Consider the following 57,485-nt stretch of genomic DNA (forward strand, 5'->3'; position numbering starts at 1 on the left):
GCCGCCGCCATCACGTGAAATAATATAGTCTGGTTGCGGTGGTTTTCCGCCATGCTCAGCAATTTGCTTCTTATGTCCGGCAATATGCTCTGGACTCTTTTCCCAAGCTTTCCATGCTTCCTCAGATTCCCAGCGAATTAGCACGATGACTTCTTCTTCACCGCGGCGCGTTTTTTTCACTAAAATCTCGCGGCCAATAAAGCCTTCTCGTTGTTCAAGTAATGATTTCTTGCCATCTTTCGGTTGAAAGCGTTCTAACACGTTCTCTTTAAAACCTTCTTTTACAACGATACGACGCATTTGTACAAACATACTTGTGCCTCCCTTTGATTAAAAAAAGAGCCCGTCTCGTTTGAGACAGGCTCCGTATTATAGCGAATGAATTATTTTAATTCGTCTAACACTTCATCCATTTTTTCAACTTCCGTTGTAGCACCGTTACTTGAGAAGTACCAGTTTGTACCGTCTAAGTAAACGATTGTGCCGTTTTTGTAAGCTTGTGTTTTCTTGATGATGTCATTTTCAACATCTTTCTTAAGTGCATCTACAGCCATATCATTACGATCGATAACGAATAATACTTCTGGGTCTGCTTTTAAGATGGCTTCGTAAGAGAAGCTTGAACCGTGAGCTGATGTATCAATACCTTCAACTGCTGGTTTGAATCCAAATGCATCATATACATATTTGAAGCGAGAATCGTCGCCATTATCGAAACCTGAAATTTGTTTATCAGAGTACATCGTCACTAAAGCGTTGTCGTATTTAGCAGCTTTGTCTTGGATTGCTTTTGTTTTTTCATCTAGCGTTGCTTTTAATTCTTTTGCTTTATCTTCTTTGTCAAAGATTTTAGCCGCTAAATCGATTGAATCTTCAACGCCACCGATGTAGTCTGCGCTATCAGAACCGATGAATACAACGTTTGGAGTGATTTCTTTTAATTCTTCATAGTATGGAGCTTGACGACCAGAGATAAAGATCACATCTGGTTCAGCCGCAGCAACTGCTTCAAGATCTAGTTCTTTTAAGTTACCAACGTCTGTAAGGTCATCACTTGGTTTGTATTTTTCTTTTAGTTGTTCAGGCATGTTTCCTTGTCCACCGCCGTAAGGAATACCTACAATGCCTTCAACACCTAATGCATCAAGTGTATCTAAGAAACCGTAGTCCATTGAAATAATGCGTTTTGGTTGTTCCTTTAACTCAACGTCAGCGAATGTGATTTTGTCGCCCTCTTCCGTTTCACGTTCAGAAGATAAAGATTTTACGGTCATTGGGAATGCAGCATTCGATTCAGCTGCAGCTCCCTTGTCAGTTGAAGTTTGTTCTGTTTTTTCTCCAGAAGATTTATCTCCTGATTCGTCAGTGCCACAAGCACCTAACATTAAAGTTAAAGCTGCCGTTGCAGTTAAAAAACGCCATTTTTTCATTTTAAAATTCTCCTCCTGAGTTGTATCCCTCTTGCACATGAGAGTGATTATCAATTGCAATTAACTAAACCCATTCTAGCTGATATGGATTTAGCTTGTCAACCGTATTTTACAACTTTACTGCGATTGGAAATAAACGCAGATTTTACAACCATCTTGTTCCTGTACTGGAATGTTCATATCGTAAACTTCTCGGAGTGATTCCGTATTGATGATTTCACTCGTCGGTCCATCCTTCACAAGACGGCCATTTTTCAGCGCCACAATGCGGTCTGAGTATACTGACGCGAAGTTAATATCATGCAATACGATGACGACTGTTTTTCCTAAGTCATCTACGAGCTTGCGTAAAATTTTCATAATTTGCACAGAGTGTTTCATGTCTAAGTTATTTAATGGCTCATCTAGCAAAATATATTCGGTATCTTGCGCAATGACCATCGAAATAAAGGCACGCTGCTTTTGCCCACCCGATAATTCATCTAAAAATTTATGTTGAATATCAACGAGGTTCATATATTCAAGCGCTTCATCTATTTTTTCATTATCCTCAGGAGTTAGACGACCATGTGAATACGGGTAGCGACCAAACGACACAAGCTCACGAATCGTTAGGCGCACATTAATAAAGTTTGATTGACGTAAAATCGCCACGCGTTTCGCAAAATCTTTTGACTTCAATTTTTTCACATCTGTCTTATCTAATAAAACTTCTCCTGTATCTGAATCTAACAGGCGACTGACCATTGACAGTAGCGTCGATTTCCCAGCACCATTCGGGCCGATAAATGACGTGATTTTTCCCGTTTCAATCGTCACAGACACATCTTCTACAACAGGCTTTTTGCCAAAGAATTTCGTGATTCCTTTAATTTCAATCATCCTGCTACCCCTTTACTTTGTTTTAATAATAAATAGATAAAGTAAATACCACCGACAAAGTTAATGATGACACTAATCGTCGTATTTAAATTGAATACGTGCAGTACAAGGAACTGCCCACCAACGAGCGCGATAATACTAATAAGACTCGCGCCGAGTATGAGTATGGAGTGCCTGTACGTCACTAAAAATTGATACGCTAAGTTCGAAACAATTAAGCCTAAAAACGTAATCGGACCGACTAACGCTGTCGATGTCGCAATTAAAATCGATGCTAAAATCAGCACGCGCAGTACTAATTTGTCGTAATTCACGCCGAGATTTATCGCATTGTCGCGCCCTAAATTCATGACATCTAAGTCACGCATTAAAAAGGCGCCATAAATAAAGCAGGCGATTAAAATAACGGCTGAAATCCCAACAAGCTCAGATTTCACATTTGTAAAACTCGCAAATAATTTATTTTGTAAACTTAAATATTCGACCGGATCAATCATGACTTGTAAAAAACTCACTAAACTACCGAGCAACGTCCCAATAATCATCCCTGCTAGAAGCAGCAAGAAAATCGGATATTTATCTGCGCGGAATAGGAAGCGATAAAGTAGCAACGCAAACAGTACCATCGCCACAATCGATGTCCCAAAGTTTAAGTAGCGGTCTACTACAAACACTGAAGCAGAACCTAAGAAGAAATAAATAACCGTTTGTACGACTTCATACATCGAATCAACACCAATCATTGATGGTGTCAAAATGCGGTTACGTGTCACTGTTTGGAACATGACAGTCGCATACGCAATCGCAATGGCCGTAATAATCATCGCCGCGACACGGTACACCCGCTTTGGAAAGGCATAACTAAAATTGCCTTGAATATTGTAAAATAGGAACCCAGCAATCGATAAAATTGCTAAGGCGACTAAGCATAAAATCTTAATCGTATTCGTTTTTTTAATACTATTTTGCATATGCTTTCCCCCTAAACAACATCACTAAGAAGATCGCACTACCGATGACTGCCACCGTTGTATTTACTGGAATCTCATACGGCGCTACGATAATACGACTTAAAATGTCGCAAGCTAGAAGGAAAACGACGCCAAGTGCGACCGTATGCGGAATCGTTTTTCGTAAATTATCGCCTAAGTATAACGACACAATATTTGGTACGATTAATCCTAAGAAAGGAATCACACCGACCGTTAAAATAACCGTTGTTGAAATAATCGCAATGAGCACTAGCCCAATGTTCAACACTGTTTTATAGCTTAAACCGAGGTTTTTCGCAAACTCTTCGCCCATCCCTGCGACCATAAATTTATTCGCAAAAATGTACGCGATAATAATCGCTGGTACGGCAACATATAGTAGTTCGTAACGTCCTGAAACGACTAGCGTAAAGCTGCCGATAAAGAACGTACTAACATTTTGTAAAATATCCGCTTCGTAACCAAGGAATGTCGTAATCGATGAAATAATATTCCCGAACATAATCCCAATCAGTGGCACGAAAATGACATCTTTAAATTTAATGCGGTCTAATAAACGCATAAAAATGAACGTACCAATTAATGCAAACGCAAAGCCAAACATAATTTTTTGCATATACGTTACATTTGTGAAGAAAATCATTGATAGAACAATACCTAATTTTGCTGCATCTAACGTACCTGCTGTCGTAGGTGATACAAATTTATTGCGGCTTAATGACTGCATAATTAAACCCGCAATACTCATACCAGCGCCGGCTAAGATGATGGCCATCAAACGTGGCACACGACTAGCAAGGAAAATTTGTACTTCATCCGATTGCCAATCAAGTAAATCTTTCGGCTTGATATCAATAGCGCCTATAAACAGCGAGGTAAACGATAAGATAATTGCAGCTACAACTAACATCCATAATCTCATTCTGTTACCCTCGTTTTTATAATTTTTTCCGTAAATGATAATGAAAATGATTATCATTAGACTCATCGTTCATTATATACTCTTTTTCGATGTCAGTTCAACTGCTGTTACTAATTGAGAATAGAGAAAATTGAAACAGCCCAACTAATTTTCGTCATAGCTAACTAATTTTGAAACATTTCATAGGTTTTACTTTTGCTATACGTGCGCTAAAAAAATTTTGACTACAAATTAATTTAGAATCGTTTTAACTTTCATTTCATGAAAATGATGATAACTATTCGCGCTTTTACACATATAGCTTTTATATATAGAAGAAACAATGCTTGCATAACAAAAACAGGGACCACTTAAACGTGATCCCTGCTTCCTAAAATTCCTCGTATTCATATGTGTAGCGCTTTACGTCGCCATCTGTTAATTTGAAAAATGTTTCGTGTGCTACCTCTTGGCTTAATGTCACTTCTTTTTCAAGATTTTGATACAGCCCTCGAATGATGCGACTCGTCACACCGTGCGCCACGACAATCAATTTCTCCTTATCCTTGACGCTCTCCATCCATTCCTCGATGCGCCCTTTCACGTCCTCATAGCGCTCGCCATCTAACGAATTAAAATACCAATTGTAGTGGTTTGTACCTTCTAATAAGCGTGGCCACTGCGCTTTAATATCTTCAATGTAAAGGCCCGCCCAATTGCCAACCGACACTTCCGCTAGGCGCACATCTGTTTTCACTTTATTGACATCATACGCTAATGCCTCGCATAAAAGCTTCGTGCTATCCATTGCTCGACCGAGGGGACTCGAAATAATTTCCCAGTTATGAAGATCGTCGCCAAGCTCAATTTTCAGCATCCGCGCCACATGGTAAATCTGATCTTTGCCCTCTGCTGTAAGTGGCGAATCCGATTGACCTTGGAACTTCCCTTCAACATTGAACTCTGTTTCACCGTGACGAATTAAATACATTTCCTGTGTCATAAAAACCATCCCCTGTCTAAACATCTCGTTGTCTATTAATTCACTTAAATCGGGATTTTTAAACCGATTTTCACATTATATTTTACTTAATTCATCTAAAAAAGCCGTTCTTTTGTCGTACTGACGCGCGAGTTTTTGCGTAAACGTCTGCAGCTGTCAATAACGCCTCTAAATTCTCCGATAATATCGGGATAAAATTCCCCATTATAGAGTTAAGTAGTTAAATGATTAGCTGGGAATATCCCAGCTTTTTTCTTTTCTTTCATACGGTAAGATTCACCTTTAATATTAAATGTTACTGAATGATGTAATAGGCGATCTAGGATCGCTGTAGCTAAAATATCATCTCCAAAAACGTGGCCCCATTCAATGTAAGACTTGTTAGAGGTTAGAATCATTGAACCTTTTTCATAACGTTTTGAAACAATCTGAAAAAAGGTATTAGCTGCTAGCTCGTCAAATGGGAAATAACCAATTTCGTCAATAATTAAAACATCTGGCTTGCTTAATCTTTTAATCAAATAATGCAGTGTATTTCTGCTATCAGAGATTTTACACTGGGCCATAAAATCATCTGCTGTTATAAAACGTACGGAATATCCTTTTGTTAATGCTTCAACTCCGAAGCCGATGGCTAGATGCGTTTTACCGACACCAGGAGGTCCTAATAATATGCAGTTTTCTCCATTCCCGATATATCGACATGTTAAGATCTCTTTAACACGTTGTTCACTAATACTAGGTTGTAATGAAAAATCAAAATCAGCTAAGTTTTTCACATAAGGAAACTTTGCTTGAGAAACTCGTTTGGCTAGTAATTGTGATTCTTTGTACGTCCACTCAGCTTCTATCACCTGATTTAAGAATTCGAAATATGATATATTATTAGATGAAGCACTTTCAACGAAACCATCTAATTGATGGGCTGTATTTTCCAAACCAAGCGCCTTTAGGCGCTCTTCAAGAAGCGTTTTCATACTTGATCACCTTCTTCGAATAAGGCATATATAGCTAATGAACGTTGTTCTACATCTGGTGCTTGTGAAAGAGTAGAATCTACAGATTTTGGGGTCGCCAAACCATTTGAATCTGTTGTTTTCTGCTCTTTTTTTGTTCCAGGTAATCCCGCATAATGCGATGTTTGTTGAACCATTTGATGTTTCTTTTTACTTAAAGAGTGTGTGGCGATACATTCGATTCCATCATAAATTTGCAGCTTTTCATCTTCTATTCGTAGTTTTACAGTTTGACCTACATAGCGATAAGGAACTGAATATTGATTTCCTTCAAATGAAATTAAACAATCTTTACTAACTTCGCGTTGTTGCCAGCTACTCAAAGAATATAGTGGTTTATGATTCCAAGGTTTTAAAAAAGCTTGTTCCTGAATAAATCTTTCATGTGGCGTTTGTTGTGTTGTCTGATTTTTCTTTGTGTGAACAATATCATTCAGCCATTTATGCAATGATTCATTTAATGCAGTCAGATCGTTAGGTAATTTTCGTGTTAAGAAATTATTTCTTAAGTAATCAATTGCTCGCTCGACTTTTCCTTTTGTTTGGGCTCGATAAGGCTTACAAGCCTTTGCAGTGACATCGTAATAATTTAAAAAGTCTTCGAATCGTTTATTGAAACGTATTTGCTGAATACTATGTGTTTAGTGCAAAATAAAAAGGAAGCATTATGCAAATGAAAAATCCTGCAATGATGCTTCCTTTTTAGCGCAAAAAAATATCATTGTATGCACCCTTCAATTCTACTAACCTTCTAATTGGCAGAAAAGTTGATTAGGAGGAATGAAAGGATGCTTACAATGACGCAAATTCATCATATCAAATTTTTGTATGAGGATAAAGGTTATTCCTTACGGAAAATAGCTGAAGAAACCGGACATGATTTTAAAACTGTTCAAAAATATGTGAACCAACAGGATTTTAATGTTACGCCAGAAAAACGTAAAGTAATCCCTAAAAAGATTGACCGATACAAAGATGAAATAATGGCATGGTTAGTAGCTGACTTAGAAATGCCTAGAAAGCAGAGACATACTGGAAAAAGGGTCTACGACCGTTTACAAGAAAAGTACGGGGATGATCTTGATATTAGTCTTCGCTCTATTCAAAGTTTTGTATCGGAAGTTAAAAAAGATTTACAGTTGAAAAAAGAAGTGGCAGCAATTCCATTAACACATATGCCTGGACAGGCACAAGCTGATTTTGGAGAAGCTATTTTCGAAGAAAATGGTGAACGCTTCACAGGATTTTATTTTAACCTCTCATTTCCATATAGTAACGGTGGCTATACACAAATTTTTAAAGGTCAAAATCAAGAATGTTTATTACAAGCAATGCGCCAAATATTTGAACATATTGGTCGTGTACCTACGGTTATTTTATTCGATAATTTATCCGCAGCAGTTAAAAAGATAAGGAAAGATGGTGGCCGAGATTTAGTAGAGCAATTCACAAGATTTGCGGCACATTATGGCTTTCAAAGCAACTTCTGTAATCCTGGGAAAGGGAATGAAAAAGGAAACGTAGAAGGAAAAGTTGGTTATCATCGTCGGAATTTATTTGTGCCTATGCCTGTATTTAAGAGCTTAGAGGATTATAATAAAACGTTATTCGAATTATGTAAGAAAGATCAACAGCGCCCGCATTACAAACGTAAAATTGATATTTCACAACTGATGATAGAAGATAAAAAAGCCATGAAGCCGTTGGCTGAAAAAGCATTTGAGGTGAAACGTTTCAAACAATTGAAAGCGAATGGTTACGGTAAAATTCAAATTGAAACAAATCAGTACTCTACATCACCTAATTTTGCCTATGAAAAAGTGTGGGTAAAAATAACACACAATACGATTTCTATCTTAAATGAAGAATACGAAGAAATTATCCAACATCCAAGACTTTATGGAACAAATTTAGAGTCTATGAAATGGACACCTTATTTGAATCTAATCGCAAAGAAACCACAATCATTAAAACAAACATTGTTTTATCAGGAACTACCAGACCCATGGAAAGATTTCATTAATGAACAAAAAAAGCCACGTCCAGCAATAGAATTATTAGCTGATTTTATGAATCAAGAAGATAACCTAGTACAAGCAACAGAAGCATTAACAGCGACATTACAATTAGGATTAAAAGATTTAGATAGCATTCGTTTAACGTGGAATAGATTACGTCAACCTCAACAGAATATCGCAGATATTCACGTTCCAGCAGCCTTTATTCAAAAAGAACATAAACCTGATTTAACGATGTATGACCAGTTATTGAATGGCGGTGTGAGATGATGAAAGAGCAAATCGTAAAGTATTGTCGGGAATTGCGTTTGGGAAGTCGAATGAGCGAAGAATATCAACAAATTGAAGCAGAAACACATGAAGAGTTTTTACTGAAGCTCTTAGCAATAGAAGTTGGACACCGCGAAGTCGCACGGACAAATCGATTAATTAAAAATGCGAATTTCGATATCATTAAGACATACGAAAATTATGATTTTACCCGAGTTTCATTACCGGCCAGTATCAATCTTACTACAATTCAAACAGGTAGTTTTATTGAAGCAAAACAAAATTTGATTCTTTATGGACCATCTGGCGTAGGAAAGACTCATTTAGCAACCGCCATAGGCGTGGAACAATGTCATCAAGGGAAAATAGTGAAGTTTTATCGCACTGCCGCTTTAGTAAACGAACTTATTGAAGCAAAGCAGGAAGGACGGCTCGCTAAGTTCTTAAAAACAATTGAGAAAGCAGATTTATTAATTTGTGACGAGTGGGGATTTTTGCCTCTTAGTCAAGAAGGTGCGCAATTATTATTTCAAGTTGTATCAGCGTGTTATGAGCGTAAGAGTCTGATTTTAACAACCAATCTGGAATTCAGTAAATGGTCGACCATCTTCTATGATGAAAAATTAACCGCTGCATTAATTGATCGATTAGTTCATCATAGTCACCTTATTGCATTTCAGGGTCCAAGTTATAGATATCAACATTCTAGTATAAATCTCTAAACTAAATAACCGAAGGGTGCTGGAATTTTAGTTTGCATTTTGAAGGAATTTTATCTTGCATAATACATACTATGCTTTGTAACGACTGTGCGCATATTATCGTAAAGAATTTGTTGCGGAACACCATTAAAATAACTGAAGGCGTTTAGATGACATTTAATAAGCGTGTCTTGTTTCATATCTGTCGTAAATTCGATATAACGCTTTCGAGAATAACTGAGAATCATAATAAATGCGTAAAGCTGAATTTCTTCTCCATCAATGATGCATGTTCCTGCGTTTTCAGCCCAGTCAACTTGTGCTTGTTCTCCTGGCTTTGTTTCATATCGCACAGTTGCTTGCTTCTTAGGTGCTGCCCGATAGGGCTGGACAAACTCTCTTAGTATTGTACTTTTACCTTCATATCCTAGCTTTTGTATTTCCTCTAATAGTACTGCGCAGTTAGTAGTACCTTCTTTAATTCTTGCTAATATATAAGATTTATAAGGATCTAGTTTGCTACCACGGCTTTTTCGCTTTGTAGCTTGTGGTAACTTTTCTTGATTTAAATATTTTCGAATCGTTTTTCTATCATAACCTGTTTCTTCTGCGATGGCCGTTAAGGTCCATCCTTTCTGTTTCAGTTCTTTAATCATAAAAATATCCTCCAATACTACCGTCATCTCCACACTTCCAATCTATATTGTCTAATATAGATTATCCGTTATTAGTGGGGAATTTTTAAACGGTATTATCGAGGATTTTAACAGCGATTATGACAGCAGCACTTCTTTTGGAACATATTTTTTATTTAAATATGCGTCCCTTCGACAACTACTTCCCATCAATCACCGCTTCGCTGAATATCCCTTTTTAAAAGTAAGCCCGAAATATAAAAAAACGCGCACCTTAACGGTACGCACAGCAAATAGCCGATTAGTCGAATGATTTTTGACTAAGTCGGCTATTTATTTTCTACAAGTGGCCTGAATATCTTCGGACCATGGTAGATAACGCTCTAAAATTTCTGGTTGCTGCTGAAAAGGCAGGTTCGGTAAATCTGTCATCAATTTCACCAAGTATTGATAGAAATCAATGCCATTGGCTTTAGCAGTTTCAGCAAGACTTAAACAAATGGCATTTGAATGAGCGCCTGCTTCACTGACAGAAAACAGCCAATTTTTTCGACCAATCACATTTGGACGAATCGCATTTTCTGCAGCGTTATTATCAATGGCTATATAGCCATTATCAAGGAATCGTTTTAATGCAACTTTACGATTCAATGTGTAGTCAGCAGCTTTAGCAAGTGCATTTTTTCCGAAGAACGGCGAACGATCCACCCATTCAAAAAATTCATCTACAATCGGTTTGGATTCTTGCTGACGAATTTTCACACGTTCTTCCGGTGAAAGATGCTTGATCTTACGCTCAATATGAAATAACTGATCGCAATATTGCACGCCTTTTCGACCATTGTTACTATCAGCCTTTAACCAATAGCGGCGGACATGGGCCCAACAGTTAGCGAACTGAACATCAGGCAAATGATTATAAGCTGAATAGCCATCACAAATGACGGTGCCCTTGAACCCTTGAATGAAATCTTCTAAGGTCGCACGACCACGAGACAATGCACTCTTAAACAAAATAATCACTGGGCCTTCACTTTGAACACTGCGAGCTACCCAGTTATAAGCATTTGATTGTGCTGGTCTTCCATCGGAACGCTTAAGAATTTGCGCAAAGGTTTCATCAATATGTAAAACGGATTTTGCTATTAAACGCTTTTTCATCAATTCGTACACTGGTTGCAGCCAATCTGTTGCTACACGTATTACCCAATTGGATAAATTTTTATCGTTTGTTAATAAGCCATGTCTTGACCATTCATTTACTTGACGGTAAAGTGGCAAATATTGCGCAAACTTATCATAAATAAGCTTTGCCAAAACAGTAGGCCCTGCAATACTTCTTTGAATTGCACCTTTTGGTGCTTGGCCGCGTTTAATTTGAGATTTTTTCAAAGAATCATTTTTACATAATCGACACTCATAGACATGCTCAAAGTACTGTACACGTTTTAGTGTAGCTGGTATAAATTTTGCTTCTTCTCTAACTAAGACAGAGCTAAATTCGACCATTGGTTCATGACAACAATCGCAAGATGAATCATTTGGATGATAATGAACTTCTTCAATTTCTATATGCTCTCCAAATGAATCATTACGTTTTTTATTTGTCTTTTTACGATTAACCGTATAACTAATTGTTTCGGTGCTTTTTTCTTCTGTCTGCTCAGATTCGTTAAAAGACGGATCATCCTCAAATAAAGAACCTTGCCCATCGGGCACTTGGTACTTTGATTTTTCTGATTTGGAACCGTATAAAGCTTTTGTTAATTGACGGACTTGTTCAGTCAACGCTTCAATTTGTTTAAACGATTGATCTAATTTCTGTGTTAATTCTTCATTCTGTCTGTTCGAGTGCGCTAGTTGAGTTTCTAAAAGTTGTATAATCCGTTCATTGTTCATAGAAGCGTTTTCCAAATCATTCACCACATTTCGTTCGGTATGTTGTGGATAATTATACCATTTTATACAAAGTAATTAAAAGACACCTTTTAAAGATTTTGTAATCGCCTTTGGCTGTTGTATAGATAACCCCTCTAATAGCCAGCGCAATTCTTGCTGCGAAAGGTTACGGACTTGTTGCTCATTTTTCGGCCATTGCAGACGACCTTGATCTAACCGCTTGTACAGTAAAGCAAAACCATCGCCATCAAAATAAAGACATTTATAGCGATCTTTGCTTGTACCCGAAAATAAAAAAATAGCATCGCTATATGGATCCAATTCGAATGAATCCTGAACTAAGGCCGCCAGGCCATCAATTCCTTTCCGCATATCCGTTCTGCCACAGACAATATAAATATTTTTTACCTTTGTGAAATCTGTTTTCATTTCAACACCAATCCTTTCAATACGGTTTGGACAAGGTGTGCATCTACGCCATTGAAGAAAGAGATTTCAACTGCTGCTGTTTTAATCACACAGGTTGGCTCGATTTTTTGTTGAGGCGAGGATCCCGGAGGGAGTTCTAAAGGGAGAGGATCTAAATGAACGGGGACGATAATTGGTTTGTTCGTAGACATAATAAAAGCACCTCCATTGATTGATACATTTATCGTATCGGAGATGCCTACAAGATTATATGCGTTATTTGATTACGGGCTTACTTTTAAAATAAGACTTCCCTACGTTTGCACAAAAAAACCTTGCGGAAAGTTATCCACAGGGTGCGGTAGTTTATTTGAAATATACACTATAAAGTAAAAAACACCTATCACCATCATTACAGAAAAAATAAGGAGTAGTAAGTAAACTATTCTTATTCCCGTTGTCTCAGCTATAATAAACTTAATCGTAGACTGAACCAATATCTGGCCCTCTACCTTCTTTAATCCATTTTTCATTTTTAGATGTTTTAGTTCTTTTCGACATAAAAAACACCCCTTTGAATCCAAATAATTCAAAAGGGTGTTTCATCGCAACTTTTTTACAAACGTCGCATCTTTATTTCAAATCTACAATTCATGTTGCGGCGGAATAAAGATTGATCAAAAGAGGGTCGCAAACAGTGATTTTATAATAAAAGAAACCCACGCAATTTGAACAAAGATTGACCAAAATAGATAGGTTGAATTTTATCTTGATTAAATTTTTTATAAAAAAGATTGATTAAAATATCCATATAATCTTCTAAAAATGAAAATTACGATAAACTGATTTGATTGTTGCATTACCTACAATCCTCTAGTATAACGAGTATAAATGGCTCTATGTTTTGAATCTATTCTAATAATTTTTGAAGTATTTTAGCTGATGGATAACTTGAAAGTGAGGCTATACCGTTCGCCAATTCAATAGGATATAAACCTCCTGAATATCTTCTACTAATGATATCTGGTATAACATTTAGAATAACTTCTAAATTAATTAATTCGTTTGCTAAAGGGGCATTTTTTCTATCCAAATAATCTCCTGTTGGTACATTAATCACCAGTTGTGTAACAGGATCGACTTTTACAAGCACCTTTTCTCCCCAATTGGATCTTTCCCCATAATTAATAGTACTCGGTTTATCTTGAACTTCTTTTTCAACATACTCATGACTTAGTACATGATAATGAAGCTTTTCATCTTTTTTTAAAGGTTTTACATATCTACTCACAATCGATAAGTGATCAACAAACTTCCCTGATTTCTCTTGACCAATTATATTAATAAGTACACCTTTTTGTTTAGCAAACTCTAAAAAATCGCGTATACGAGGAATCAATTTTACATATTGGCTGTTTAGACTTAATGGACCATCTTTAATAAACAAAGTATTCGTAAAGAAAGATTTATCTTGTTTTGACCAATATAATCTTATTATAGTAAATAGCATTAAATGTTCCATGATAGACATATAAGCTGAAGCAATAGCGTCTGTAGCCCTTTCTTCAGTCATATCGAGGTGAAAACCAACCATATCAGTTAAATATAATTCTTTACTACAAGTTGTACAGTTCATTTTTTCAAGGTTAACTGTAAATTCCAAATTCATTTCACAGTATGGACAATTAAAGGAAGGTGATTTAGTAGGTGTAACTAACCATTTTTGATAAGATAACCATTTCAACGTCTCGAAATATTCACCATTCTCATCAATTTTTATAGATTCAAAAATAATATTCCTGATAGTATCAAAATTAGTACCTTTACTAGATTTAATATTTCTTAAAGGTAGAACTGTAGAATGAAATAGAGCGCTATCTTTCATAATTTTCTGTAAATCCATTGGGTGTGGATTGTATTTATCAACATTTTTTAAAGATGTTTCAGAAATATTTAAAATAGCAGTTTTAATGAATGCTACCTCTTTGGGAGGTATGGCATCTGATTGAACTGGAACATAAGATCCATCTACAACCCAAATTTGGTCAATAAGATTTTGTGAACTACTACTAAATTCAGTCCAATTTGAAGTAATACTTGAATTCGGCGAACTATACTGTGCTTCAAAATCTTTTATTAAAGAAGCAATCCATTCAGAATTCATTAGAGCTATGTGACCCAATTTTGAAGCACTTTCAAAGGGTAAGCCACCGTTAGAATTGTAAGCCATCAGATTCTGTGCCTCCTTAAACTGTAAACTTTTTAACTTGAACTGGTATTACAAACCTATGTGAATTTGTGAGAATTCGCATATATCCGGGAGTTCTAGATTTTTTAATATCTTCTTCAAGCCCACTAAATGTATGTTGTAGTTTAGATAATGCATTTGCTTCATTTGTAGAAGCTAAATGACCTACAAAGAAATTTTCAGTTTGTACTAATAATTCTTGACTAATTGTAGAAGGCGATTGTGTCGAATATACCATTCCAATATGAAATTTCGCACCTTCTTTTGCAAAACGATGATAAACTGTATCATTATCTTTATTACTATTAGGAAACAAATTGTGTGCTTCTTCAAAATATAATTGAATAAAATGGTTACCTAGTGCATTTGAAACAAACTTATCTTCTTGTTCAGCGAATACAGCTTTAGATAGCATGTCGGAAAAATACTGTCTTACTTCTTGTGCGGCATTTCCTAAATCTAAAATAACTGTTTTTCCATCATTTAAAAGCTGAATAATCTCAGTAATAAAATCTCCCGCATTTGGAGAGTGGTATTGTCGATAGCTTGTTAGAATCTGCGGCCCAGAACCTACACCAGGATTTAGAAACTTTAAAAGTGCTAGGGCATCATGGTCAAATAAAGGCTCAGAAGAACCCATCAATAATTTTGAATCTTTATTATTTTGTACAAATGTTGATAGAATTTTTAATTCATTAACTAATTCATTAAGAGAACTAGGGTGATTTGGTACATTCCCATTATAAATTGCTTCTCTTAAGTTTTTACTATAACCTGGATTAAATCCTCTACTAGTTCCTGATGAGAGATTCAATGAAACTAATTTTGACTCGTCCATACTAAAACCTGCACTTTTTAATATGGCCCAAAACATTTGAATTTTCCTAATACCTCTAATTTGTTTCCCCTTATCTGACTCAGCTTTTATTTCCGTAATAGAATGTAACTCTACATTAGCGAAACTTTTAATATAATCAGATGTTTTTTTATCTCTTTCTAAGAAAGATTTTAAAATAGATATTGCACTATCAGGCTGATCAGAAAAATTTATTTTTAACTCTTTGAAAATAGCATTTCTAGGATTAAGAGCATATACCACACAATCATTAGGATGTGCTGAAGCAAGTGAACGATTTCCATCTTGTGGATTATCGTTTGCATATTCTCCGTTAATATCGAAAATTAATTGACCAACATCTTGTGTCGTTGCAGAAGTTCTAATGATAGAATCCGCCAGTACTTTAACTACGTTTGACTTTCCAAGTCGGGTTTTACCAAACATGGCAGTACGACGTCCCTTAAAATCCTCAATAGAAATATTTATTTCTGGATAATTGTTATTCGATAGTCCAATTTGGCACTCTGTAGGTCTAAAAATTCCAAGGTGTTGTTGATTATTCTTGTTTACTAATCCATTAAGTATTAAATCTAATAAATCTTTATCTGGAGAAAACACTTTATATTTATGAGCGCTTACTACATTATTAACATCACCAGAAAACTCTACTGTAGTATTATCGGATGGATCTGGATAAAACATTCCTATAACATCACATTCTAAAGCTCCCCATTGTAATTCCGCCTGTGTCCAAATATCTAACTCAGGCATAGATTTTTTATGAAGTTCAAAATAAGTTTGTTGTACTTGATTACTCAGGGGTGTTGAAGAAACTGATTTCACCCGTAATAAAGTGAAATGGGGTGGTAATCCGTTTTGAATAAGTTTTCCTTGTTCATCTCTTTCATCTAAAGCTAAAATTAAGAAACTGCCTCTTGGAATTCCTCCTACAGCAATTTTATAAGGATCTGACGTAATAATTTTAGCTGTATCATAACCTAAATCTAAAACATATCCAATAAATCGATAACCTTGTTTTATCCCTGCGGAATGAAGTTGATGTTGTTCATCTAAGAAGTCTTTTAGCATTTTTAGGGGACTGTTACTTAATACTGCATTAGTTACTAAACTTTGAATCGCCGACATAATAACACCTCTTTAAAAGTTAGATTTCACAATAATTTCTTCATATTTCTTTCTACCTTTAGCTTTTGAAGATATTCCCGAAAAACGTGATACAATTTGATATTCAAATCCATGTTCTTTGTATAAATTTCTAACAGATTCATGGTTAGCATTTGTTACCATAATTTGCGCTCCTCTATTACGCGCTCTAACTAAAGCCTCACAAAGTCGAATCTGATCAGCCCATGAAAAAAGTTTCTCATTATACTGAATAAATCCATTTTCATTGTGATTAACAGTATATGGAGGATCAACAAATATAAAATCATCTCTATTAGCCCTATTAATTACGGATTCATAATCATCATTCAAAATAAGCACATTTTTTAATCTACTAGAAATTTCCTCAAAGTCATCTGTGTCTAAAATTACATTCTGCTTAGATCCTATTGGAACATTAAATTTCCCTTGCTTATTGACTCGATAAATACCATTGAAGCAAGTCCTATTTAAATAAAGAAATTTAGCAGCCCTTGTTTCTAATTTTCTAGGGTTAGAACCACGTATTTTGTAGTAATAATCAGAAGAATGTTTTCTTTGATGAACTTTTAAATGTTTATATACATTTTGCCAATCCATTTTTAACGCTAAGTAGGTATTGATTAAATCTCCATTTATATCGGATAAAACGGCTTTCTGAGGTTTTAAATGAAAAAAGACAGAACCCGAGCCTAAAAACGGTTCAATATAAACATTAAATTTTAACGGAAAAATTTCTGAATGATTATTCACTAACCATCTTTTCCCACCAGCCCATGTTAAAAAAGGTAAAATTTCTTTAGTAGACATCGAAAACCTCCTTACTAACCTCATTTTATCGCAAATTTAACACAAACAGATATAATGATTATAACAATTATATTAATTTTTGGAATATAAAGTTGAAAATACCTGTATTATTTCACACAATTTCTAATATCTTCAGCTAAAAATTTCATCCCCGCTATACCTTTTACAAACTTCAATTCGCCATTAGAAGACCAGTCAATCTCTCCTAAATTCAATAATTTATTTGCAATCTTAACTGAATCAAGCTGCTGTGATTTCACTAAATAATTTTCATTAATCAATTCATTTCCTACAATAGCTAACGCATTCAAACATGTAATATGTGTTAAGTGGTCCTATGAAACAGTTATCTATTGAGACTGAGCAACTTGTACATATGTTTTCTGAACAACTAAAATCAAAATCTGATTTAGAAATAAAATTAATTATCGATTTAGCTAATAAAATATTCGAGACATATTCAAATTAAAAAGAAGGCTTCGTTCAATTTGAATGACCTTCTTTTTAATATTTGTTATTAAACTATTTTATATCAAATATTTTATTAATTACCGATTTTTTAAAGTTACTTGTGTGCTTTACTTTATAAATTGCTAAGCTCTTTTCCCATTTCACTAAACCTTCTTTTAACCAACTACCTGAGCTGAATATAATGTATTTTAATAAAGGCTCAATATATAATTTAATATTTGACCCATTCAAGGGTGTAATAATTAAAGTAGACACACTACGCCCAGCTCGTTCAACTTCTAATAATACAACTTCTTTTCCGTTTCTTAGTTTTATATATGCCACGAGATACTTCCTAGGTGTAATGCCATCATCTAAAAACGCAAATGAACGCTTTCCTATATTGGTTAATTCACCAACATATGCCTCCACACTATCTACAAAATAAGCTCTTGATAATTCATTTAACACTTCTTTAAAATCCGCTAATTCACCATTAACATATGTATTTTGTAATGACTTAACTTCTAAGCCCCTTAATATATTTGTCCCGCCAATATCACCCATGGAACGGCTATTATTATCTACCTTGACTGTCTTTTTAGTATTATCATCAATTCCTTCACGTTGTTTAGTCGAAACCGTTTTTTGTTTTGTAATTATTAGGGCATCAATATACTCATGAGTTAAAGTATCAGTTACTACCTCATCAAATTCATTTGTACGACCATCAACTGTTGCATCAGCTTCATAATCACCTGACGATGAAAGGGGGAGAATTATACGCTTTCTTGGCTTATAAATGTCAACTAATCTAGGTTCTTACGTACTTTTGGTGAAAATATTCATACTTATGTATAGTTAAAATTTAAAGTTATTTTTACATAATGTTAAATTCGATATTGCATCCGTTTTTCTAATAAATCTGGTTTCGCAGTCCATACATCATACGCTTAATCAATTTAAGTCGATTTACTTGACCCTCTAATAAACCATTTGAATATGGTAAGTTAAAAGCATTTTTTACAGCTGCCAAATCTAAACGTAATCCAATACTATAACTATAAAATGGGGCATTTTTATTCCCAATTTGCGCATTCATCCATTCTATTAAACGATTAACATCTCGTTTGCGAAAAAGTGTACGATAAGTTTGTACTAATTGCTCAATCGCTTTAATAAATGGATAAAGCTTTTGACAGTGTGCGAGAACTGGCTTTTGCTCCTCACTAAGCGTCTTAAATCCTTTCCAAATCCATCGAGAGACATCCATCCTAGAGATACGATACGTTATTGTTTGTGTGATTTGTTTCTTTTTGCTCGCACGATAAGGTTCTAAAAACCGACGCAATGCGGAGCGACTCCCGTCATAACCCGCTGAACGGATTTTTTCAAGAATCTGTTTCATTGTGAGACGCTTGGCATCATACATCATAATCATTTCATAATATGGCTGTAGCTTTAGTTGAGCCGTCTTTGTTTTACGCTTCGTTTTTCTAGGTGGCGAGTGTCTTTTCAAATAGCTATAGATAGTTCCTCGGCTTAGTTGATACTTTATAGAGAGCTGGGTAATGCGTATTCCTTTGATGTAATCCCTTTGTACTTGCTGAATTAGTTGCCACTTCAGTTCATCAATCGGCTTTTCTTCGGAGGTCTTAACGACCTCTATATCATTTACTTGATGCCATTCAATTTGTCCTGGCAGATGTCTTTCGAGCCATTTAAAAAGCGTTTCTTTGGCGTTTTTAATTAAGTACCAACGGTTATAAATGTCAACTAATCTATGTACATAAGCGCTCACTTAACAGTGCACAAAATCACGCATCCTCAGATGCTAAATGGTCTTTTAAACGATATGAATCTCCAACTATCGTAATAACGGTGGCGTGGTGTAAGATGCGATCTAAAATCGCATTGGCTAACTTTGCTTCTTGAAAAATCCCATCCCATTCCTTAAAATTTACGTTCGTTGTAAATATGGTGCTTCTATGTTCATATCGTCTATCAATAAGTTGAAAGAAAAGTTTCGCATCATCAGCTTCGATTGGTAGATAGCCAATTTCATCTATAATCAATAATTTGTATTTCGTATAGTGCTTTAATCGACTTTCAAGTCGATTCTCAAGATGGGCTTTCTTGAGATTTTGAATAAGATCATGACACTTCACAAAATACGTGCTAGTGCGTTTCTTTGCTGCTGCTATTCCAATAGCTGAAGCTAAATGTGTTTTGCCAACCCCACTGGGTCCAAGAAAGACGATGTTTTCTTGATTTTCAATAAATCTTAATGTCAATAAATCCTGAATTTGCTGCTGTTTTATAGATGGCTGGAACTCAAATTCAAAGTCCTTTACTTCTTTTAAATTTGGGAAAGCACCTACTTTCACCATTGCGTGAACCATATTTTTTTCCCTTAGATCAACTTCATAGCTTGTCAATTTAACTAGTGTATCAATGAATGTTGTTTGATTAGCGATACTGAAGTCGATGACTTCATCTAAATGTAGTGCCATTTGCTTTAACTTTAGATACTCTAAATTTGAAAGTAATTGTTTATAGTTTGTCTGAGATATCATTTATCGTAGGCCTCCCCAATAATTTTAAGATTCTTTTTGGCTAATTCATTAATATCTGGATAGTTACGTAATGAAAGTTGTAAGGTTTCTCGATAGTCTGATTCTCGTATATTTAATTTATTGTTCGTTACTTGGTGTTGGGCAATGCACTTCATGTTATAATAAATCCATAATTGATCATCATGTTTTTGGATACCTACTTTCTTTCCAATGTACTCGGGTGGGACTGAATACTGATTGGATTTATAGGACACCATACTTGATGTATTAACTCGCACAAGTTCATGCTTGATGCGATAAGAGCTCTTAATTTTTTCCGCTGGTAACGGGAGAAGCGAGCTCTTTTCTTGTTCTAACGCAAAGATAGGGATTTTTCCAGTTCCTTGATGATAGGACTGATTAATTCGATTGTTTAATTTCTCCACGAAATCATACAGTTCCTTCAAGGTCAGCTGACCTTGATATGCATGAATTTCATCCAAAAACTTCATTTGCGTTTCGACTTTTCCTTTTGTTTTAGGTCGTCCTGCTTTGCACGGATGTACCTTAAAGTTATAATCCTTCGCAAATTCTTCAAAGCGTTTATTTACTTTTCCTTTGTAGTACTCTGTTCTCGCTTCATCCATGACTGTTTTTAAATTGTCTGTCACGATTTCTTGAGGCACACCACCGATTTTTTCGAATGAATCCGCTAAAAATGAGAAAAGAATATCTTGTGTTTTATGAAGTGTTAACGTGAATATTCTGAATCTCGAATAGCTTAATACTAGCGCTGCTACATTCACTTCTACTTTTTCTCCGTCTTTTGTTTCAAATACAAGACTTTCTTTCCAATCAAATTGTGCTTGATAACCCGGAGGTGTTTCAAATCTTGCTTCTCCTTTGTTTGATGGCATTTTTATTCTTCTCTCAAAATATGCCGCAAACTCGGGCTTTTTAGCGATGTACCTTCTGAACGTAGACGGCGCACAGTTTAATCCATGATTATCTTGTAAATATTGCCATAGGACACGTCTGTAATAAAAAACTTGCTTTGAATCCTCCGATAATAGCGCAGCTATTACCTCGTAATACCCATCTAAAATCGACTTTTTTTCTTTTGTTTTTTTAGGCGTAAATCCCTTTAAATACTTATCAATGGTTCTTCGATCTACACCTAGCTCTCTAGCTAACTGGCTCTTATTAATCTTCATTTTTAAATTCACCATCAATTCTTTGAATTTTTTTAAGTCTGAAAGACTCTTAATTTCAAAATCCGTTTGAACATCTAAATTTATGTACATACTATTCACCTCAAGTTCTAGTATGTTACATTTAATGGCAAATTTGTACATCTTTAAGCGATTTTATATGTACACGTTTAAATTAGCATTTATAGACGCTCATAAAAGTCATCAAATCCAATTTTAGATTGGATAATCGGAAAGGATTTTTGAAGGATACGTCCTCGATCGTCAACTGCACAAGCATAGTGTTTACGTTTGGCAATATCGATGCCGATAACGAGTGTATTTTCAGAAACTTGATTTATTTTTTCATTCGTATTAAAATTCATTTGAATAGGTCCTCTCTGTAGATGTGCGAGTCAATGGCTGTTGACACTCAAGCATCATACAGGAGGGCTTTTTTGTTTTCAAGTCTCTGAAATCCTTCTAACAGGAATGCTCCTTTTTAATTATCCATTGAAATTATTCCATCATCGCCAATAGAAATGTACTCTAATTCTCTTTGTCCATTAAATTCTTCCAGAGATTTATCTATCTTTTCTTTTAAACCTTCACTTTCAACTTTTCTAGAATCTTTTTTATAATATGTATTCAAAATTTCATAAATATCAACTAACAATCCAAAACTACAGTTGAACTCTTGAACATCAAAAATAACGTATGAATTATTTAAAATTACTTCTTTTCTTTTAGTTGAATGATTTAGTATGAAGAGTAAATTTTCGTAATATAAATATACTGCTTTATCTACATCCATCACTAAACGGCTATCTTTTCCTTCTGTTGGATCAATTACTTCTTGCGTTAGATTATTTTGTATATCTGGATGCGTTGCTACTATAAATTTTTTTAAATTCCCTCCGAAATACAATTTATCATAGCTCTGACCTCTAACTATTTGATGAGTTACAATTGTTAAAACTGATTCTAATTGTTCTGAAGCCTCTTCTATTGTTTTATTAGACATATAATTTCTTTTAGTTGAAGATCCTTTTGCTTCAATTAAATAGACTTCATCAAAACTCCGATTAAACCCAACAAAATCTGGAAATTTCCCTTTCGTCGATACCGTAATAACCTTATCTTTTATCAAATTTTTTAAATGATACAGTTGATTAACACCCATGAATTTTTGAACGTAGCACTGTGCAAATAACATACCTAATGTAAAAGAAACTATACGTACTTCACTTTCTTCTAAAGCTTGTATATTTTTTATTTTCACTTGAGAATTTGTAGGCGTAAAATCAATAAAAGTATCAACTAAACTTAATTTCCACTTTAAAACATCTTGAGGAATTGCTCCTTTCCAAGGTGATTTGCCATTTGTTATAGCATTTCTTCTAATAGTATTTTTATTAAGCTGATACTTACTGTCTAAAAAAACTTGTTTATTAAAAAAGTCGTTAACAGTTAAAAAATCTTTGTAATTAATCTCCAAGGTATTTAACCTCCTATTATTTATTAAACAGTAAACAAGATAATGACTATCTAAACAAAAACACCCGTTCGCTTATTTTAATTATAAGCGAACGGGTGAAAATAGTTCAAATATTTAAACAACTTTATTATCCAATCACAGATTCATTCAAACCTTATCCACAGCCTACTCAACCGTTACTGACTTGGCCAAGTTGCGTGGTTTATCAACGTCACAGTCGCGATATAGCGCTGCATAGTAGCTAATTAATTGTAATGGAATCACAGTCACAAGCGGTGTTAATAACTCTTGTACAGCTGGTAATACCATTGAGTCTCCCACTTCTTCCATGCCTTCCATCGAAATGATGATTGGGTTTGCACCGCGCGCTACAACTTCTTTCATATTGCCGCGTACGTTTAAGCTCATTGTTTTTTGTGAAGCAAGCGCAAATACTGGTGTACCATCCTCGATTAACGCGATTGTACCGTGTTTTAATTCACCGCCAGCAAAACCTTCCGCTTGAATATATGAAATTTCTTTTAGTTTCAAGGCGCCTTCCATACTTACACAATAATCGATACCGCGACCGATAAAGAATGCATTACGTGTCGTTTTTAACACGGCATCTGCCACTCGTTGAATGTCCTCTTTTTTATCGATAATTGATTGAATCGCATTTGCGGCTACGCCAAGTTCAGCTTTTAAATCAAAGTCGAATGATACGCCTTGTGCTTTTCCTTCTACATAAGCAGCAATGGCAAGTACCGCAACTTGTGCTACGTACGCTTTTGTAGACGCGACAGCGATTTCTGGACCCGCATGTAATAGCAATGTGTAATCCGCTTCGCGTGATAATGTCGAGCCTGGTACGTTTGTAATTGTTAACGCTTTATAGCCTAGCTCTTTCACTTTTACTAACACTTGGCGACTATCTGCTGTTTCACCTGATTGTGAAATGAAGATAAATAAAGGCTTTTCAGAAAGTAGTGGCATATTGTAGCCAAACTCACTTGCAATATGCACCTCTACCGGGATTTTCGCCATTTTTTCAAAGTATTGTTTACCGACTAAACCAGCATGGTAGCTCGTACCTGCAGCGATGATGTACAGACGATCCGCTTCGCTTAATGCCGCTTGAATAGCCGCATCAATCGCAAGCTCGCCATCTACTGTGTATGCTGACACAATTTTACGAATAACGCCTGGTTGTTCGTCAATTTCTTTTAACATGTAATGTGGATATGTGCCTTTTTCGATATCGCTCATATCTAATTCAGCTGTATATGGCGCGCGCTCTACTTTTGTGCCATCTAGTTTTTCGATTGACACATGGGCTGCTTTTACAATGACGACTTCTTTATCGTGTAGCTCAACGAATTGGTTTGTGACTTGTAGCATCGCCATTGCATCACTTGCGATTACGTTAAATGTATCGCCTACACCGACTAATAATGGTGATTTATTTTTCGCTACATAGATTGTTTCGCCGTCTTGCTCATCTAAAAGGCCAAGTGCATAAGAGCCATGTAGTAATGATAATGTTTTACGGAATGCGGCATCTGTTGATAAGCCTTCATTTGCGAAGTGCTCTACTAATTGCACGATGACTTCTGTATCCGTATCTGACTTCATTGTCACGCCTTGTAAATATTCCTGTTGTAGTAAGTGGTAGTTTTCAATTACTCCGTTGTGTACTAAAGTAAAGCGACCTGATGCACTTTGATGAGGGTGCGCGTTTGATTGATTTGGCACCCCGTGTGTAGCCCAGCGTGTGTGACCGATACCAGCAGTTGCTTCTACTGATTCGTCTACTGCACCACGTAAGTTTGCAATACGACCGACTTCTTTAAATACATGTACGCCTGCTTCATTCATAACAGCGATACCTGCTGAGTCATAACCACGATATTCTAATTTTTCTAGTCCTTTTAATAAAATTTCCTTGGCGTCTAGTTGACCAATATATCCTACGATTCCACACATAATAAATTCCTCCGAATTGTTTGCAAATTTTTATCCATACGAAACTAAACCTTATCGATAGATAGGTTCATCCATTTGTATAATTTGCCTGATAACTTCTTTGTCCAACGAATTACTTCATTGTTTTAAAAATCATCATCGATCGGGCAATACGACCGGGAGGCATCCGCCGAAACATCGATACTCCTCCACCTCGTCTACTAAGGCTGTGTGGCTTGATTCCCTTAGTACTGGCGCTATAACTGTTTTCCGATTTTTACTGCAACACAATCCTCCTTCGCAGTTTTAAAGACGTCTAACCTCTTTTTGTAAATTGCATTACAATCATACTGAATCCCATTTTAATAGTCAATCAGAAACTAAAATTGAAAAGGTTCCCATTAAAAAAAGATGTCTTATTATTGAACGTTTCAATATGAAAATAGTTTCTTTTTCCTACAATAAGAAACCCTAAGCACAGCAAGCTTAGGATTTCGATTTCACATGGTAAACACAATTATTTTAATAACTTTACAATTTCGCGATTAAATGCAGGAATGTCATCTGGTGTACGGCTTGTCACAAGTTGATTGTTGCACACAACGACCTCTTCATCTTTAAATTTAGCACCGGCATATTCCATATCGACGGCAATCGATTTATACCCTGTTGCATGACGTCCTTCTAGCGCCTTTGCATTAATTAATAACTGAGGTCCGTGGCAGATAGCAAATACAGGCTTCTCCGCTTCCATAAACGCTTTTGTAAATGCGACAAAGCGGTCATCTGCACGCAATTGGTCTGGTGAAAAACCACCTGGAATCAGCAGCGCATCAAAGTCATTGGCGGATACATCGTCAATTCCTTTGTCGATTGTCAGCTGCTCTCCATGTTTCCCTTCAACTTGCTCGCCCGCTTTTTTCTCAATGGTTACTACTTCATGACCTGCATCACGAAGTGCTTTTGCAGGCTCCGTAAACTCAACATCTTCGAATAAATTCGTAATGACTGTTGCTACTTTTGCCAAATTAAACACCTCTTCATTTAATGTAAAATTACTCAGTAATGTGAGCATCACGCTCTAGTATTATTGTTCCCACCTATCAGAACCTTAAACAAAAAAAACGAGCGTGCTCTCTTAGCACACTCGCCTTCTATTAAAAATTATTCAGCTAAGCCCATTTCTGTGCGTACAACATCAGCAATTGCTGTGCAGTACTGTTCACAAGCTTCTTGTGTAGGCGCTTCAACCATAACACGCACTAATGGTTCTGTACCTGATGCACGTACTAATACACGTCCATCACCAGCCATTTTTTCTTCTACCGCTGTAATTTTTGCAGCTACTACTGCATTGTCTGTCACAGCATATTTATCGGTTACACGAACGTTGATTAGTTTTTGCGGGAAAATCGTCATTTCCGCTGCCAGCTCAGATAATTTTTTACCGGTAGCTTTCATTGTATTCACAAGTTGTAAGCCTGTTAATAGACCATCACCTGTTGTGTTGTAATCTAGGAATACGATATGACCTGATTGCTCGCCGCCCATATTGTAATCGTTTTTGCGCATCTCTTCTACTACATAACGGTCGCCAACTTTTGTTTGGACGCTTGCCATGCCATTTTCTTCAATTGCTTTGTAGAAGCCCATATTACTCATAACTGTTGAGACGACTGTATCTTTTTTCAAGCGGCCTTTAGCATGCAAATATTTACCACAGATGAACATGATTTGGTCACCATCGATGATTTGACCATTTTCATCTACAGCAATTAAGCGGTCGCCATCGCCGTCAAATGCTAAACCAAGGTCAGCACCTTTTTCGACAACAAGTTCTGCCAATGCTTCTGGATGTGTAGAACCAACACCTGCATTAATATTTAAACCATTTGGAGTTGCACCCATTGTTGATAAATCCGCTTCTAAATCCGCATATAAATGTGCTGCTAACGATGACGTTGCACCATGCGCACAGTCTAGCGCGATATGAATGCCTTCAAAATCTTCATCTACTGTTTGTTTTAAGTATTGAATGTATTTTTGACCGCCTTCAAAATAATCGCTCACACTGCCAAGGTCTTTACCTACCGGGCGTGGTAATGTATCTTCTGTTGCATCTAATAACGCTTCAATTTCCGCTTCTTGATGATCTAATAATTTAAAGCCATCTGAACCGAAAAACTTAATACCATTATCTTCTACAGGATTGTGCGATGCAGAAATCATAACCCCTGCATTAGCACTGACTGCTCGTGTTAAATAAGCAACCCCCGGAGTTGAAATAACGCCTAAGCGCATCACTTCTGCTCCTACTGATAATAAACCTGCTACTAAAGCGCCTTCTAACATTTCACCAGATACACGCGTGTCACGTCCGATTAAAACTTTTGGACGTTCTGTAGCTTCTTTCGTTAAAACGTATCCACCAATGCGTCCTAATTTAAATGCCAACTCTGGTGTTAGCTCACTATTAGCGACGCCGCGGACGCCATCTGTTCCGAAATATTTACCCATGTTTTTCTCTCCTTCAAAACTCATACATATCTCTATCAATCATTATGATTTTTTTGTAAATTTAACTTTCACTGATGTTTCAGATGCTTTTGCCTTAATGCCCTCAGGTGCTTCCACATGAATCGACATTGTTTTTGTACCTTCTGCTACATCTTCCACTTCCACGCTTACATTAAAGTCAGCTGCCGAAAGTTTGTCGACCGCATCCTTTTCCCCTTCAATTGTTAATGTAACAACCCCGGGATTTGGACGCACAAAATCAATTGTATACGCATCTGGATCAAAATTTAATACGTTAATAGGTACATTTTTCAATGTTTTTTGTGTTGTTTGTACTGTATCTGCGTCGTCTGTTTGATTGTCACTATTTGCAGGTGGTGGCTCTTCGTCTGTCGGTTGCCCAACTTCTGTGCTAATCAACACATTTATTTTCGCATCTGAAGCATACGTTACGCCAGCAGGCAACAAAACATCTACTGCTTTTGTCGTTGATGCAGTCACATCAGAAACATCTACATTTAACGTCAAACTTTCAATTGCTTCTACTTGCTGTTTTGGTCCATACAATGTAATCGTTGATTTTTCTGGCTTCATTGACGAAATATTTATGCCATTTGTCGGCTCGCCTTTTTGCTTCACAACAATAGGCACTGTTTTATTATACTCACCTACGTCAACTGTCACATGTACCGTACGCGGTGAGAATGAAACATCAAGTGGATTCCACTCGGCATCAAACGCTTTAACGCGCACATCACGGTCAAATGATTTTTCAATTTCACTACCTGGTACAATCGCTTTCACATAGGCGATGCGATTCACATCTTCTGCCGCCCCTGTTACCGTTACAGTTTGTGGTGCCACTGCTGCTGCAACAACGTAGTGTCCCGTTGCAAGTTGTTGTTGCGTAATTTGCGGTTCAACTTTTACTTGTTTTGAGATGCGTTCTTCAATTTGAACAGTGACCATATGAGGTTCAATCGTATAATCCAATTTATCCGACAACCCTGATACTTGGACTTTCACTTTATGTGTACCAATCGATTTATTCTTTAGATCAATATATACCTCAAAGTTTTTTGAGTTCTTTACCGGTAAAAGAATGCCGATGGGTCCTTTTAGTTTAACAGATACTGTTTTCGGTTCACCGGCGACAACAAAATTACTATTGTCGTAGCGAACCGTCAGTGGCATTTCAAGCGTTTCTTCCTTTGTACCAGAAACTGTATTTTGTGCTTCTTCTTTACTTTCAGGTTGTACCGTAAAGAATAATAGGATAGCTAAAATAAGAGCTGTAATTCGTAATAACCAAGGATTATCAATAAATTTATCCATTATTCTTTTTACCCCCTCTCCAGTTCCATTTCGGCACCGTTTGATCGGTTGTATCGCCGAACCACGCTCTGCGAAGGCGCACTTCAAACTCTTCTAGGGATAGGTCTCGATGGATGTCGCCATTCACCGTTAAACTAATGCCGCCCGTCTCCTCCGATACGATAATCGTAATAGCATCTGTGACTTCACTAATACCAATCGCAGCGCGGTGACGTGTACCAAGTTCCTTCGAAATAAACGGATTCTCAGAAAGCGGTAAATAACATGCTGCTGCTGCAATTTTGTTCTTTTGAACGATTACCGCACCATCATGTAGTGGCGTATTCGGAATGAAAATATTGATCATCAATTCAGATGAAATTTCAGAGTTCATTTGAATGCCTGTTTCAATATAATCCGTTAAGCCCGTATCTTTTTCAATTGACACCAATGCACCAATACGACGCTTTGCCATATAGCCCACCGATTTTGTCATCGCCTGTACAAGGCGGTCTTGCTCTTGTTCCTCTTTCAGATTACTACTGCGAGAGAATAATTTACCTCGACCAATTTGCTCAAGTGCTCGACGAATTTCTGGTTGGAAAATAATAATGATGGCTAAAAAACCGAAATCAATAATCTGCTTCGTAATCCAGCCGAGCGTATCGAGTCCGAGTAACACAGTTACGACGCGGATAATGAATATTACAAAGATACCCTTCAGCAATTGCACTGCTTTTGTTCCGCGTATTAGAGTAAGACCTTTGTAAATCACATACCAAACGAGTAGAATATCCAAAATATTGAGGAACAATCTAACTACTTCATTGTCTGCGAGTTGACTAATTTCTTGTATAAAATTCATGTGGTTCGATCCCCCACTTTTCTAGCAAGTGCATATGTGACAAGTATAGCATAGTTCATAAAAAAACCCTTCTGAGAACACATAAAAACAGCTTAAGGATACAAGTAGTCCCCTAAGCTGTTTCATTAGTTATCCGCCCCAAAGAGCTTTTTAACGCCATTTTTCATCGAGTACCAAAGCCATTCAAAAGATTCATTGATTTCTTCAACGTTTCCAGTGACATTTGCTGTTGAAGCCATGTACTTACCATTTACAACGGTCACATTGCCTTCAACATTCCCTTCGACAACCAAATTGCCATTCTCTACAACTAAATCAGATTTAACTGTTTCACCCGCAGGAACGGTGACGGTTTCTCCCTCGACCACGATGCCAGGAGCTTTTGTTACGGAAAATTGCTGTGAATTATTAAAGCTTGAAAATAAAGTCGCACTCATCAAAATCAAAAATACTGCAGCAGCTATTAGCATTGGATGTCTGCGTAAGAAACGTTGTACACCTTTTAACGCACGTGGCTTAGTAGGTAAACGATGCATAACATTCGTTGTAAAACCTACAGGTACAGAAACGACTGCAGCACTCTTAATAAAGGCTACAACATTCGTTAATTCATTCATATGCTCTTTACATGCATCACAACTCTTTAAATGTGTTCGTAATTCTTTTTCATGTTGTTGGCTAATATCGCCATCCAAATATTCATGCATATACTCAACTACATGCTCTGGACATTGCTTCATAGAAATAACCTCCTACAAATCCCCCAACTGCTTACGTAATGCTTCGCGCCCTCTATGAACACGCGTTTTTACGGTTCCTAAAGGAATGTCGAGAATATCACTAATTTCTTGCAGGGGTAACTCCTCAATATACTTTAAAATAATGACCGCACGATATTTATCCGGTAAACGGCTAATTTCATATTGGATGCGCTCTTGCAGCTCCATGCGTTCAAGTTCTTCCTCTGGTAAAGGTTCATCAGCAGCAAGCTGTGAATACATATCAAGTCCCTCGGTACCAGGTACTTCCGCGTCTAAATAATAATCCGGCTTTTTTTTACGAATACGGTCAATACAAAGATTTGTTGCGATGCGATATAGCCATGTAGAAAATTTTCGTTTTTGATCATACGTGTGCAGATGAATATAAGCTTTAATAAAAGCTTCCTGTGCCGCATCTTCTGCTTCTTCTTTATTGCCAAGCATGCGATAGCATACTTGATGTAAGCTTTGTTGATAAAGGCTCACAATATCCGCGTATGCACTTTGATCACCTTTAAGTACTTGTTTAATTCTTTTGTTGATTAACGGATCCATTGTGATGTCCTTTCCACCTTCGCTTGTTTAATATACGAATAACTTTTTAAAAAGTTTCATTTTTTCATACAAGTTGTTCTCCCATAAGCGAACCTAATAATGTAACCGCTACTTCTGCCGTACGATTACGTTCATCTAAAATCGGATTCACTTCTACTAACTCAAGCGAGGTAATGAGATTTGAATCTTGTAGCATTTCCATTGCTAAATGACTCTCACGATACGATAATCCCCCTGGCACTGGTGTACCTACTCCCGGTGTATAAATCGGATCAATACCATCTAAATCTAACGACAAATGCACGCCATCTACATGTTGCCCTTCTAAATGAATAATTGCTTCTTGCATCACTGCTGTCATACCTAAGCGATCCACATCATGCATCGTATACACTTGGATACCATGCTCACGAATAAATTTCTTTTCCCCGTAGTCAATTGAACGCGCACCAATTAAAACAATATTTTCTGGCTTTACTCTCGGAAACGCCTGTTGAATATCCGTTAATACGTTAGCTCCGTACCCCATTGCAACAGCAAGCGGCATTCCATGAATATTTCCACTAGGAGATGTTTCCTCTGTATTCATATCTGCATGTGCATCATACCAAATAACACCTAGATTTTCATAGTTTTCGGCCAAACCTGCAAGCGTCCCAATCGCAATACTATGATCGCCTCCTAATACAATCGGAAACGACCCTTTCTTGACTATAGTACTTACTTCATTCGCCAAACGTTTTGATACGTCTACTACACCATCTACATTTTTTAATGTTGGGTGATCTTGATCATGAAACTTTTTATCAATATGTAAATCTCCCAAATCCTCAACCTGATGCCCTAATTTCTCTAGGCACTCAATTGCTCCAGCATAACGCAAAGCACTTGGCCCCATATCTACGCCGCGGCGGTTTTGTCCAAAATCAGATGGTACTCCAATAACTGAGATATTTAACATATTCATAGCAGATTCCTCCTGTATACGTTTTCATTATTATTATACAGAAAAAAATCCCCATATGATAAAAATTACCATACGAGGATTTATATTTATTACATTCTATTATTTATTATTTTTATCTTTCAAATCTGCAATTCTCTCTTGCGCTTCACCTTTTGCTTTATCGAGCTTACCTTCCGCTTGAAGCTTAGCATTGTTTGTAGCATTCCCTATTTGGTCTTTCACTTCACCTTTTGCTTTATTGACGCCGGCTTTTAGTTTATCTGAGAACTCTGACATAAAAATAAAACCTCCTAAAGAATTTTAATTTATACAATACATGTATTCCCACTCTTTACTATATTAAAACAAAAAAACTTCTTCACATACCGTGAAAAAGTTTGTTATGAGTCATGCAGGATTCGAACCAGCGACCCTCTGATTAAAAGTCAGATGCTCTACCAACTGAGCTAATGACTCATGGCTGGGGTACCAGGATTCGAACCTGGGCATGACGGAATCAAAATCCGTTGCCTTACCGCTTGGCTATACCCCAATATTAAATTGAAATGGTGGAGGGGGGCAGATTCGAACTGCCGAACCCGAAGGAGCGGATTTACAGTCCGCCGCGTTTAGCCTCTTCGCTACCCCTCCAGATAAAAATGGTGGAGGATGACGGGATCGAACCGCCGACCCCCTGCTTGTAAGGCAGGTGCTCTCCCAGCTGAGCTAATCCTCCGAAAATGAATTTGGTGACCCCTACGGGATTCGAACCCGTGTTACCGCCGTGAAAGGGCGGTGTCTTAACCGCTTGACCAAGGGGCCATGTAAAATTTACGTCTTTTTTACAAGACAAGAATTATATTATCATATTTTTTTATAGCTTGCAATATGTTTTTTCATTTTTTTATTAAGGATAAGCTCCCAACCGGATTCGAACCGGTGACCTCTTCCTTACCATGGAAGTGCTCTACCTGCTGAGCTATGGAAGCACAGCTATAAAAAGACAAAAAAATGGCTCCGTTGGCAGGACTCGAACCTGCGACCCTCTGATTAACAGTCAGATGCTGCTACCAACTGAGCTACAACGGAACAATACTATTTCAATATGTACTTAACTCTCTTAAATACATTTATAATTATACCTAAAACTCTAGTAATAAGCAATGGTTTTTTGGTTAAAAATAAATATTTTCTAAACATTTTGTTATATTATAATAAATCTTTTGCATTAAAAAAGCACTGACAGTTGTCAGTGCTTCGGTGTGCCTAGCAACGTCCTACTCTCGCAGGGGGAAACCCCCAACTACCATCGGCGCTAAAGAGCTTAACTACTGTGTTCGGCATGGGAACAGGTGTGACCTCTTTGCCATCATCACTAGACTTATGTACAAGGATGTACTGACTTACGCGTTACAACATGGACGTTGTGAACTTAGCGTAAGTTCCTTGAAAGAATTATTCTTTCAAAACTGGATAAAATGTGACATGAAAGTATATTTGGTTAAGTCCTCGACCTATTAGTATTCGTCAACTCCGTATGTCGCCATACTTCCATCTCGAACCTATCTACCTGATCGTCTTTCAGGGGTCTTACTTACTTGCGTAATGGGAAATCTCATCTTGAGGGGGGCTTCATGCTTAGATGCTTTCAGCACTTATCCCGTCCACACATAGCTACCCAGCGATGCCTTTGGCAAGACAACTGGTACACCAGCGGTGTGTCCATCCCGGTCCTCTCGTACTAAGGACAGCTCCTCTCAAATTTCCTACGCCCACGACGGATAGGGACCGAACTGTCTCACGACGTTCTGAACCCAGCTCGCGTACCGCTTTAATGGGCGAACAGCCCAACCCTTGGGACCGACTACAGCCCCAGGATGCGATGAGCCGACATCGAGGTGCCAAACCTCCCCGTCGATGTGGACTCTTGGGGGAGATAAGCCTGTTATCCCCAGGGTAGCTTTTATCCGTTGAGCGATGGCCCTTCCATGCGGAACCACCGGATCACTAAGCCCGTCTTTCGACCCTGCTCGACTTGTAGGTCTCGCAGTCAAGCTCCCTTGTGCCTTTACACTCTGCGAATGATTTCCAACCATTCTGAGGGAACCTTTGGGCGCCTCCGTTACCTTTTAGGAGGCGACCGCCCCAGTCAAACTGTCTGCCTGACACTGTCTCCCACCCCGATAAGGGGTGCGGGTTAGAAGTTCAATACATTTAGGGTAGTATCCCAACAACGCCTCCACCGAAACTGGCGTTCCGGTCTCTCAGGCTCCTACCTATCCTGTACAAAATGTATCAAAATTCAATATCAAGCTACAGTAAAGCTCCATGGGGTCTTTCCGTCCTGTCGCGGGTAACCTGCATCTTCACAGGTACTATAATTTCACCGAGTCTCTCGTTGAGACAGTGCCCAAATCGTTACGCCTTTCGTGCGGGTCGGAACTTACCCGACAAGGAATTTCGCTACCTTAGGACCGTTATAGTTACGGCCGCCGTTTACTGGGGCTTCAATTCTCAGCTTCGCTTGCGCTAACCAATCCTCTTAACCTTCCAGCACCGGGCAGGCGTCAGCCCCTATACATCACCTTACGGTTTAGCAGAGACCTGTGTTTTTGATAAACAGTCGCTTGGGCCTATTCACTGCGGCTCTCTCGGGCTTGCACCCTACCAGAGCACCCCTTATCCCTAAGTTACGGGGTCATTTTGCCGAGTTCCTTAACGAGAGTTCTCTCGCTCACCTTAGGATTCTCTCCTCGACTACCTGTGTCGGTTTGCGGTACGGGCACCTCTCACCTCGCTAGAGGCTTTTCTTGGCAGTGTGAAATCAGGAACTTCGCTCTAAGAGCTTCGCTATCACAGCTCAATGTTAAAGAGTGCGGATTTGCCTACACTCACACCTCACTGCTTAGACGCGCATAACCAACAGCGCGCTTACCCTATCCTACTGCGTCCCCCCATTACTCAAATGGTGAGGAGGTGGTACAGGAATATCAACCTGTTATCCATCGCCTACGCCTATCGGCCTCGGCTTAGGTCCCGACTAACCCTGAGCGGACGAGCCTTCCTCAGGAAACCTTAGTCATTCGGTGGATGGGATTCTCACCCATCTTTCGCTACTCATACCGGCATTCTCACTTCTAAGCGCTCCACCAGTCCTTACGATCTGACTTCACAGCGATTAGAACGCTCTCCTACCACGGACATCTGAGATGTCCATCCACAGCTTCGGTGAATCGTTTAGCCCCGATACATTTTCGGCGCAGCGTCACTCGACCAGTGAGCTATTACGCACTCTTTAAATGATGGCTGCTTCTGAGCCAACATCCTGGTTGTCTAAGCAACGTCACATCCTTTTCCACTTAACGATTACTTGGGGACCTTAGCTGGTGGTCTGGGCTGTTTCCCTTTTGACTACGGATCTTATCACTCGCAGTCTGACTCCCGCGTATAAATCATTGGCATTCGGAGTTTGTCTGAATTCGGTAATCCGGGATGGACCCCTAGTCCAAACAGTGCTCTACCTCCAAGATTCTTAGCCGCGAGGCTAGCCCTAAAGCTATTTCGGAGAGAACCAGCTATTTCCAGGTTCGATTGGAATTTCTCCGCTACCCACACCTCATCCCCGCACTTTTCAACGTACGTGGGTTCGGGCCTCCAGTAAGTGTTACCTTACCTTCACCCTGGACATGGGTAGATCACCTGGTTTCGGGTCTACAACCACATACTCATTCGCCCTATTCAGACTCGCTTTCGCTACGGCTCCGCCTTATCAGCTTAACCTTGCATGGGATCGTAACTCGCCGGTTCATTCTACAAAAGGCACGCTATCACCCATTAACGGGCTCTAACTACTTGTAGGCACATGGTTTCAGGATCTCTTTCACTCCCCTTCCGGGGTGCTTTTCACCTTTCCCTCACGGTACTGGTTCACTATCGGTCACTAGAGAGTATTTAGCCTTGGGAGATGGTCCTCCCAGATTCCGACGGAATTTCACGTGTTCCGCCGTACTCAGGATCCACTCTGGAGGGAATGAACTTTCAACTACAGGACTGTTACCTTCTTTGGTGGGCCTTTCCATGCCGCTTCGCTTAACTCATTCCTTTGTAACTCCGTATAGAGTGTCCTACAACCCCAAGGAGCAAGCTCCTTGGTTTGGGCTCTTCCCGTTTCGCTCGCCGCTACTAAGGGAATCGAATTTTCTTTCTCTTCCTTCAGGTACTTAGATGTTTCAGTTCCCTGAGTCTGCCATCATCACGCTATGAATTCACGTGTAGATACTGTCCTATTAAAAACAGTGGGTTCCCCCATTCGGAAATCTCCGGATCAAAGCTCACTTACAGCTCCCCGAAGCATATCGGTGTTAGTGCCGTCCTTCATCGGCTTCTAGTGCCAAGGCATCCGCCATGCGCCCTTAATAACTTAACCTATATAAGTTATTAAGCCTAAAAATTAAAACTTAATAATAAAAAAATCTATAATAGAAATTTGTTTGTTACTTTCAATGTCGTTTTATCCAGTTTTCAAAGAACAAGTTTTAGAAGATTCATAAACCTTCAAAACTGAACAGCAAGTGTAATCGTAGATGACCGAGTCATCTATTCCGTAATAATCCTTAGAAAGGAGGTGATCCAGCCGCACCTTCCGATACGGCTACCTTGTTACGACTTCACCCCAATCATCTATCCCACCTTAGACGGCTGGCTCCATAAATGGTTACCCCACCGGCTTCGGGTGTTACAAACTCTCGTGGTGTGACGGGCGGTGTGTACAAGGCCCGGGAACGTATTCACCGCGGCATGCTGATCCGCGATTACTAGCGATTCCGGCTTCATGTAGTCGAGTTGCAGACTACAATCCGAACTGAGAACGGTTTTATGAGATTGGCTAACCCTCGCGGGCTTGCAGCTCTCTGTACCGTCCATTGTAGCACGTGTGTAGCCCAGGTCATAAGGGGCATGATGATTTGACGTCATCCCCACCTTCCTCCGGTTTGTCACCGGCAGTCTCCTTAGAGTGCCCAACTAAATGATGGCAACTAAGAATAAGGGTTGCGCTCGTTGCGGGACTTAACCCAACATCTCACGACACGAGCTGACGACAACCATGCACCACCTGTCACCAATGTCCCCGAAGGGAAAGTCTTATCTCTAAGACGGTCATTGGGATGTCAAGACCTGGTAAGGTTCTTCGCGTTGCTTCGAATTAAACCACATGCTCCACCGCTTGTGCGGGCCCCCGTCAATTCCTTTGAGTTTCAACCTTGCGGTCGTACTCCCCAGGCGGAGTGCTTAATGCGTTAGCTGCAGCACTAAGGGGCGGAAACCCCCTAACACTTAGCACTCATCGTTTACGGCGTGGACTACCAGGGTATCTAATCCTGTTTGCTCCCCACGCTTTCGCGCCTCAGTGTCAGTTACAGACCAGACAGTCGCCTTCGCCACTGGTGTTCCTCCAAATCTCTACGCATTTCACCGCTACACTTGGAATTCCACTATCCTCTTCTGCACTCAAGTTCCCCAGTTTCCAATGACCCTCCACGGTTGAGCCGTGGGCTTTCACATCAGACTTAAGAAACCACCTGCGCGCGCTTTACGCCCAATAAATCCGGACAACGCTTGCCACCTACGTATTACCGCGGCTGCTGGCACGTAGTTAGCCGTGGCTTTCTAATAAGGTACCGTCAAGGCGCGTTCATTACCTAACGCACTTGTTCTTCCCTTACAACAGAGTTTTACGATCCGAAAACCTTCATCACTCACGCGGCGTTGCTCCATCAGACTTTCGTCCATTGTGGAAGATTCCCTACTGCTGCCTCCCGTAGGAGTTTGGGCCGTGTCTCAGTCCCAATGTGGCCGATCACCCTCTCAGGTCGGCTATGCATCGTTGCCTTGGTAGGCCGTTACCCTACCAACTAGCTAATGCACCGCGGGCCCATCCTGTAGTGACGCCGAAGCGCCTTTTAGCTTAAAGCCATGAGGCTAAAAGAGTTATCCGGTATTAGCTCCGGTTTCCCGAAGTTATCCCAGTCTACAGGGCAGGTTGCCCACGTGTTACTCACCCGTCCGCCGCTAGGTTGTTTGAAATGCAAGCATTCCAAACAACCTCGCTCGACTTGCATGTATTAGGCACGCCGCCAGCGTTCGTCCTGAGCCAGGATCAAACTCTCCATAAAAAGTGTTTGAAAGCTCATTTGCTTTGCTAGCGTTATCTTGCTTGATAACATTTTTTTTCGATTCTTATTGAACCGAATTTATTGTGATTACATCTTGCTTGTTCAGTTTTCAAGGTTCATGTCGTTGTCGCTTATTCAGCAACTTTCATATCTTATCACTTTTAAGTTGTTATTGTCAACAATTTTTTAAAAAGTTTTAAGTTTCATTTACGTCGCCTTAACGACTCAAATTATTATATCAACAAAACTTTATAAATGCAAGCATTTTTTTATTTTGTTTTTTCGAGTTGTTTTAACAACAAAACTAACTATACGCTTCTTCTCATCGAACGTCAACCTTTTTATTAAAATAATTTTATCGAAAAACACAAAGCTATTTTAGTTTAGTATTTGCTAATTAAAGCGACTTTTTTCAAACCTTATATCAAAAAAAGAGTTTGGAATCAAATCGATTCCAAACTCCTTCTATAGTAAAGCTATAATTATTTATTTTCTTTTGCTAATTGATCTATAACATTTTGAGCCATTTCTAAATAAAGTTGGCCTGTTGAGTGGTTTCGCGCATAAACAGATGGCGCAAAATCCTCTTCAAGAATATCTGGTTGACCTAGTGGGATTTGGCCAAGTAGTTCTGTACGTAACTCAGAAGCTAATTTAGGACCGCCACCTTTACCAAATACATATTCTTTTTCACCAGACACGTCTGATTGGAACCATGACATATTTTCAACTACGCCTAAAATATGGTGTTGTGTTTTAATAGCCATCGCACCTGCACGAGCTGCAACAAATGCTGCTGTTGGGTGTGGTGTTGTTACAACAATTTCATATGATTCAGGTAACATTTGGTGAATATCAAGTGCTACATCACCTGTGCCTGGAGGTAAATCTAATAGTAAGTAGTCTAATTCTCCCCACTCTACATCGCGGAAAAATTGGTCTAATACTTTACCTAACATTGGTCCACGCCATACAACAGGTGCATTGTTTTCAACGAAAAAGCCCATCGAAATCATTTTTACACCGAAACGCTCTACTGGGAAGATACGGTCATTTTCAACGCGTGGCATATCTTGTACACCCATCATATCTGGCACACTAAAGCCGTAAATATCCGCATCGATTAAACCTACTTTTTTACCTAAGCGAGATAATGCAACAGCAAGGTTAACAGATACCGTTGATTTACCTACGCCACCTTTACCTGAAGCAATCGAAATAAATTGCGTTTTGCTCAGTGGTGATAGTACATCTTGTGCTTCTGCGCGAGTTGCTGTACCACGGAAACTTTCTAATACAGTAGCATCTAATTCTGCAAAACGAATACCAACTGTTTTAAAGCCCGCTTCTTTTAATTCATTTACGATATCCATTTGGAAAGTTAATTGTTCAGGCGTGCCCAATTTTGCGATAGCAACCTTTACACTAACATGTTGTTTTTCTTCTTTAATGCTTACTTCAAGTACCCCATTTGTTTCAGCTAATGTTTTATGTAAAATGGGATCTTTAAAACCGCCAAGTAATTCACGGACTTGTTGTTCATTAATCACAATCTAACACTCCTCATAATCTTGTTTATATCGAATCAAGTATAACATAACTGTTTAAAAAACCCTTCATATTTTGTCACGGGATTGTCACGTACTAGGCGCTCAAATTTTTTACACAAATGTAATTTTACAAACCCTTATTTAGGGATATATTATGTAGTGTAAGCATTTACATACAAAGAAAGGTTTTTTTATGACTTCATCAAAACAACGTATTTTTATTTTTGATAATGTGAAAGCTCTTTTAATCGTACTCGTTGTACTTGGGCATGCAGCAGATTATTATACAGACCAATTTGAATCAATGCGTATCTTTTTCTTTTACGTCTATTTATTCCATATGCCACTGTTTATTTTCCTAGCAGGTCTCTTTAGCAAATCGACTATTTTAAAAGACCCATTCCGTATCGAAAAAGTAGCGAATTTCCTTGTACTTTATTTTATAATGGAAATCCTTTTTTATCTCATTATTCATTTTTGGTTAGGACGCGAAACCTATACCTTCAATCCTTTTGTTGAAAATGGTGTTCCATGGTTTATGTTTGCGATGGCAGTTTGGCTTTGCATCGGTCGCCTTATTCGAAAAGTACCAGCCTATATTGCGATTCCTGTCAGCATCATTCTCGCATTAGCTGTCGGTTACACGAATGTTAGTGATTTTTTAGTCGCTTCGCGCATTATCACATTCTTCCCATTCTTTATTATTGGGTACTATTTGAAACCTAGCGATTTAGCGAACGCCTTACAATCACCTCAATTAAAAATTGTTTCGGCATTATCGTTAGTATTAATCGCCATTACGATTTATTTTAATATCGATACACTATACGATATGCGTAATTTATTAAGTGGGCGAAATCCATATGATAAGGTGCGCATGGATCTTGGTATTCCAGGTTCCGGCGCAGTTATGCGTTTATTAATCATGGTCATCACGACTTGTATGTCGATTGCTATCCTTGCACTCATGACGCAAAAGCGCACTTGGTTTACCGTACTAGGTGAACGCTCGTTGGCGATTTATTTCTTCCATCGCCCAATCATGTTCCTCTACCATCATTACAACGTGAATGAAACATTAGAAAACATCTTCCCGCATAGTTGGTTATGGATTTATTTAGGCATCTTCCTTATCATTGCGATTTTATTAGCTGGAAAACCTTTTGAATTTATATTAATGAAGCTACAAGAAGCTGTTGATAAACTTTTCAAACATCGACAATTATCCAAATAAAAAAAGGAGTTGCGCACAGACGCAGCTCCTTTTTTTATTATTCCTCAATCGGAACTTTTACAACAGCATCGCCTTCAACAACCGTCTTACCATGTTGATTCGTTACAGTCGTTAAAAGTTTTACAATATCTTTTTTAATAAACTCCGCAACTTCAACTTTCGCCGTCACCGTATCACCAATATAAACTGGACGTGTGAATTTTAAATTTTGACCTAAATAAATTGTTCCTTCACCTGGAAGCTTCATACCGATTGTTGTTGAAATCAATGAAGATACAAGCATACCATGTGCAACACGATCTTTAAAAATCGATGCTTCACCAGCTATCTTATTAATATGTATCGGATTTAAATCCCCTGAAATACCCGCGAATTGATAAACATCAAATTCACTAATCGTTTTTGAAAACTTTGCTGTTGAACCAATATCAAATTTTACAACCATGATTAAGCCTCCAATAAATCAAATTTAAAATGCCTTTATTAAATCATAACTAATTTTGTGATAAAAGTAAATAATTAACATTAAAAGAAATAATAAAAACCACTCCCAAAAGAGAGTGGTTTTGTATTCTGTAAACGAAAGATTAACGTTTTGAGAACTGAGGTGCACGACGAGCGCCGCGTAGACCTGGTTTTTTACGTTCTTTCATACGAGGGTCACGAGTAAGTAAACCTGCAGATTTAAGTGCTGGACGGAAATCAGGGTCAACTGTTAGTAACGCACGAGCGATACCGTGGCGGATAGCGCCAGCTTGACCTGTGAAACCACCACCGTTAACATTTACAAAAATGTCATAGCTTCCAAGAGTTTCAGTTGCTACTAATGGTTGTTTGATAATTGCGCGTAAAGTTTCGAACGGTACGTAGTTTTCAACTGCGCGGTTGTTGATTACGATTTTGCCTTCGCCTGGTACTAAACGTACGCGGGCAGTAGAGCTTTTACGACGGCCTGTGCCGATATATTGAACTTGTGCCAAGATATTGTCCTCCTCTAATTAATTATCCGCGAAGCGTGTAAGCTTCTGGTTGTTGTGCAGCGTGTGGGTGTTCAGCGCCAGTGTAAACGTGTAATTTTTTGAATGTGTCGCGGCCTAAAGAGTTTTTAGGAAGCATGCCTTTTACAGCTAATTCAAGCATTTGTACAGGGTATTTTTCTTTCATTTCGCCAGCAGTGCGTTGTTTTAAACCACCTGAGTATTGAGTGTGACGGTAGTAGATTTTACCTTGTAATTTGTTACCTGTTAATTCGATTTTTTCAGCGTTGATGATGATCACGTGATCACCTGTGTCAACGTTAGGTGTGAATGTTGGTTTATTTTTACCACGTAAAATAGCAGCTACTTCTGAAGCTAAGCGACCAAGAGTTTGGCCTTCAGCGTCAACAACATACCATTTACGTTCTACTTCGTGGCCTTTTGCCATGAATGTTGTACGCATCATTGTTAGTATCCTCCTACAGTTTCAATATTAATTCTAATTCTATAAAATCTGTTCCAATTGTTTTCTTTATCCTCATAAGAAAAGATTCGGGGCTCATCTTGTGGGGTAATGAAAATACCATACATCATCTTATAACATTAAGCAACTTAAGTCAAGCATTTTCAAAAAAACACTAGGCGATGTTGTTCTACTCTCGATAATGTACTTTTTCGAGATATAATCCTTGTGGATGTGCGGTTTTTCCGGCAGCCTGTCGATTCATTGATGCCACAATTTGTTCAACTTCTGCTGCTTGTCGCTTCGAAATCCCTACTTCCCACAATGTTCCCGCAATAATCCTTACCATATTGTACAAAAATCCATTGCCTCGAATAATCATATGCAATTCCTCGCCATGCCATTCAAAGTCCAATGCTTCTACCGTACGCACCTTGTCCTTTACGCCCGTGTTCGCCGCACAGAAACAAGAAAAATCATGCGTCCCAATAATATGTTGCGCAGCTTCTTTCATACGTTCTACATCCGGCTTTTGCCCATTAGTTGGCGTCGTATAAAAACGACGGAATGGATTTAAAATTTTTTCACACGACCAAATATAACGGTATTGTTTCCCATGTACACTATAGCGCGCATGAAAATCTGCTGCTACTTCTTCGATTTCTAAAAAACGAATATCATGTGGTAGTTGCACATTAAGGGCCGTTACATAACGATCTACCGGAATATTTAATGTTGTATCAAAATGCAATACTTGTCCTAGAGCATGGACACGCGCATCTGTGCGACCACTCGCTGTGACATGAATCGTCTCTTCACTTTTATGCATTCGTGTTAATACTTTTTCGATTTCCTCTTGCACAGTACGTTGCTTTGGCTGTACTTGATAACCAGCAAAATTTGTACCATCATACGAAATCGTTGCTTTCAAACGTCGCATATTGTCCTCCTAATTACGTAAAAATACGAGTAATCCAATCACTAACACTAATACAACAAGTGCTAATGTATCGCGTAAATTCCATTTTAGCTGGCGATAGCGCGTACGCCCTTCACCACCACGATATCCTCGTACTTCCATTGCTGTTGCTAAATCTTCGGCACGCTTAAAAGCACTCACAAACAGTGGCACTAATAATGGTACAACCGCTTTAATACGCTCTTTAATTGGTCCAGATGTCATATCAGAACCACGTGCCATTTGAGCTTTCATAATTTTATCTGTCTCGTCCATCAATGTCGGAATAAAACGTAACGCAATCGACATCATCAACGCTAATTCATGAACCGGCAATTTTACTTTCTTCAATGGATTTAATAGCATTTCCATACCATCTGTAATCGCAATTGGTGATGTTGTTAGCGTTAAGATAGATGTCATAAACACTAATACAAGAAAACGAATCGAAATAAAGATACCTTGGCGAAGACCTTCTTCGTGAATCTCAATAAATTTCCAATCAACAAGCACCGCGCCGCCCTTCGTAAAGAAGATATGAATAAATAGCGTGAAAACCAATAAAATCATAATCGGTTTCAAACCATTAATCAAATAGCGTAATTTAATTTTCGATATAGTCATAACAAGAAACGTAAATGCTAATAGCACTGCGTATGACCATGCATTATTTGCTAAAAAGACCGCAACGATAAAAATAAAAACAAATAACAGCTTCGCACGTGGGTCCATTTTATGAACAACAGAATCTCCTGGTAAAAAACGTCCAAAAATCATTTTCCCCATTAACGCTCACGCTCCTTTAAAGCCGCTGCAAGCGTTTCTGCTAATTCTTCTTCTCTTAGACATAGTTTTGGCAAAGAAAAGCCCAACCGAGCTTCTAAGCGCTTCTGAAACTGAATAATATGTGGAACTTCTAAACGAAATTCTGCCAATTTTTCAGCATCGCCGAATATTTCTAGCGGCGCACCTGTCAACACACAGCGACCATTGTACATAATCGCAATGCGATCAGCATAACGTGCCGCATCTTCCATACTATGCGTTACGAGAATCATCGTTAAATTTTGCTCTTCATACAGTTGATAAAATAAATCCATAATTTCTTTACGACCACGCGGATCTAAACCGGCTGTTGGTTCATCCAAAACAATCACATCTGGTTTCATTGCAAGTACCCCAGCAATCGCTACGCGGCGCATTTGCCCACCTGATAAATCAAACGGTGATTTTTCCAACACATTATCTGGTAACCCTACAAGTTTAGACATAGTGCGCGCACGAGCTTCTGCTTCCTTCTCATCTACACCAAAATTCATTGGCCCAAACATAATATCTTTTAGCACCGTTTCTTCAAATAATTGATGCTCTGGAAATTGAAATACGATGCCAACTTTTTGACGTACTGGACGTAAATCTTTCGGTTTCTTTTTATGCTCAATAATTGCGTCACCAATGCGTACAGTACCTTCTGTCGGCTTTAATAGCGCATTTAAATGTTGCAAAATAGTCGATTTCCCCGAACCTGTGTGACCAATTATTGCTTGATAACTTCCTGAAGGAATTAATAAGTCCACATCAAATAAGGCGCGTTTTTCAAAAGGTGTTCCCACGCCGTAGCTATAACTTACTTTTTGAAGTTCGATATCCATATATCATTCACCAACTCTTCTTCTGTCATATAGCCACCTTCTAGAGCGACTCCTTGTTGTTGTAATAACTTGGCCATCTTAATTGGGAACGGTAAATCTAAGCCTAATTTAACAAGCTCATCACCTAAATCAAAAATTTGTTGTGGTGTCCCTTCCGCAAACTTACGACCACCATTCATAAACAGTAAACGATCCGCTAACATTGCTTCTTCCAAATCATGTGTAATTGATAATACAGTCAATCCAGTTTCTTCGCGAAGCTTCATGACAGTCGCCAATACTTCTGCACGCCCCTGCGGATCTAACATCGACGTTGCTTCATCTAAAATTAAAATACGCGGGCGCAATGCAAGTGCCCCCGCAATTGCTACACGCTGCTTTTGGCCACCTGATAAATGTTGTGGTTCATTATCTAAAAAATCCGTCATTTTTACTTGTGCCAATGCTTCATGTACACGCTCTACCATTTCTTCATAAGGTACACCATTATTCTCCAATGCAAATGCTACATCATCTTGCACTGTTGCACCGACAAACTGATTATCTGGATTTTGGAATACCATACCCATTTGAGAACGAATATCCCAAAGATTCTCTTCATTCATCGGTTGTCCTAATACGCTGACGCTTCCTTGTTGTGGAAACAATAGTCCATTAATAATACGCGCTAACGTAGACTTCCCTGATCCATTATGGCCAACAATGGCAATCCATTCACCTTCATTAACCGCAAATGAAACATCCTCTACTGCATTTTTCACTTCTGGTTGGTCAGGAACATATGTAAATGCAATATTTTTTAGTGATAGTATCTCATTCATATTGAAACTCCTCTCTTGCTCGACAATTCTCTACTCTACATTCTAACTGAGCTGACTATTTATAACTATTCTATACAAAAAGAAACGACTTTGCCATAAGAGACAAAGTCGTCAGGTATCATATTTTTAAAATAAAATAAAAAAGCGCGCACCCCATCCAGAGAAACGCGCGAAAAATCGAAAGTCTCCTTATAGGTTGCTCAGACCTATAAGTGAATGGGGTGCGTAGAGCTAAACGAGACAGCCTCGGCTGCTCATCATAACACTCAGCTTTTTATATTGTCGTATAAATCTTTTTGGTTTTCAAAAAAGAGGGTGCAAAGTTCATTTGATGCGAACAGTACACCCTCCACCGCATTAGTTAAGATTAAACTAATTCAATCACAACTACTGGTGCACCGTCACCACGACGTGGACCAACTTTCATAATGCGAGTATAACCGCCTTGACGGTCAGCGTAGCGTGGAGCTACATCATCAAATAACTTTTGAAGTGCGAAAACAGTTTGTTCGTTACCTTCAGCGTCAGTTGTAGTAGCTAACTCACGACGGATAAATGCTGCAGCTTGACGACGAGCGTGTAAGTCACCGCGTTTACCTAGAGTAATCATTTTTTCAACTACTGAACGTAATTCTTTTGCACGAGTTTCTGTTGTTTGGATGCGTTCGTTTACGATTAAGTCTGTTGCTAAATCGCGAAGCATCGCTTTACGTTGAGAACTTGTACGGCCAAGTTTTCTGTAACCCATGGATATTTCCCTCCTTTGTTCAATTACTGATCGTAAAATTTATATTATTTAAAAAGTGTGCTTAGTCTTCTTCACGTAACCCTAAACCAAGCTCTTCTAACTTCGCTTTTACTTCTTCTAATGATTTACGTCCTAAATTACGTACTTTCATCATATCATCTTCAGACTTGTTAGCAAGTTCAAGAACGGTATTGATGCCTGCGCGTTTTAGACAGTTGTAAGAACGAACAGAAAGATCTAATTCTTCGATAGTCATCTCAAGAACTTTTTCTTTTTGGTCTTCTTCTTTTTCAACCATGATTTCAGCAGTTTGTGCTTCATCAGTTAAACCAACGAAGATGTTTAAGTGCTCGGTTAAGATTTTTGCTCCGAGCGAAATCGCCTCTTTAGGACCGATGCTGCCATCTGTCCATACATCAAGTGAAAGTTTATCGAAGTCAGTCGATTGACCAACACGAGTGTTTTCCACTGTGAAGTTGACGCGTGATACTGGAGTGTAAATAGAGTCGATCGGGATAACGCCGATAGGAAGATCCTCGCGTTTGTTTTGATCAGCTGGAGTGTATCCACGTCCACGTTGTGCATACATACGCATGCGAAGATGACCATTATTAGCAATAGTTGCAATGTATAGATCTGGGTTTAAAATTTCTACGTCACTGTCGTGAGTAATATCAGCGGCAGTGATTACTCCTGAGCCTTTGAAATCAATTTCAATGACTTTTTCTTCATCAGAGTAAATTTTTAAAGCTAGCTTTTTAAGATTCAAAATAATTGAAGCAACATCTTCTACAACGCCCTCAATAGTAGAGAACTCGTGTAGTACGCCGTCAATTTGAATTGATGTAACAGCAGCTCCTGGTAAAGAAGACAGAAGGATACGACGTAGTGAATTTCCCAAAGTAGTTCCATAACCACGTTCAAGTGGTTCTACAACAAACTTGCCGTATTTTAAATCATCACTGATCTCAACGGTTTCAATCTTTGGTTTTTCAATTTCGATCATTCAATTTACCCTCCTTAATAAAACATCGAATGTATGGTATCAATCCATCATTTGTTTGTTAAATCGAATGTCAATCAAATAAGATTGTCCTAATACAAAGTTAGTGCATATGATAGTTTAACTTAATTCAAGATTAAGTTGCAACTATTAATTACACACGACGACGTTTTGGTGGGCGGCAACCATTGTGAGGTACTGGAGTTACGTCTTTGATAGCTGTAACTTCTAGACCAGCTGATTGAAGCGCACGAATTGCAGCTTCACGGCCAGCACCAGGACCTTTAACAGTTACTTCGATAGTTTTTAAGCCATGTTCCATTGCAGTTTTAGCAGCAGTTTCTGAAGCCATTTGAGAAGCGAATGGAGTAGATTTACGTGAACCACGGAAACCTAGAGCACCAGCTGATGACCATGAAATTGCGTTACCTTGTACATCTGTAATAGTAACAATTGTGTTGTTGAAAGTAGAACGGATGTGAGCAATACCAGCTTCGATATTTTTTTTCACACGACGTTTACGAGATTGTTGTTTACGTGCCATTGTTATGCGTGACCTCCTTTACTTAATTATTTTTTCTTGTTCGCTACAGTTTTACGAGGACCTTTACGAGTACGAGCATTGTTCTTCGTATGTTGACCACGAACAGGTAAACCGCGACGGTGGCGGATACCACGTAATGAACCGATTTCCATTAGACGTTTAATATTAAGAGAGATTTCGCGACGTAAGTCACCTTCTACTTTATATGTGTCTAATTGTTCACGGATTTTGTTTAATTGATCTTCAGTTAGATCTTTAACACGGATATTTTCGTCAACGCCAGCACCAGCTAATACTTGTTTAGCTGTAGCGTTACCGATACCGTAGATGTAAGTTAATGAAATTACAACGCGTTTTTCGCGTGGAATATCAACACCAGCAATACGTGCCATGTACGATGTGCACCTCCTTTATTATTATCCTTGTTTTTGTTTGTGTTTAGGATTTTCACAGATTACCATTACTTTACCACGTCGGCGAATAACTTTACATTTTTCGCAGATTGGTTTCACAGATGGTCTTACTTTCATCTTACCTAACCTCCTTAGTGGTCCGGAGTGCAAAAGATTATTTAAAACGGTATGTGATACGACCGCGAGTTAAGTCATATGGAGATAATTCAATCGTAACTTTATCTCCAGGAAGAATACGGATAAAGTGCATACGAATTTTGCCACTTACGTGAGCAAGAACTGTATGTCCATTTTCTAATTCTACCTTAAACATCGCGTTTGGCAAAGTTTCAAGAACTGTGCCTTCGATTTCAATTACATCGTCTTTCGCCATCGAGCCTGTCTCCCTTCTATATGCAATGCAGGTTCCCATCGTTAAATTCAAACGAATTCAGCCAAGTGTTCTTGTAAAATACTCGTCTAACATATGTTTGGATTATATGAGAGATGTTCGAAAGACGTCTTGGGTCCGATCTCACATCCCTGGAAAAAATCCCAGAATCAGTATCCATAATGTCAACGCGATCACTTGGAATGTATTATCCTTGGATGAGATCTGTGCATACCTGTAATCTACAGATACTTTACACGAAACCCATTATACCCTTTCAGAATTAATATTGCATCAAGGACAAAGGGAATCCTTCGAACGATACAATAATTCATCAGTGCATAGACCGGGCACAATATGCTTTTGCAGCTCTCGAAATTTAAATTCCGTTTTGCTACCGCAGCACGTTTCCTTGCCGAGGCAGAATTTCCTGCGCCCGAGACTCGGGTATTAGTTGCGGCTGTTCTCTAAAAGAGCGTCAACATCAGCAAAGACATCATTAATATCTTTCTGACCGTCAATATCTGTTAAAACTTGTTTATTGTTGTAAAAATCAAGCAATGGTTGAGATTGTTTGATATTTACTTCTAGACGATTAGAAACCGTTTCTAGATTATCGTCTGCGCGTTGATAAAGTTCTCCTCCATCTTTGTCACATACACCTTCAACTTTTGATGGGTTGAATACTAAGTGATAAGAAGAGCCACATACTTTACAAATGCGACGACCTGTTAAGCGTTTAACCAATTCATCTTCTTCTACTTTGATGTTAATCACGTGTTCAACTTTACGTCCAAGATCTGCTAAGATTTGATCTAAAGCTTCAGCTTGTTCAATTGTACGCGGGAAACCATCAAGTAGGAATCCTTGATTGCAATCAGGTTCAGCTAAGCGTTCACGAACGATACCGATCGTAACTTCATCGGGTACTAAAGCACCTTTATCGATGTAAGATTTCGCTTCTAAGCCTAGTTCTGTGCCATTTTTCATAGCAGCACGGAACATGTCGCCTGTAGAAATATGAGGAATGTCGTACTTTTCAATAATTTTGTCTGCTTGAGTACCTTTACCGGCACCAGGTAGACCCATTAAAACGATATTCATACGGTAAATCCTCCAATATATAATTTATGGTTGTATCAGGAACATCAGAAGATGCCCCCAAGCCAACCAAAGTTATTTCATAAAACCTTTATAGTGTCGTTTAGTTAATTGTGATTCAAGTTGAGTCATTGTTTGAAGGGCTACGCCGACAACGATAATCAAACTTGTACCACCAATTTGTGCTGATTGTGGAAGTCCACCAATGTTCACGAATAAAATCGGCATCACAGCAACAATTGATAAATAAATTGACCCTACAAATGTTAAGCGATATAACACACTTGTAAGATAAGATTCTGTATTCTTCCCTGGACGAATCCCCGGAATATAAGCACCTTGGTTCTTCAAGTTATCTGCTACTTTCTCAGGATTTACTTGTACGAATGCATAGAAATATGCGAATGCAATAATCAATGCAACGTAGATTATCATACCAACAGGTTTTGAATAATCAAAAGTATTCTGGATGAAAGTAGCAACCTCATTATCACCAAAGAAAGATGCGATTGTTCTAGGTGTTACGATAAACGCAACAGCAAAGATCACAGGGATAACCCCAGCTGCATTTACTTTAAGTGGTAAATGGGATTTTTGTGCTCCACGCATATTACCGCCAGAACCTTTAGAGTATTGAATTGGAATTTTACGACTTGCGCGTTCGAAGTAGATAACTCCAACAACAATAGCTAAAACTACTAAAGCAATAAGCACGAATTTTACGATGTTAAGGAATAATTGATCCCCTGCATTTTCAAATTCTTGAGCGTAAATTTGATTAACTGTATTTGGTAATGCTGAAACGATCCCCGCGAAGATGATAATGGAAATACCATTTCCCACACCTTTTTCAGTAATCTGTTCGCCTAACCACAATAAAAATGCTGTTCCAGCAGTTAACACGATTGCAATTGTAAAGTAGGTTAAAATACCTTCTTCATTAATTAACATACCGCCATACATACGGTTGAAACCATATGACATAGCGATAGATTGAATAAATGCTAGGACAATTGCGAAGTAACGTGTAAATCGAGCGCTTTTCTTACGACCGACCTCACCTTGTTTTGACCACTCGGTGAACTTTTTCACAACATCCATTTGTAACAGTTGAACGATGATTGATGCCGTAATATAAGGCATAATTCCCATCGCGAAAATAGAGAAGTTCTGTAAAGCTCCTCCGCCAAACATATTAAGGAAACCGACTAAACTTTGTTCATCGGTTTGTTTTAATACATCTGCATCCACATTTGGTACCGGGATAAATGTTCCTATACGGAAAATCACCAACATCAAAAGTGTGAAAATGATCTTATTTCGGATATCTCTAACGCGGAATAGGTTAGCGATAGTCTGAAACATTAGATCACCTCAATGTTTCCGCCGGCAGCTTCGATAGCTTCTTTAGCAGAAGCAGAGAACTTGTGAGCTTTTACAGTAAGTTTAGTTGTAACAGAACCGTTACCTAAAACTTTAATGCCTGATTTCTCATTGCTCACAACGCCAGTTTCAACAAGTAAAGCTGGTGTTACTTCTGTGCCATCTTCAAAACGATTTAAAGCGTCAAGATTCACGATAGCGAATTCTTTACGGTTAATGTTTGTGAAACCGCGTTTTGGTAAACGACGGAATAATGGGTTTTGACCACCTTCGAAGCCAGGGCGTACGCCACCGCCTGAACGGGCTTTTTGACCTTTGTGACCGCGACCAGCAGTTTTACCGTTACCTGTTGCGATACCACGACCTACGCGGTTACGTACTTTACGTGAACCAGCAGATGGTTGTAATTCATGAAGTTTCATTAGAGGCACCTCCTTATTGTAAGATAAAAGATTAATTTTCAGTAACAGTTACTAAGTGTGCTACTTTTGCAATTTGACCGCGAACAGCTACGTTGTCAGCATGTTCAACAGTTTGTTGCATTTTACGTAAACCTAGAGCTTCAAGAGTTTTCTTTTGGCCAGGTTTAGAACCGATTGGGCTTTTAGTAAGGGTAATCGCTAATTTGTTTGCCATTGTCAATTTCCCTCCCTTAACCTAAAAGTTCTTCTACTGATTTACCACGAAGTTTTGCAACTTCTTCAGCTTGTTTTAATTCAGATAAACCTTGGATTGTAGCACGAACCATGTTGATTGGTGTGTTAGATCCTAAAGATTTAGATAAGATATCTGTAATACCAGCAAGTTCTAGTACGGCACGTACTGGACCACCAGCGATAACCCCTGTACCAGGAGCAGCAGGTTTAATCATGATGTTACCTGCACCGAATTTACCCATCACTAAGTGAGGAGTAGTCCCACCTACACGTGGAACTTCGATTAAGTTTTTCTTCGCATCTTCTACAGCTTTGCGAATAGCATCAGGTACTTCTTGTGCTTTACCTGTACCAAAACCTACATGGCCATTGCGATCTCCGACAACAACTAATGCAGTAAAGCGGAAACGACGTCCACCTTTAACAACTTTAGCAACGCGGTTGATAGTAACTACGCGTTCTTCAAGTTCAAGACTGTTTGCGTCAATAATGTGACCCATTGAATGTGAACCTCCTTCTTATTAAAATTCTAAACCATTTTCACGTGCAGCTTCAGCTAAAGCTTGTACGCGTCCGTGATATAAGTAACCGCCACGGTCGAATACAACCGCTTTGATGTTTTTGTCAGCAGCTTTTTTAGCGATAGCTTCGCCAACTTTTGCAGCAGCTTCAGTGTTGCCTGTAACGCCTTCAAAACCATTTTCCATAGTTGAAGCAGATACGATTGTAACACCTTGAATATCGTCAATAAGTTGAGCGTAGATGTGTTTGTTTGAACGGTAAACGTTTAAACGTGGACGTTGAGTAGTACCAGAAACTTTAGCACGTACGCGAGCATGACGTTTTTTACGAACTTGATTTTTATCTTGTTTCGTAATCACTAAAGGTCACTCCTTTCTAATGCTTAGGCAGCATTATTTACCTGTTTTACCTTCTTTACGACGAACATATTCGCCTTCATAACGAATCCCTTTACCTTTATAAGGTTCTGGAGGACGTACGTCACGGATGTTAGATGCTAATGCACCAACTTGTTCTTTAGAAATACCTTTAACGATAATTTTTGTGTTAGCAGGTACTTCGATTTCGATATCTTGACCAGGAGTAAATTCTACTGGGTGAGAATAACCAACGTTAAGAACTAATTTCTTGCCTTGCAGTTGAGCACGGTAACCTACACCAACAAGTTCTAAAGTTTTTTCGAAACCAGCAGAAACACCAGTTACCATGTTAGCTAAAAGAGCACGAGTTGTACCATGATTTGTACGGTGTTCTTTTGAGTCAGAAGGACGTACTACAGTGATTACGTTACCTTCTTGCTCGATTTTCATATCTTTGTGGAAAGCACGAACTAATTCGCCTTTCGGACCTTTAACAGTTGCTACGTTATCAGCATCTACTGTAACTGTAACGCCTGCAGGCACCTCGATGATTTTTTTACCAATACGAGACATTTCTTATTGCACCTCCATTCTTTTGTTGCTAATTACCAAACGTAAGCTAGAACTTCGCCGCCAACTTTTTTAGCGCGAGCTTCTTTATCTGTAACTAAGCCTTGTGATGTTGAAACTAGAGCGATACCTAAGCCGTTAAGAACTTTTGGCACTTCTTCAGTTTTAGCATAAACACGTAGACCTGGTTTAGAGATACGTTTTAAACCTGTGATAACACGTTCGTTATTTTGACCGTATTTTAAGAAGATACGGATAATACCTTGTTTATCATCTTCGATATACTCAACGTCACGTACGAAACCTTCACGTTTAAGAATCTCAGCGATTTCTTTTTTGATGTTAGAAGCTGGAAGCTCTAATTTTTCGTGACGTACCATGTTCGCATTACGGATGCGAGTAAGCATATCTGCAATTGGATCTGTCATAGTCATTACATTTTACCTCCTTCCCAATTTGGGGGATTACCAGCTGGCTTTTTTCACGCCAGGAATTTGTCCCTTGTAAGCAAGTTCACGGAAACAAATACGGCAAAGTTTAAATTTACGGTATACAGAGTGCGGACGACCACAGCGTTCGCAACGTGTGTATTCTTGAACATTGAATTTTTTAGCACGTTGTTGTTTAACAACCATTGATTTTTTAGCCACGTTCTAGCCCTCCTATCTTATTTTTGGAATGGCATACCGAATTGAGTTAACAACTCGCGAGCTTCTTCGTCAGAGTTCGCAGTAGTTACGATAACGATATCCATACCGCGTACTTTAGAAACTTTATCGAAATCGATTTCCGGGAAAATTAATTGTTCTTTAACACCTAAAGTGTAGTTACCGCGACCATCGAATGCTTTTTTAGAAACACCGCGGAAGTCACGTACACGTGGAAGTGAAATAGAGATTAATTTATCTAGGAAATCGTACATACGGTCACCACGAAGTGTAACTTTAGTACCGATTGGCATACCTTCACGAAGGCGGAAACCAGCGATAGATTTCTTAGCTTTAGTAACAACCGGTTTTTGACCAGCGATTAATGTTAATTCTTCAACTGCTGCATCTAGTACTTTAGAGTTTTGAACAGCGTCACCAACACCCATGTTGATTACGATTTTATCTACTTTAGGTACTTGCATAGCAGAAGTGTATTCAAATTTGCTCATTAGAGCAGATGAAACTTCATTTACATATTTTTCTTTTAGGCGGCTCATGTGTGTACCTCCCTTCTATTTTAAAAATTAGTCGATCACATTACCTGATTTTTTTGCTACACGAACTTTTTTGCCATCTTCAACTTTAAAACCTACGCGAGTCGGCTCGCCAGTTTTAGGGTCGATTAGCATTACGTTCGATACGTGGATCGCTGCTTCTTGAGAAACGATACCACCTTGTGGATTAAGTTGGTTTGGTTTCACGTGTTTTTTAACGATGTTAACACCTTCAACTAACACGCGATCTTTTTTAGGGAACGCAGATAAGATAACACCTGTTTTACCTTTATCTTTACCTGAGATAACCATTACTTTATCGCCTTTTTTAACGTGCATTATGTCGCACCTCCTTGTTGGCACTTCCTTGAAATTAAAGAACTTCCGGAGCTAATGAAACGATTTTCATGAAGTTGTCATCACGTAATTCACGTGCAACAGGTCCGAAAATACGAGTTCCGCGTGGTGATTTATCATCACGGATGATTACACATGCGTTTTCGTCAAATTTGATGTAAGTACCGTCTTTACGACGTACGCCTGATTTAGTACGTACGATAACAGCTTTTACTACTTCGCCTTTCTTGACAACGCCACCTGGTGTTGCTTTCTTAACAGTACAAACGATAACATCACCAATGTTAGCAGTTTTACGGCCAGAACCACCTAGTACTTTGATAGTTAATACTTCTTTAGCACCTGAGTTGTCGGCAACTTTTAAACGACTTTCTTGTTGAATCACTTAGGTTACCTCCCTTCGGATCTTTACTGAATAAATACCGAAATTTATTAGATAATAACCGCTTCTTCTACAACTTCAACTAAACGGAAACGTTTAGTAGCTGATAGCGGACGAGTTTCCATAATACGTACGATGTCTCCAACTTTTGCTGTGTTGTTTTCATCATGCGCTTTGAACTTTTTAGAGTATTTTACACGTTTACCGTAAAGTGAGTGTTTCTTGTATGTTTCAACTACTACTGTAATAGTTTTGTCCATTTTGTCAGAAACTACGCGGCCTGTGTAAACTTTGCGTTGATTACGCTCAGTCATGCTTGCAAACCTCCTTTATCAGTTTAATTTGCACTGATTTCTCTTTCACGAATAACAGTTTTCATACGCGCGATAGCTTTACGAACTTCGCGGATACGAGCTGTGTTTTCTAATTGACCAGTCGCTAATTGGAAGCGAAGGTTGAAAAGCTCTTCTTTCAGTGATTTTACTTTGTCTTCAATTTCAACAGTTGCAAGTTCACGGATTTCATTAGCCTTCATTAGATTCACCACCAATTTCTTCACGTTTAACAATCTTACATTTTACTGGTAATTTGTGAGCTGCTAAACGTAGTGCTTCACGAGCTACTTCTTCAGTAACGCCGCCGATTTCGAACATTACACGACCTGGTTTAACTACTGCTACCCAACCTTCAGGAGCACCTTTACCAGAACCCATACGTACTTCTAGAGGCTTTTTAGTGTAAGGTTTGTGTGGGAAAATGTTAATCCATACTTTACCGCCACGTTTTGTATAACGAGTCATAGCAATACGTGCAGCCTCAATTTGACGGTTAGTGATCCAGCTAGCTGTTTGAGCTTGTAGACCATATTCACCGAATGTTACTGTTGTGCCGCCTTTTGCTTGACCACGCATTTTGCCACGGTGTACACGACGGTATTTAACGCGTTTTGGCAATAACATAATTATTTGCCTCCTTCCACAGAGTTCTTTTTAGTTGGAAGGACTTCACCACGGTAGATCCATACTTTAACACCTAATTTACCATAAGTAGTGTCAGCTTCAGCGTGAGCATAATCAATGTCAGCGCGAAGAGTATGAAGTGGAACAGTACCTTCACTATAGTGTTCCGCACGAGCGATATCAGCGCCACCTAGACGACCAGATACTTGAGTTTTGATACCTTTAGCACCTGCACGCATAGTGCGTTGAATAGTTTGTTTTTGTGCACGACGGAATGATACACGGTTTTCTAATTGACGAGCGATATTTTCTGCTACTAAGCGAGCATCAAGATCAGCGCGTTTGATTTCAACAATGTTGATGTGTACGCGTTTGCCAGTCATGTTGTTAAGAGTTTTACGAAGTGATTCTACTTCTTGACCGCCCTTACCAATTACCATACCTGGTTTAGCTGTACTAATTGTAATATTAATACGGTTTGCAGCGCGTTCAATTTCTACTTTAGAAACTGAAGCTTCTTTTAAAGTTTCTTCGATGAATTTACGTACTTTGATATCTTCGTGAAGTAATGTTGCGTAATCTTTTTCAGCGTACCAACGAGATTCCCAATCACGAATGACACCTACACGTAAACCAATTGGATGTACTTTTTGACCCACGTATTATCCCTCCTTCTTCTCAGATACCACGATTGTAATGTGGCTTGTACGTTTGTTAATTGCGCTAGCACGTCCTTGTGCGCGTGGACGGAAGCGTTTTAATGTTGCACCTTCGTCAACAAATACTTTAGAAATAACTAGGTTGTTTACATCTAAATCATAGTTGTGCTCTGCGTTAGCGATTGCTGAGTTTAAAACTTTTTCTACTACTGGAGATGCAGCTTTAGGTGTGTGTTTTAAAATAGCGATGGCTTCACCGACTTCTTTACCTCGGATTAAGTCTACTACTAGACGTACTTTACGAGGAGCAATGCGAACTGTGCGAGCGATAGCTTTAGCTTCTTGTTGCATTAGTGTTTACCTCCTCTCTTAATTAGCGTACTTTAGTTGATTTATCGTCTCCGCCGTGACCTTTGAATGTACGTGTTGGAGCGAACTCACCTAACTTGTGTCCTACCATATCTTCAGTTACGTATACAGGAACATGTTTACGTCCGTCATACACAGCGATTGTTTCGCCGATGAAGTTCGGGAAGATTGTAGAGCGACGAGACCAAGTTTTAATAACTTGTTTCTTTTCAGAATTGTTTGATGCTTCAACCTTTTTCATAAGGTGG

General features: G+C 38.6%; 64 protein-coding genes, 7 tRNA genes, 3 rRNA genes and 2 pseudogenes (2 of these 76 cut by a window edge). 3 read left to right on the plus strand and 73 right to left on the minus strand.

The window, feature by feature from the left end:
* From V514_RS0114005 to V514_RS19305, 8 genes are all read right to left on the minus strand, one after another.
* Nucleotides 1-312, minus strand: the 5' portion of a protein-coding gene (locus V514_RS0114005) for an antibiotic biosynthesis monooxygenase family protein (protein WP_029500538.1). The gene continues 15 nt to the left of window position 1, outside the view; the window shows 312 of its 327 coding nt (coding positions 1-312); the start codon lies at nt 310-312; its stop codon lies beyond the left edge, outside the window.
* 71 nt (nt 313-383) lie between these two features.
* A complete protein-coding gene (locus tag V514_RS0114010) occupies nt 384-1,430 on the minus strand; it encodes a siderophore ABC transporter substrate-binding protein (RefSeq protein ID WP_029500539.1) in 1,047 nt (348 codons plus the stop codon).
* Between the two features lie 117 nt (nt 1,431-1,547).
* Complete coding sequence (locus V514_RS0114015; protein ID WP_029500540.1) at nt 1,548-2,312, minus strand: iron ABC transporter ATP-binding protein; 765 nt, start codon at nt 2,310-2,312, stop codon at nt 1,548-1,550.
* The gene (locus V514_RS0114020; protein ID WP_029500541.1) at nt 2,309-3,283 is read right to left on the minus strand and encodes an iron chelate uptake ABC transporter family permease subunit; all 975 of its coding nucleotides are present in this window, start codon (nt 3,281-3,283) and stop codon (nt 2,309-2,311) included. Before V514_RS0114020 ends, V514_RS0114015 begins: the two co-directional genes overlap by 4 nt.
* The gene (locus tag V514_RS0114025) at nt 3,273-4,226 is read right to left on the minus strand and encodes an ABC transporter permease (protein WP_029500542.1); all 954 of its coding nucleotides are present in this window, start codon (nt 4,224-4,226) and stop codon (nt 3,273-3,275) included. The genes V514_RS0114020 and V514_RS0114025 overlap by 11 nt, the downstream gene beginning before the upstream one ends.
* A 370-nt stretch (nt 4,227-4,596) precedes the next feature.
* Entirely contained in the window at nt 4,597-5,208 is a 612-nt protein-coding gene (locus tag V514_RS0114030) for a histidine phosphatase family protein (protein ID WP_029500543.1), read from the minus strand.
* 212 nt (nt 5,209-5,420) lie between these two features.
* Nucleotides 5,421-6,185, minus strand: coding sequence for an IS21-like element helper ATPase IstB (istB, locus tag V514_RS0114035; RefSeq protein ID WP_029497886.1), 765 nt, complete (start codon nt 6,183-6,185; stop codon nt 5,421-5,423).
* The gene (locus tag V514_RS19305; RefSeq protein ID WP_029500544.1) at nt 6,182-6,673 is read right to left on the minus strand and encodes a Mu transposase domain-containing protein; all 492 of its coding nucleotides are present in this window, start codon (nt 6,671-6,673) and stop codon (nt 6,182-6,184) included. The genes istB (V514_RS0114035) and V514_RS19305 overlap by 4 nt, the downstream gene beginning before the upstream one ends.
* Before the next feature lie 339 nt (nt 6,674-7,012).
* Here V514_RS19305 and istA (V514_RS0114045) point away from each other — a divergent pair, with 339 nt between their 5' ends.
* Together istA (V514_RS0114045) and istB (V514_RS0114050) are read left to right on the plus strand one after the other, a co-directional pair.
* Nucleotides 7,013-8,512, plus strand: a complete 1,500-nt coding sequence (gene istA / locus V514_RS0114045) for an IS21 family transposase (protein ID WP_029500545.1) — start codon at nt 7,013-7,015, stop codon at nt 8,510-8,512.
* The gene (istB, locus tag V514_RS0114050) at nt 8,512-9,234 is read left to right on the plus strand and encodes an IS21-like element helper ATPase IstB (RefSeq protein WP_029497895.1); all 723 of its coding nucleotides are present in this window, start codon (nt 8,512-8,514) and stop codon (nt 9,232-9,234) included. Before istA (V514_RS0114045) ends, istB (V514_RS0114050) begins: the two co-directional genes overlap by 1 nt.
* 68 nt (nt 9,235-9,302) lie before the next feature.
* On the opposite strand, the pseudogene istA (V514_RS0114055) reads toward istB (V514_RS0114050), so the two are convergent.
* The 34 genes and pseudogenes from istA (V514_RS0114055) to V514_RS0114230 all read right to left on the minus strand — a co-directional run.
* Nucleotides 9,303-9,896: pseudogene (gene istA, locus V514_RS0114055) on the minus strand (IS21 family transposase); the annotation flags it as partial.
* A 285-nt stretch (nt 9,897-10,181) separates the two neighbouring features.
* Nucleotides 10,182-11,762 carry an IS66 family transposase gene (tnpC, locus tag V514_RS0114060; protein ID WP_029499883.1) on the minus strand — a complete coding sequence of 527 codons (1,581 nt, stop codon included), beginning with the start codon at nt 11,760-11,762 and terminating at the stop codon, nt 10,182-10,184.
* A 60-nt stretch (nt 11,763-11,822) separates the two neighbouring features.
* Entirely contained in the window at nt 11,823-12,176 is a 354-nt protein-coding gene (gene tnpB / locus V514_RS0114065; RefSeq protein WP_029499882.1) for an IS66 family insertion sequence element accessory protein TnpB, read from the minus strand.
* Nucleotides 12,173-12,367 carry a hypothetical protein gene (locus V514_RS0114070; protein WP_029497974.1) on the minus strand — a complete coding sequence of 65 codons (195 nt, stop codon included), beginning with the start codon at nt 12,365-12,367 and terminating at the stop codon, nt 12,173-12,175. The genes tnpB and V514_RS0114070 overlap by 4 nt, the downstream gene beginning before the upstream one ends.
* 698 nt (nt 12,368-13,065) lie before the next feature.
* Nucleotides 13,066-14,385 (minus strand): hypothetical protein, encoded by a 1,320-nt coding sequence (locus V514_RS0114080; RefSeq protein WP_029500548.1) that lies wholly within the window; start codon nt 14,383-14,385, stop codon nt 13,066-13,068.
* Nucleotides 14,386-14,401: 16 nt separating this feature from the next.
* Complete coding sequence (locus V514_RS0114085) at nt 14,402-16,387, minus strand: ATP-binding protein (protein ID WP_029500549.1); 1,986 nt, start codon at nt 16,385-16,387, stop codon at nt 14,402-14,404.
* 12 nt (nt 16,388-16,399) lie between these two features.
* Nucleotides 16,400-17,215, minus strand: coding sequence for a DNA adenine methylase (locus V514_RS0114090; protein WP_029500550.1), 816 nt, complete (start codon nt 17,213-17,215; stop codon nt 16,400-16,402).
* A gap of 107 nt (nt 17,216-17,322) precedes the next feature.
* Nucleotides 17,323-17,526, minus strand: a complete 204-nt coding sequence (locus V514_RS19310; RefSeq protein WP_035944905.1) for a hypothetical protein — start codon at nt 17,524-17,526, stop codon at nt 17,323-17,325.
* Nucleotides 17,527-17,737: 211 nt separating this feature from the next.
* The gene (locus V514_RS0114105; protein ID WP_029500551.1) at nt 17,738-18,232 is read right to left on the minus strand and encodes a Tn7-like element transposition protein TnsE; all 495 of its coding nucleotides are present in this window, start codon (nt 18,230-18,232) and stop codon (nt 17,738-17,740) included.
* Nucleotides 18,233-18,581: 349 nt separating this feature from the next.
* Nucleotides 18,582-19,466, minus strand: a complete 885-nt coding sequence (locus V514_RS0114110; RefSeq protein ID WP_029500552.1) for a transposase — start codon at nt 19,464-19,466, stop codon at nt 18,582-18,584.
* A 16-nt stretch (nt 19,467-19,482) separates the two neighbouring features.
* Complete coding sequence (istB, locus tag V514_RS0114115; RefSeq protein ID WP_029500553.1) at nt 19,483-20,241, minus strand: IS21-like element helper ATPase IstB; 759 nt, start codon at nt 20,239-20,241, stop codon at nt 19,483-19,485.
* Nucleotides 20,238-21,524 carry an IS21 family transposase gene (gene istA / locus V514_RS0114120; protein ID WP_029500554.1) on the minus strand — a complete coding sequence of 429 codons (1,287 nt, stop codon included), beginning with the start codon at nt 21,522-21,524 and terminating at the stop codon, nt 20,238-20,240. Before istA (V514_RS0114120) ends, istB (V514_RS0114115) begins: the two co-directional genes overlap by 4 nt.
* Nucleotides 21,525-21,616: 92 nt before the next feature.
* Nucleotides 21,617-21,796: pseudogene (locus V514_RS20975) on the minus strand (IS110 family transposase); the annotation flags it as partial.
* A 116-nt stretch (nt 21,797-21,912) separates the two neighbouring features.
* Complete coding sequence (locus V514_RS0114130) at nt 21,913-22,908, minus strand: hypothetical protein (RefSeq protein WP_029500556.1); 996 nt, start codon at nt 22,906-22,908, stop codon at nt 21,913-21,915.
* 165 nt (nt 22,909-23,073) lie between these two features.
* Nucleotides 23,074-24,873, minus strand: coding sequence for a glutamine--fructose-6-phosphate transaminase (isomerizing) (glmS, locus tag V514_RS0114135; RefSeq protein ID WP_029500557.1), 1,800 nt, complete (start codon nt 24,871-24,873; stop codon nt 23,074-23,076).
* A gap of 496 nt (nt 24,874-25,369) precedes the next feature.
* Nucleotides 25,370-25,879, minus strand: a complete 510-nt coding sequence (locus V514_RS0114140; protein ID WP_029500558.1) for a type 1 glutamine amidotransferase domain-containing protein — start codon at nt 25,877-25,879, stop codon at nt 25,370-25,372.
* A 137-nt stretch (nt 25,880-26,016) separates the two neighbouring features.
* Nucleotides 26,017-27,369, minus strand: a complete 1,353-nt coding sequence (gene glmM / locus V514_RS0114145; protein WP_029500559.1) for a phosphoglucosamine mutase — start codon at nt 27,367-27,369, stop codon at nt 26,017-26,019.
* 42 nt (nt 27,370-27,411) lie between these two features.
* Nucleotides 27,412-28,704: a CdaR family protein gene (locus V514_RS0114150; protein WP_029500560.1), complete on the minus strand. Its 1,293-nt coding sequence runs from the start codon at nt 28,702-28,704 to the stop codon at nt 27,412-27,414.
* Nucleotides 28,697-29,548 (minus strand): diadenylate cyclase CdaA, encoded by an 852-nt coding sequence (gene cdaA, locus V514_RS0114155; RefSeq protein WP_029500561.1) that lies wholly within the window; start codon nt 29,546-29,548, stop codon nt 28,697-28,699. Before cdaA ends, V514_RS0114150 begins: the two co-directional genes overlap by 8 nt.
* A gap of 125 nt (nt 29,549-29,673) precedes the next feature.
* Nucleotides 29,674-30,288 (minus strand): anti-sigma factor family protein, encoded by a 615-nt coding sequence (locus V514_RS0114160; protein WP_029500562.1) that lies wholly within the window; start codon nt 30,286-30,288, stop codon nt 29,674-29,676.
* Between the two features lie 12 nt (nt 30,289-30,300).
* Entirely contained in the window at nt 30,301-30,864 is a 564-nt protein-coding gene (gene sigW / locus V514_RS0114165) for an RNA polymerase sigma factor SigW (RefSeq protein ID WP_029500563.1), read from the minus strand.
* Nucleotides 30,865-30,928: 64 nt separating this feature from the next.
* The gene (rocF, locus tag V514_RS0114170; RefSeq protein WP_029500564.1) at nt 30,929-31,831 is read right to left on the minus strand and encodes an arginase; all 903 of its coding nucleotides are present in this window, start codon (nt 31,829-31,831) and stop codon (nt 30,929-30,931) included.
* Between the two features lie 99 nt (nt 31,832-31,930).
* Nucleotides 31,931-32,107 (minus strand): CsbD family protein, encoded by a 177-nt coding sequence (locus V514_RS20055; RefSeq protein WP_081715066.1) that lies wholly within the window; start codon nt 32,105-32,107, stop codon nt 31,931-31,933.
* Between the two features lie 107 nt (nt 32,108-32,214).
* Nucleotides 32,215-32,287: transfer RNA gene (locus tag V514_RS0114180), tRNA-Lys, on the minus strand.
* A 1-nt stretch (nt 32,288) separates the two neighbouring features.
* Nucleotides 32,289-32,363 (minus strand) — tRNA-Gln (locus V514_RS0114185).
* Nucleotides 32,364-32,377: 14 nt separating this feature from the next.
* Nucleotides 32,378-32,461, minus strand: a tRNA-Tyr gene (locus V514_RS0114190).
* A gap of 9 nt (nt 32,462-32,470) precedes the next feature.
* A tRNA-Val gene (locus tag V514_RS0114195) sits at nt 32,471-32,546 on the minus strand.
* Between the two features lie 11 nt (nt 32,547-32,557).
* Nucleotides 32,558-32,632: transfer RNA gene (locus tag V514_RS0114200), tRNA-Glu, on the minus strand.
* 94 nt (nt 32,633-32,726) lie between these two features.
* Nucleotides 32,727-32,799, minus strand: a tRNA-Thr gene (locus tag V514_RS0114205).
* 23 nt (nt 32,800-32,822) lie between these two features.
* Nucleotides 32,823-32,899, minus strand: a tRNA-Asn gene (locus tag V514_RS0114210).
* A 175-nt stretch (nt 32,900-33,074) separates the two neighbouring features.
* Nucleotides 33,075-33,190: ribosomal RNA gene (rrf, locus tag V514_RS0114215) — 5S ribosomal RNA — on the minus strand.
* 117 nt (nt 33,191-33,307) lie between these two features.
* Nucleotides 33,308-36,236, minus strand: a 23S ribosomal RNA gene (locus V514_RS0114220).
* A gap of 191 nt (nt 36,237-36,427) precedes the next feature.
* Nucleotides 36,428-37,983 (minus strand): 16S ribosomal RNA (locus V514_RS0114225).
* The 16S, 23S and 5S rRNA genes sit together here with 7 tRNA genes alongside, the layout of an rRNA operon.
* A gap of 482 nt (nt 37,984-38,465) precedes the next feature.
* On the minus strand, nt 38,466-39,533 hold the full coding sequence (locus V514_RS0114230) for an Mrp/NBP35 family ATP-binding protein (protein WP_029500565.1): 1,068 nt from the start codon (nt 39,531-39,533) through the stop codon (nt 38,466-38,468).
* Nucleotides 39,534-39,726: 193 nt separating this feature from the next.
* Between V514_RS0114230 and V514_RS0114235 the strand changes: the two genes are divergently transcribed.
* The gene (locus V514_RS0114235; RefSeq protein ID WP_029500566.1) at nt 39,727-40,767 is read left to right on the plus strand and encodes an acyltransferase family protein; all 1,041 of its coding nucleotides are present in this window, start codon (nt 39,727-39,729) and stop codon (nt 40,765-40,767) included.
* Between the two features lie 37 nt (nt 40,768-40,804).
* On the opposite strand, the gene V514_RS0114240 is transcribed toward V514_RS0114235, so the two are convergent.
* The 31 genes from V514_RS0114240 to rpsS form a co-directional block, all read right to left on the minus strand.
* The gene (locus tag V514_RS0114240) at nt 40,805-41,212 is read right to left on the minus strand and encodes a MaoC family dehydratase (protein ID WP_035944909.1); all 408 of its coding nucleotides are present in this window, start codon (nt 41,210-41,212) and stop codon (nt 40,805-40,807) included.
* A gap of 142 nt (nt 41,213-41,354) precedes the next feature.
* Complete coding sequence (rpsI, locus tag V514_RS0114245) at nt 41,355-41,747, minus strand: 30S ribosomal protein S9 (RefSeq protein ID WP_029500568.1); 393 nt, start codon at nt 41,745-41,747, stop codon at nt 41,355-41,357.
* A gap of 22 nt (nt 41,748-41,769) precedes the next feature.
* Nucleotides 41,770-42,207, minus strand: coding sequence for a 50S ribosomal protein L13 (gene rplM, locus V514_RS0114250; RefSeq protein WP_029500569.1), 438 nt, complete (start codon nt 42,205-42,207; stop codon nt 41,770-41,772).
* Nucleotides 42,208-42,397: 190 nt separating this feature from the next.
* Complete coding sequence (gene truA, locus V514_RS0114255) at nt 42,398-43,147, minus strand: tRNA pseudouridine(38-40) synthase TruA (protein ID WP_029500570.1); 750 nt, start codon at nt 43,145-43,147, stop codon at nt 42,398-42,400.
* A 9-nt stretch (nt 43,148-43,156) separates the two neighbouring features.
* A complete protein-coding gene (locus V514_RS0114260) occupies nt 43,157-43,951 on the minus strand; it encodes an energy-coupling factor transporter transmembrane component T family protein (RefSeq protein ID WP_029500571.1) in 795 nt (264 codons plus the stop codon).
* The gene (locus tag V514_RS0114265; protein ID WP_029500572.1) at nt 43,951-44,817 is read right to left on the minus strand and encodes an energy-coupling factor ABC transporter ATP-binding protein; all 867 of its coding nucleotides are present in this window, start codon (nt 44,815-44,817) and stop codon (nt 43,951-43,953) included. The genes V514_RS0114260 and V514_RS0114265 overlap by 1 nt, the downstream gene beginning before the upstream one ends.
* Complete coding sequence (locus tag V514_RS0114270) at nt 44,793-45,638, minus strand: energy-coupling factor ABC transporter ATP-binding protein (RefSeq protein WP_029500573.1); 846 nt, start codon at nt 45,636-45,638, stop codon at nt 44,793-44,795. The genes V514_RS0114265 and V514_RS0114270 overlap by 25 nt, the downstream gene beginning before the upstream one ends.
* A 367-nt stretch (nt 45,639-46,005) precedes the next feature.
* Nucleotides 46,006-46,386: a 50S ribosomal protein L17 gene (rplQ, locus tag V514_RS0114275; protein WP_010290381.1), complete on the minus strand. Its 381-nt coding sequence runs from the start codon at nt 46,384-46,386 to the stop codon at nt 46,006-46,008.
* A gap of 61 nt (nt 46,387-46,447) precedes the next feature.
* Complete coding sequence (locus tag V514_RS0114280) at nt 46,448-47,392, minus strand: DNA-directed RNA polymerase subunit alpha (protein ID WP_029500574.1); 945 nt, start codon at nt 47,390-47,392, stop codon at nt 46,448-46,450.
* A 151-nt stretch (nt 47,393-47,543) separates the two neighbouring features.
* Nucleotides 47,544-47,933 (minus strand): 30S ribosomal protein S11, encoded by a 390-nt coding sequence (rpsK, locus tag V514_RS0114285; protein ID WP_029500575.1) that lies wholly within the window; start codon nt 47,931-47,933, stop codon nt 47,544-47,546.
* Between the two features lie 26 nt (nt 47,934-47,959).
* Nucleotides 47,960-48,325 (minus strand): 30S ribosomal protein S13, encoded by a 366-nt coding sequence (gene rpsM, locus V514_RS0114290; RefSeq protein ID WP_029500576.1) that lies wholly within the window; start codon nt 48,323-48,325, stop codon nt 47,960-47,962.
* A 24-nt stretch (nt 48,326-48,349) separates the two neighbouring features.
* Nucleotides 48,350-48,463 carry a 50S ribosomal protein L36 gene (gene rpmJ, locus V514_RS0114295; RefSeq protein WP_000868344.1) on the minus strand — a complete coding sequence of 38 codons (114 nt, stop codon included), beginning with the start codon at nt 48,461-48,463 and terminating at the stop codon, nt 48,350-48,352.
* A gap of 37 nt (nt 48,464-48,500) precedes the next feature.
* Nucleotides 48,501-48,719, minus strand: a complete 219-nt coding sequence (infA, locus tag V514_RS0114300; RefSeq protein ID WP_010290388.1) for a translation initiation factor IF-1 — start codon at nt 48,717-48,719, stop codon at nt 48,501-48,503.
* Nucleotides 48,720-49,166: 447 nt separating this feature from the next.
* Nucleotides 49,167-49,820, minus strand: a complete 654-nt coding sequence (locus V514_RS0114305) for an adenylate kinase (RefSeq protein ID WP_029500577.1) — start codon at nt 49,818-49,820, stop codon at nt 49,167-49,169.
* A gap of 72 nt (nt 49,821-49,892) precedes the next feature.
* A complete protein-coding gene (secY, locus tag V514_RS0114310) occupies nt 49,893-51,182 on the minus strand; it encodes a preprotein translocase subunit SecY (RefSeq protein ID WP_029500578.1) in 1,290 nt (429 codons plus the stop codon).
* A complete protein-coding gene (gene rplO, locus V514_RS0114315) occupies nt 51,182-51,622 on the minus strand; it encodes a 50S ribosomal protein L15 (RefSeq protein ID WP_029500579.1) in 441 nt (146 codons plus the stop codon). Before rplO ends, secY begins: the two co-directional genes overlap by 1 nt.
* 31 nt (nt 51,623-51,653) lie before the next feature.
* Nucleotides 51,654-51,836 carry a 50S ribosomal protein L30 gene (rpmD, locus tag V514_RS0114320; RefSeq protein ID WP_029500580.1) on the minus strand — a complete coding sequence of 61 codons (183 nt, stop codon included), beginning with the start codon at nt 51,834-51,836 and terminating at the stop codon, nt 51,654-51,656.
* Between the two features lie 16 nt (nt 51,837-51,852).
* Nucleotides 51,853-52,356 (minus strand): 30S ribosomal protein S5, encoded by a 504-nt coding sequence (gene rpsE, locus V514_RS0114325; RefSeq protein ID WP_029500581.1) that lies wholly within the window; start codon nt 52,354-52,356, stop codon nt 51,853-51,855.
* A 21-nt stretch (nt 52,357-52,377) separates the two neighbouring features.
* A complete protein-coding gene (gene rplR, locus V514_RS0114330) occupies nt 52,378-52,737 on the minus strand; it encodes a 50S ribosomal protein L18 (RefSeq protein WP_029500582.1) in 360 nt (119 codons plus the stop codon).
* A 33-nt stretch (nt 52,738-52,770) separates the two neighbouring features.
* Nucleotides 52,771-53,310, minus strand: a complete 540-nt coding sequence (gene rplF, locus V514_RS0114335) for a 50S ribosomal protein L6 (protein ID WP_029500583.1) — start codon at nt 53,308-53,310, stop codon at nt 52,771-52,773.
* Between the two features lie 32 nt (nt 53,311-53,342).
* The gene (rpsH, locus tag V514_RS0114340) at nt 53,343-53,741 is read right to left on the minus strand and encodes a 30S ribosomal protein S8 (protein ID WP_029500584.1); all 399 of its coding nucleotides are present in this window, start codon (nt 53,739-53,741) and stop codon (nt 53,343-53,345) included.
* Nucleotides 53,742-53,771: 30 nt separating this feature from the next.
* Nucleotides 53,772-53,957 (minus strand): type Z 30S ribosomal protein S14, encoded by a 186-nt coding sequence (locus tag V514_RS0114345; protein ID WP_029500585.1) that lies wholly within the window; start codon nt 53,955-53,957, stop codon nt 53,772-53,774.
* A 17-nt stretch (nt 53,958-53,974) separates the two neighbouring features.
* Entirely contained in the window at nt 53,975-54,514 is a 540-nt protein-coding gene (gene rplE / locus V514_RS0114350) for a 50S ribosomal protein L5 (RefSeq protein ID WP_029500586.1), read from the minus strand.
* A 27-nt stretch (nt 54,515-54,541) separates the two neighbouring features.
* On the minus strand, nt 54,542-54,850 hold the full coding sequence (gene rplX / locus V514_RS0114355) for a 50S ribosomal protein L24 (protein WP_029500587.1): 309 nt from the start codon (nt 54,848-54,850) through the stop codon (nt 54,542-54,544).
* A 34-nt stretch (nt 54,851-54,884) separates the two neighbouring features.
* Nucleotides 54,885-55,253, minus strand: a complete 369-nt coding sequence (rplN, locus tag V514_RS0114360; RefSeq protein ID WP_029500588.1) for a 50S ribosomal protein L14 — start codon at nt 55,251-55,253, stop codon at nt 54,885-54,887.
* A 47-nt stretch (nt 55,254-55,300) separates the two neighbouring features.
* The gene (rpsQ, locus tag V514_RS0114365) at nt 55,301-55,564 is read right to left on the minus strand and encodes a 30S ribosomal protein S17 (protein ID WP_010290404.1); all 264 of its coding nucleotides are present in this window, start codon (nt 55,562-55,564) and stop codon (nt 55,301-55,303) included.
* Nucleotides 55,565-55,587: 23 nt separating this feature from the next.
* Nucleotides 55,588-55,785: a 50S ribosomal protein L29 gene (rpmC, locus tag V514_RS0114370; protein WP_029500589.1), complete on the minus strand. Its 198-nt coding sequence runs from the start codon at nt 55,783-55,785 to the stop codon at nt 55,588-55,590.
* Complete coding sequence (gene rplP / locus V514_RS0114375) at nt 55,775-56,209, minus strand: 50S ribosomal protein L16 (protein WP_029500590.1); 435 nt, start codon at nt 56,207-56,209, stop codon at nt 55,775-55,777. Before rplP ends, rpmC begins: the two co-directional genes overlap by 11 nt.
* Before the next feature lie 2 nt (nt 56,210-56,211).
* Nucleotides 56,212-56,868 (minus strand): 30S ribosomal protein S3, encoded by a 657-nt coding sequence (gene rpsC, locus V514_RS0114380; protein WP_029500591.1) that lies wholly within the window; start codon nt 56,866-56,868, stop codon nt 56,212-56,214.
* A 3-nt stretch (nt 56,869-56,871) separates the two neighbouring features.
* Complete coding sequence (gene rplV, locus V514_RS0114385) at nt 56,872-57,219, minus strand: 50S ribosomal protein L22 (RefSeq protein ID WP_029500592.1); 348 nt, start codon at nt 57,217-57,219, stop codon at nt 56,872-56,874.
* Between the two features lie 22 nt (nt 57,220-57,241).
* Nucleotides 57,242-57,485 carry the 3' portion of a 30S ribosomal protein S19 gene (gene rpsS / locus V514_RS0114390; protein WP_029500593.1) on the minus strand. It continues 38 nt past the right edge of the window, so only the last 244 of its 282 coding nucleotides appear in the window; its start codon lies off the right edge, out of view — the gene reads right to left on this strand; it ends in the stop codon at nt 57,242-57,244.

The sequence above is a fragment of the Kurthia huakuii LAM0618 genome (assembly GCF_000505545.1).
Taxonomy (GTDB): Bacteria; Bacillota; Bacilli; order Bacillales_A; family Planococcaceae; genus Kurthia; species Kurthia huakuii.

Coding starts and splice junctions, on each gene's coding strand:
- V514_RS0114270 (WP_029500573.1), bottom strand. CDS start 45,638: ATGAATGAGATACTATCACTAAAAAATATTGCATTTACATATGTTCCT.
- V514_RS0114105 (WP_029500551.1), bottom strand. CDS start 18,232: ATGGGTGATATTGGCGGGACAAATATATTAAGGGGCTTAGAAGTTAAG.
- V514_RS0114080 (WP_029500548.1), bottom strand. CDS start 14,385: ATGGCTTACAATTCTAACGGTGGCTTACCCTTTGAAAGTGCTTCAAAA.
- istA (WP_029500545.1), top strand. CDS start 7,013: ATGCTTACAATGACGCAAATTCATCATATCAAATTTTTGTATGAGGAT.
- V514_RS0114015 (WP_029500540.1), bottom strand. CDS start 2,312: ATGATTGAAATTAAAGGAATCACGAAATTCTTTGGCAAAAAGCCTGTT.
- rpmJ (WP_000868344.1), bottom strand. CDS start 48,463: ATGAAAGTAAGACCATCTGTGAAACCAATCTGCGAAAAATGTAAAGTT.
- secY (WP_029500578.1), bottom strand. CDS start 51,182: ATGTTTCAGACTATCGCTAACCTATTCCGCGTTAGAGATATCCGAAAT.
- rplX (WP_029500587.1), bottom strand. CDS start 54,850: ATGCACGTTAAAAAAGGCGATAAAGTAATGGTTATCTCAGGTAAAGAT.
- rpmD (WP_029500580.1), bottom strand. CDS start 51,836: ATGGCAAACAAATTAGCGATTACCCTTACTAAAAGCCCAATCGGTTCT.
- V514_RS0114020 (WP_029500541.1), bottom strand. CDS start 3,283: ATGCAAAATAGTATTAAAAAAACGAATACGATTAAGATTTTATGCTTA.
- glmM (WP_029500559.1), bottom strand. CDS start 27,369: ATGGGTAAATATTTCGGAACAGATGGCGTCCGCGGCGTCGCTAATAGT.
- rpsQ (WP_010290404.1), bottom strand. CDS start 55,564: ATGACTGAGCGTAATCAACGCAAAGTTTACACAGGCCGCGTAGTTTCT.
- istB (WP_029500553.1), bottom strand. CDS start 20,241: ATGATATCTCAGACAAACTATAAACAATTACTTTCAAATTTAGAGTAT.
- V514_RS0114160 (WP_029500562.1), bottom strand. CDS start 30,288: ATGAAGCAATGTCCAGAGCATGTAGTTGAGTATATGCATGAATATTTG.
- V514_RS0114070 (WP_029497974.1), bottom strand. CDS start 12,367: ATGTCTACGAACAAACCAATTATCGTCCCCGTTCATTTAGATCCTCTC.
- V514_RS20055 (WP_081715066.1), bottom strand. CDS start 32,107: ATGTCAGAGTTCTCAGATAAACTAAAAGCCGGCGTCAATAAAGCAAAA.
- V514_RS0114265 (WP_029500572.1), bottom strand. CDS start 44,817: ATGGATATCGAACTTCAAAAAGTAAGTTATAGCTACGGCGTGGGAACA.
- infA (WP_010290388.1), bottom strand. CDS start 48,719: ATGGCGAAAGACGATGTAATTGAAATCGAAGGCACAGTTCTTGAAACT.
- rplE (WP_029500586.1), bottom strand. CDS start 54,514: ATGAGCCGCCTAAAAGAAAAATATGTAAATGAAGTTTCATCTGCTCTA.
- V514_RS0114090 (WP_029500550.1), bottom strand. CDS start 17,215: ATGTCTACTAAAGAAATTTTACCTTTTTTAACATGGGCTGGTGGGAAA.
- rplQ (WP_010290381.1), bottom strand. CDS start 46,386: ATGGGTTACAGAAAACTTGGCCGTACAAGTTCTCAACGTAAAGCGATG.
- istB (WP_029497895.1), top strand. CDS start 8,512: ATGAAAGAGCAAATCGTAAAGTATTGTCGGGAATTGCGTTTGGGAAGT.
- V514_RS0114240 (WP_035944909.1), bottom strand. CDS start 41,212: ATGGTTGTAAAATTTGATATTGGTTCAACAGCAAAGTTTTCAAAAACG.
- V514_RS0114280 (WP_029500574.1), bottom strand. CDS start 47,392: ATGATCGAAATTGAAAAACCAAAGATTGAAACCGTTGAGATCAGTGAT.
- tnpB (WP_029499882.1), bottom strand. CDS start 12,176: ATGAAAACAGATTTCACAAAGGTAAAAAATATTTATATTGTCTGTGGC.
- rocF (WP_029500564.1), bottom strand. CDS start 31,831: ATGAATATGTTAAATATCTCAGTTATTGGAGTACCATCTGATTTTGGA.
- V514_RS0114305 (WP_029500577.1), bottom strand. CDS start 49,820: ATGAATATCGTTTTAATGGGTCTACCTGGTGCCGGTAAAGGTACTCAA.
- truA (WP_029500570.1), bottom strand. CDS start 43,147: ATGCGACGTTTGAAAGCAACGATTTCGTATGATGGTACAAATTTTGCT.
- glmS (WP_029500557.1), bottom strand. CDS start 24,873: ATGTGTGGAATCGTAGGATATATTGGTCAACTAGACGCCAAGGAAATT.
- V514_RS0114030 (WP_029500543.1), bottom strand. CDS start 5,208: ATGACACAGGAAATGTATTTAATTCGTCACGGTGAAACAGAGTTCAAT.
- rplM (WP_029500569.1), bottom strand. CDS start 42,207: ATGCGTACAACATTCATGGCAAAAGGCCACGAAGTAGAACGTAAATGG.
- V514_RS0114235 (WP_029500566.1), top strand. CDS start 39,727: ATGACTTCATCAAAACAACGTATTTTTATTTTTGATAATGTGAAAGCT.
- rpsE (WP_029500581.1), bottom strand. CDS start 52,356: ATGGGTCACATTATTGACGCAAACAGTCTTGAACTTGAAGAACGCGTA.
- rpsM (WP_029500576.1), bottom strand. CDS start 48,325: ATGGCACGTATTGCTGGTGTTGATATTCCACGCGAAAAACGCGTTGTA.
- rplP (WP_029500590.1), bottom strand. CDS start 56,209: ATGTTATTGCCAAAACGCGTTAAATACCGTCGTGTACACCGTGGCAAA.
- rplV (WP_029500592.1), bottom strand. CDS start 57,219: ATGCAACAAGAAGCTAAAGCTATCGCTCGCACAGTTCGCATTGCTCCT.
- istA (WP_029500554.1), bottom strand. CDS start 21,524: ATGTACATAAATTTAGATGTTCAAACGGATTTTGAAATTAAGAGTCTT.
- V514_RS0114010 (WP_029500539.1), bottom strand. CDS start 1,430: ATGAAAAAATGGCGTTTTTTAACTGCAACGGCAGCTTTAACTTTAATG.
- V514_RS0114260 (WP_029500571.1), bottom strand. CDS start 43,951: ATGGGGAAAATGATTTTTGGACGTTTTTTACCAGGAGATTCTGTTGTT.
- rpsK (WP_029500575.1), bottom strand. CDS start 47,933: ATGGCACGTAAACAACAATCTCGTAAACGTCGTGTGAAAAAAAATATC.
- rpmC (WP_029500589.1), bottom strand. CDS start 55,785: ATGAAGGCTAATGAAATCCGTGAACTTGCAACTGTTGAAATTGAAGAC.
- cdaA (WP_029500561.1), bottom strand. CDS start 29,548: ATGAATTTTATACAAGAAATTAGTCAACTCGCAGACAATGAAGTAGTT.
- V514_RS0114025 (WP_029500542.1), bottom strand. CDS start 4,226: ATGAGATTATGGATGTTAGTTGTAGCTGCAATTATCTTATCGTTTACC.
- V514_RS0114150 (WP_029500560.1), bottom strand. CDS start 28,704: ATGGATAAATTTATTGATAATCCTTGGTTATTACGAATTACAGCTCTT.
- rplF (WP_029500583.1), bottom strand. CDS start 53,310: ATGTCTCGTATTGGTAAAAAAATCATCGAGGTGCCTGCAGGCGTTACA.
- istB (WP_029497886.1), bottom strand. CDS start 6,185: ATGAAAACGCTTCTTGAAGAGCGCCTAAAGGCGCTTGGTTTGGAAAAT.
- rpsH (WP_029500584.1), bottom strand. CDS start 53,741: ATGACTATGACAGATCCAATTGCAGATATGCTTACTCGCATCCGTAAT.
- rplO (WP_029500579.1), bottom strand. CDS start 51,622: ATGAAACTTCATGAATTACAACCATCTGCTGGTTCACGTAAAGTACGT.
- sigW (WP_029500563.1), bottom strand. CDS start 30,864: ATGGATCCGTTAATCAACAAAAGAATTAAACAAGTACTTAAAGGTGAT.
- V514_RS0114085 (WP_029500549.1), bottom strand. CDS start 16,387: ATGTCGGCGATTCAAAGTTTAGTAACTAATGCAGTATTAAGTAACAGT.